Origin of the sequence: Roseovarius sp. B08, assembly GCF_051417955.1 — a bacterium.
GTDB lineage: Bacteria > Pseudomonadota > Alphaproteobacteria > Rhodobacterales > Rhodobacteraceae > Roseovarius.
This window is the reverse complement of record NZ_JBPRLW010000001.1, coordinates 2360214-2415577: the sequence shown is the minus strand read 5'-3', so window position 1 is coordinate 2415577 and position 55364 is coordinate 2360214. Positions and strand designations below refer to the sequence as shown.

Sequence of the window (55364 nt, the reverse complement as noted above, 5' to 3'; positions counted from 1 at the left end):
TAGAAACCGCGCCGCCTTTGATCCGCACCGATCTGGAAAGCCAAGATGGCGGGCGGCGGCTTCTGGTCGATGTCGAGTTCGATCTTGTTCCCTATGGTGAGCAGGTCCAGCGTCTGATGTCTGAAGGTCTGGCCGAGTCCCGCCGGGCGCGGCGTCATACTCATACGTTTCCGCCTGAATTTGGGGTTTATGAACCGGGCGACGTGCTGGAATGGGCGTCGGATCGGAACGGTTATGAAAGCAAGCTGTTTCGAATCGACGGCATGGCGGATCGCGCAAACCTGGATGTCGTCGTGGACCTGACCGAAGTCGATCCGAGCGACAATGATTTCGACACGGATTCGGATTATCAGCCGATCGATCAGGGTTCGATTACGCCGCCTGCATATGCGCCAGTTGCCGTCAGCGATTGGGATGTCATCGGTTGGTCAGTGCCGGATGTCGGCGGCGGCGGGCGTCGCCCTGCGCTGAAGTTTATTTGGGCTGAAAGTACTCCGGGTGTCTCGGCGATTTCGATCCGGGTGCGTGTAAAGTCAAACGGAGCGCTTGTTTATAGCGGAACCATCCAAGACATCGAACCGGGCTTGGTCGTTTTGTCTGAAGGCATTTTGCCGGGCGTGACATATGAAGCGCAAGCGCGCTTTAGTCCGCTGGGTAATCGATCAGCGGTTTGGTCGGCTTGGGTCGAAGCGACTTCGCCAGACATCCGGTTGAGGGAGGAGGATCTTGCCGACTCCGTGAATGATGCAATCGTAAGCGCGCAACAGAGTGCCGACGATGTTCAAGAAAATCTGAACACGCTGACTGCTGGGTTTGTCGGCACGTTGGAAGAAGGTTTCGATGCGGTACGTGCCGAAGCCGAAGCCAATATCGCACCGATGGGCAACACCATTCTGCGACCGCCTGAAAGCCTTTGGTCGCGCGACGTGAACCAGGCACGATCTGAGATCACCAAGCCGCCTCTTACGACCGGCACATTCCATGACGATGATGCCGACTTCGGTGACTGTTTCGAGTTCGGCGGCGTCTACAATGCCAGCGTCGGCCCTGCCTATCCCCTGCCGTTCGACCCGTCGAAGGTCTATCGTGTCACGGTCAAATTTAAGGTGGTGGCTGACGGCACGTTGGGGCCGGGGGCGAATGTTCGGATCGGCGGCACTACACAGAACGGCACGACGGTTGTGCAAAGCAACATACAGGCGAACCCCGAGACGTTCACGATAGCTGATGGTCCGCAAACGATGACGGCCTATGCTTCTGGAACCGTATCGAAGATGGTCGCATATGGTATTCCTGCTACTCAGCAGATCGTGTTCAATTCGTCGGATGACGCGACCGCCTGGCACCCGCAGGTTCGGCAGAATGGCAGCAGCACGACAAACGGAACAATCCGGCTTGCCAGTATCGAGGTTGTGGATGTCACCGAAGCACTGAATGCGCTTGAGATCGCCCGCAACGAATTGTCATCAGAGATTGCGGATGTGAATGCCACACTGACGGCGGATTATTACACATCCGCCCAAGCTGACAGTGCGATCAGTGCGGCGGTCACGTCGCTGGAAACGTCCATCGACACGGACCTTGGTCTTATCGCTGGCGAGATAGACGACATCATCGGTTTGCAGGTGAATGGCTCGACCGCGTTCGGCACGCTCATGACGCAGCTTGCCGTGAACGCGGGCGGTGTCAGTGCGACGATCTCTGACCTGTCGTCGGCGGTGGTTGATCTTGAAGGTTTCGCCCAAGCATCGACCGGCCTGACCGCTGAGGTCGTGACTGACGGCGGTCAGACGTATATCGCAGGTATTCGTGCCACCAGCTATGCGGACCCTGACGGTTCAGGCGGTAGCTTGCTGCGTCTGATCGGTGACGACGTGGTTGCGGAAGGCACCATCTCTGCCAGTCGTTTACGGGTCGGGTCGGGTGTAAACCTGATCGAGAACAGCGATTTCCGGCAGGGCCTTCTTCATTGGGACACGGATAGTTCCGGCAACATAGGTGGAGCCACGACGTTCAGGTTGCGCCAACCGCCGCAGGCGTGGTCCGGGGCCGACCAACCGACCCTTGAAATCACATGTACCGCCGACAACGAAAGCGGCGGGTTCGCGGATTGGCTGGCGGTTCCTTCCAAGCCTGACGGCAACTATCATGTCGGCTACCCCTTTGCCCCTGATGCCAAGTATCTGGAATTGTCCGCCCAGATATCCGCACATTACTGTCACTTCCGTATGTCGATTTACTGGTACGGCGCTGACGGCGTGTACCTGAGCCGAACCGACATACTGGACAACACAGACGAACAGCCGCTATCCGGCACGGACCCGGATAGCTGGACGAGGTTTGGCGACGTGGTGGCTATCCCCGCAGGCGCACGATATGCAAAACCGCGCTTCCGCATGTTCAGGACCACAAGCACGATCAACGCTTTCCTGTTCATCCACAAACCTCTCTTGGGTGTCAGCGCCGAGGGTGCTGAATTCATGTCCTACGCGTCGCGTGGGTTCACCGCAATCGACGGTGTGACTGTTCAAACAGGCACCCTTAAAGCTGATGCCGTAGACACCGATGACTTCAATGCGGCGGGTCTCGCGATCTTTGGGGGTGAGGTACGGTCTGATAACTACGCAGAGGACGGCGGCGGTATTCCAACCGCAGGGTGGAAACTGGACGCGGTTACTGGCGAAATCAAAGGCAAATCGGTTGTCACGCAAAATCTGATCGCACCGGGTGCGACGACACGGCAGACGTTCGGCTACACAACGTCCAACGACACCGTTGATGGTGTAGGTTCGGCCAACGCGGTCGAAATCATGGGGCCTATCGGGGTCGACTTTGAAGAATACGACATATCAGTTGACCCGGATAATCCGGTCGTGGTCGTATATTCCGGCATCGCGCAATCCGACACCACGGGACATGCTCTTTTGGTGTTCAATGTAGAAGGGCGCGTTACACCGTCCGATCCTTGGCTTTCAACGACGATAACCCTGAGTGCCAGCGTGTATCTCTATGAAGGTCGAGCGCAGAACTTTACGGTCATGGCAAATGATCGAGGTACTGGTCGTGACTTGCCGGGATTTCAACAACTCAGGATCATGGCGCACTTGGTAACCAACGCCACGTTCACATCGACGTCAGTGACGCTCTTTGGCGGTTTTTACGTCGATATGAAGCAGGCGAACAGGTAGCCTCTGAAAATGCCCGACTTTCTTGAAAAGGTATACTTCGACATCGGCGGGGGTTTGCCTGCCCTTGTGATCCTGGGGTTATGCTATTGGGTGTGGTCCCTGCACAAGTCGAAAGATGCCCTGCAGGACCGGATGCTAGAGCGGGAACGCGAACATTCCGCCGAGATTGTCGAGACAATCGTAACCGTTCGCGACGCCGTTCGCGTGGTGGAGTCGAAAAAGTGAGACTTTTTCGGATGCTGGAAAAACTGAAGCCGATGATTTTGCGCGGATCGCAACAGGAGGCGCTGCAGGAAGCGCAGCGCGAGTCGGACGGCCACCTTGACCGTCTGCGCCTGGAGCGATCGCTTTTGGAGTCGACGTTAAGGGGGGTCGTGGATCGCGATGGGCGGTGATATTTTCAGCTTCTTTGCGGGGCTGGCGTTGATGTTTTTCGGGTCGCTTGTCCTGATCGCGTTTTGGCCGCGCCGGTCGCGGCGGGAGTCCGGGTCCGAAGTGCTTTCGTTGGCGATCTTCCTTGCGGCGCTGGCCGGGGTGTCGAACGCCTTTTACTGGCAGGTTCTGACGGCGTTGATCCTCGAATTCCGCCTTGCGACAATCTTCGAGGTGCGTGCCTTTGGGAAGTGGCTCGATCTTTTGTTCAAGGGCGGTGCCGCCTACGCGATGTTCCTGCATCTGAAGGCGTTGCGGGCGCAGTTGTCGCCGAATGAGCGCAAGAAATGGAGCGTTCTCGAAATGCCGTTCTATCCGAACCGGCGTCTGTGCCTAGTGCGTCTGATGAGGCGTTGGCGCAAATTCTGAAGTCCTCAATCTAGGGAAACTTGCTATGAAACTTGTGAAGAACGCCGGGCGGATCGCCCGGCGGGCGCATTCCATGTGGGGTGTCTATCTGACTATCGCGATCCTGGCCGTGCCGGAACTGATCTATTGGGCGACAGGTATCGACACGCCGCCTTGGCTTTGGTGGCTTCTGGCGCTGCTGGTGGCGGCGTATACCGGGTTTGGGCGCGTTGTCGATCAGGGCATCGACCGTGACAAACTGGAAAGCCCATGGTGGATCGGCGGCATTTGCGCAGTCCTGGTGCTGGCGCTGGCCTTGGGCGATTGGCGGGCCTCGCCGTGGGGCGCTGATCCGGGCGCTACAGGCCCGGTGGTCCTTTCCAGCGCGTCAGGGGTGCCAAAACCGGCTGCAGGCGCTGACGCGGCGTTTCTGGCGGTTGCCGTTCCGTTCGTGGGCCGCTGGGAAGGGCTGCGCTTCGAAGCCTATCGCGACATCGTGGGCGTGTGGACGGTTTGCTATGGCGAAACGAAGGGCGTCAAGCCGGGGGATCGATACACGAAAGCCGAATGCGATGCCATGCTGGCGCGTGAAATCCTATCTTATCGCACCGGGCTGCGCCGGTTTTTCACAGCAGAGACGATCGAGCGGCGCTTGCCGGTGCCGCGCGATGTCGCCTTTTCCAGCACGGCTTACAATGTCGGCGTTTCCGCTTTCGGCAATAGTACGGCTGTTCGCCGTCTGAATGGCGGTGACGTGCGCGGCGCGTGTGACGCGCTGACCTGGTGGAACAAGGCCGGGGGCCGGGTGATCCGTGGACTGGTGAACCGGCGGTCAGAGGAAAAGGCGCTTTGCCTGAAGGGGGTCGCATGATCCGCGATCTGATCTTCGCGTCGATCGGCCTTGCCGTGATCGCGGGCATGGGAATGAAAATTCAGGCGCTGCGCGTTGAGCGCGACGCCTTCAAGGGCCGACTCGAGGCGGTCGCAGGGTCAAGAGAGATCGAGAATGTCACGCGTGAAATGGACGATTGCAGCCTGTTCGATGTTCTTACTGGCGGGGTGCGACCAGATGACGGGGGCGATGTTCTCGGATGTTCAGAGGGAGCCGCCGACGATGAAACCGGCGACGGCGGAATACCTGATCAGGAATGATCGGCCCGTCGCGGTATGGTATGCGGAAACGCAGCTGAAATGCGACAAGTTCGGCTGTGTCTAGCGCGATCGCCGTCCTGGTCGTGATGCTTGCCGGGCTGGGCATCAACGCCAGCATACGGGCCGAGTATTTTGGCGGGGTCATCGTGTGCGGAGTCGTGGCCGTGGTCGCCGGTTTCTTTGTTTAGCGGGTCCACGTCATTTGCAACCCATTGAAATCATATGGACCCGGATTTTAAAACCGGGTCCATGTCGTCATTGAAAACATTGGATTTTTATAGTTTTTGGTAGGCCCGGAGGGACTCGAACCCCCAACCAAAGCGTTATGAGCGCTCTGCTCTAACCAATTGAGCTACAGGCCCGACCTTTGCTCGGGATAGGCGGGGGCAGGGCGGGCGTCAAGGGCTCTGGCACGGGCGCGCGGGCTTTCCCGATTGCACGGAGGCCCCCGATGGATTAACGCAAGCCCCGACACGCCAAGCGGAGACCGCACATGACCGACGCCAAGAACGGGATCACCTATGCCGATGCCGGCGTGGATATCGACGCGGGCAACGCGCTCGTCGACCGGATCAAGCCCGCCGCCAAGCGCACCAACCGCGCGGGCGTCATGGCGGGCTTGGGCGGCTTCGGCGCACTCTTCGATCTCAAGGGCGCGGGCTATACCGACCCGATCCTCGTGGCCGCCACCGATGGCGTGGGCACCAAGCTGCGCATCGCCATCGACACCGGCAACGTGGATGGCGTCGGCATCGACCTTGTGGCCATGTGCGTCAACGACCTTGTCTGCCAGGGGGCCGAGCCGCTCTTCTTCCTCGACTATTTCGCCACCGGCAAGCTCGACACGGATACAGCCGCCCGCATCATCGAAGGCATCGCCGAAGGCTGCGTGCGTTCCGGCACCGCGCTCATCGGCGGCGAGACGGCGGAAATGCCAGGCATGTACCCTGAAGGCGACTTCGACCTCGCCGGTTTTGCCGTGGGCGCCATGGAGCGCGGCAGCGACCTGCCGGCGGGCGTGACCTCCGGCGATGTCCTTCTGGGCCTTGCCTCCAACGGGGTGCATTCCAACGGCTACAGCCTTGTGCGCAAGCTGGTCGAGATGTCCGGCCTCGGCTGGGACGCCGACTGCCCTTGGTCCGACGGCACGCTCGGTGCGGCCCTGCTGACCCCCACGCGCCTTTACGTGACGCAGGCGCTGGAGGCGGTCCGCGCCGGCGGCGTCCACGCGCTCGCCCACATCACCGGCGGCGGCCTGACCGAAAACATCCCCCGCGTCCTGCCCGATGACCTTGGCGTAGACATCGACCTCGGCAGCTTCGACCTGCCCCCCGTCTTCCGCTGGCTGATGGAGCAGGGCGGCATGGCCGAAGCCGAGATGCTCAAGACCTTCAACTGCGGCGTTGGCATGGTGCTGGCCGTAGACGCCGCCCGCGCCGACGCGCTGGCCAGCCTGTTGGAAGACACCGGCGAAACCGTCATCCGCCTCGGCCATGTTGCCGACGGGCCGGGCGTCCGCTACACCGGCAGCCTCGCGTGACCAAACGCGTCGCCATCCTCTTTTCCGGCGCCGGCTCCAACATGGTGGCGCTGATCGACAGCATGACCGGCGACCACCCGGCACGCCCCGTGGTGGCCCTTTGCAACACGCCCGACGCTCCCGGTTTTGCCAAGGCCGAGGCGCGCGGCGTCCCGACCGAGCTCGCCGATCACCGCGATTTCAAGGGCGATCGCCCGGCCTTCGAGGCTGTCATGACCCGGACACTGGAGCGCTACGCCCCCGACATCATCTGTTTCGCGGGCTTCATGCGTATCCTGACCGACGATTTCATCTCGCGCTGGCAGGGCCGGATGATCAACATCCACCCCTCGCTTCTGCCCAGCTATCGCGGTCTAAACACCCACGCCCGCGCCATCGCGGCGGGCGAGACCGAGGCGGGCTGCACCGTCCACGAGGTCACGCTGGAACTGGACGATGGTCCGATCCTGGGCCAGGCCCGCGTGCCCGTACGACCCGGCGACACGCCCGAGGTGCTGGCCGCCCGCGTGCTGGAGCAGGAACACCGGCTCTATCCGGCGGTCCTGCGCCGCTTCGCCGCGGGTGACCGCACGCCCGTGCACCTGCCCTGACGCGTCGGGGCGGACCGGCCTCGATGGATCAGCGCGGCGCCGAAGCCGCGACGTTGCCGTGCCAGTTTTCCGACACATCGACGGGCGGGGCGGTCAGTGCGACACCGCCAAGCACCAGCAACAAAATGGCACTCAGGGTCATCGCCGCATTGCGCAGGTCGAGCCGCGGGGCAGGGCGGGCAGGGATATGGTCGAGGGTCGTCACGGCATCTCTCCATCATTGGAACTGCATGTCACATAGACCCGGCCAAAGCATTTTGAAAACGAATGAATGTTGCGCATACGATCACGATACGTGATGGTTGTGCTACCCTCACTTTCGATCCCCGCCCTCGTGCATCACTTGCGCTTTGCTTTCCGCCGCGCCTCGGTATAGGCGGTTGGACTACCACGTTTGATCCGCCGGAGCAGGAATGCACACTATCACCACAACCGAAGAGCTCGCCGCCTTTTGCGCCCGCGCGGCCGAGGCCGAGTATGTCACCGTCGATACCGAGTTCCTGCGCGAGCGCACCTATTATTCCAAGCTCTGCCTGATCCAGCTGGCCCTGCCGTCACGCGGGGAGGGCGACGCTGTGCTGGTCGATCCGATCGAGGGGCAGGACATGTCGCTCGAACCGCTCTACGAGCTTTTCCGCAATCCCTCCGTGGTCAAGGTCTTCCACGCCGCGCGGCAGGATCTCGAGATCTTCTATGTCGATGCCGGGCTTATCCCCGATCCGCTTTTCGACACTCAGGTGGCGGCGATGGTCTGCGGCTTCGGTGAACAGGTGGGCTACGAGACCTTGGTGCGCAAGATCGCCAAGCAGTCGCTCGACAAGACCTCGCGTTTCACCGACTGGTCGCGCCGGCCGCTGACCGAGGCGCAGAAGACCTATGCACTGGCGGACGTGACGCATCTGCGCGATATCTACGAATTCCTGGCCGCCAAGCTGGCCAAGTCGGGCCGGGACAAGTGGGTGGCCGAGGAAATGCAGGTTCTGACCAACCCCGAAACCTATGTCACCCGTCCCGAAGAGGCCTGGCAGCGCGTCAAGACGCGCAACTCCTCGGGCCGTTTCCTGGCCATCGTGCGCGAACTGGCGCGCTTCCGCGAGGAGTATGCCCAGACCCGCAACATTCCCCGCAACCGGGTCTTCAAGGACGACGCGCTGGTGGAACTGGCCTCGACCAAACCGAAATCCGCGAATGACCTGTCGCGCTCGCGGCTCTTGCTGCGCGAGGCGCGGCGCGGCGACATTGCCGACGGCATCACCGCGGCGGTCAAGGCGGGTCTCGACTGTCCGAACGACGATCTGCCCAAGCCCGACCGCAGCCGCGAACGCCTTCAAGTCAACCCGGCGCTGGCCGATTTGCTGCGCGTCTTGCTCAAGGCGAAATCCGAGGAGTATTCGGTCGCCTCGAAGCTGATTGCGTCCGCGGCCGATCTCGATGCGATCTCGGCGGGCGAACGCGACGTGCCGGCCCTGGGTGGCTGGCGGCGCGATGTGTTCGGCGACGATGCGATGCGGCTTTGCGACGGCAAGGTGGCCCTGGCCGCGCGCCGCGGGTCGATCGTGGCGATCGACCTCTGAGCCGTCAGCGGCGCGAGCTCAGGGCGTTCAGCTCGCCGCGCACGCGGATCTCGTTGATCTCTTCGAGGTCGTTGTTGCTCAGGAACGCGCCGACGCGCACTTCGCGCGTGCTCTGCGTTCCGACCGGCGTCTCGATCGGCTGATAGGCGTTCAACGTGTATTCCATCACGCCGTTGATAGGGCCGTCCTTGCTGACCGGCAGCAGCCGGACGTCGAACGCACCTTCGCGCTGGGGCAGGCCGGTCACGCGCACGATGGCGCCCGTGGGCAGCGGCTCGACCACCATACTGGTCACCTGGTCCACCAGGCTGCCGTCGTAGATATCGACCTTGGCGCGGCGGCGGAAAATGCCCGCCTTTTGCGCCGACGAGGCATTGCGGCGCACGATCAGCTCGGCATTCTGGTCCTCGATCAGCGGGTTGCCTGTCTGCCGGTCGCTGGGCGAGCGGCGTTCGCCGGTGTTGGTTGTGTTCACGACCGGGGTGGACCGGCTGTTGCCGAACCAGTTGCGCGGGTTGGCTCCGGAGTCGCGCCAGCCGCTGCATGCCGTCAGCGTCATGCTCGAAATCAACATCAGCGAAAGCAGAACCCGCATTTCGACCGCCCCTTCGTCGTTTCTTTTCGACTACCCCATCCGCGCGGGCTTGAAAAGAGACTTGGCGCACTGGACCGCGCGGTGTTGCATGCCTAATTGTGGTGAAAGCCAAGTGAAAAGGGGACCAGCCGCATGGCGCAACCGGCATTCGAGGAGATCGTCGAGGATTTCGAGTTTCTGGAAGACTGGGAAGACAGGTACCGGTACGTCATCGACCGCGGCCGCGCGATGGAGCCGCTCGATGACGCGCTGAAGGTGCCTGCGACCAAGGTGGATGGCTGCGCCAGCCAGGTCTGGCTGCATCCGCAGACGGAAGACGGCAGTTTCCGCTTTGACGGCGATTCGGACGCCATGATCGTGCGCGGCCTGATCGCGGTGCTGCGCACGCTCTATAACGGCGTCCCCGTGGGACAGGTCGGCGCGGTCGACGCCCCGGGCGAACTGGCCCGGCTGGGGCTGAACGACCACCTGTCGGCGCAACGCTCGAACGGGCTGCGCGCGATGATCCAGCGCATCCGCGCGGTGGCCTCCGAGGCGGCCTGATCGGATCGAGTGGCTGCGCCACGCTCGATTTTCCTGTGAAGAGGGGCGCTGCCCCTCCGGTCGAAACGATGTTTCGACCTCCTCCCCGGGATATTTATAGCCAGAGGAAAAAGCTGCTCAGGCGCGGGCGATGAGCGCGGTTTCGAGGTCGCCATAGCCGGTGAAACGGTATTCGAATTCGAGACCGAGCCGCTTGGCACACTCTTGCGCCTTGGCCTTCAGCGCGGGATCCTCGACCTGCGCCTGGTAGACCAACTTGGTGTAATTGCCGAATATCATGTCGCGCAACTCGGGATGCCGGTCTAGGCCCATGGGCTTCCAGATGAAGGCGTCGAACTGCTTGACCAGGAAATCGGTCAGATAGAACGCGGTGATCTCGTCGCGGGCGGCGAAGGTCTCGTTGCCCTCGAAAAAGGAGTAGCAATGCGGCCCCTCGACCATCTCGACGCCCAGTTCGCGGCATTTCGCCTGCAAGAGGCCACCGGTGCCGCAATCGGCATAGACCACGAAGATGTCGTCATAGGCGTCGCGGTGCGCGGCCACGGTCTCCTCGACTGCGGTGACGATCCTGTCGGGGTAGAGGTGGAATTTCGCCGGCAGGCATTGCAGCACCATGTGATCCCAGCCGTTGGCGCGTTTCAGCGCCAGGATTTCGCGCGCGAGCGCGCCGCAGGCGATGAGCAGGATGCGGCCTTTCCCCGGCTCTGCAAAACCGTCTTCGGTCAGGGTCGCGTCGCTCGGCAGCATATCAGCGCCCGCCGCCGCGCAGGCCGATGAAGCGCACCAGAAGGTAGATGCCAAGCACCAGCGGCACCGCCACCATCCAGTTCTCCGACAGTGCCTCCGGCCCCCAGGCCGTGGTGACGAGGAAGATCGTGCCGCCGGCGGCGGCGATCACGACGAGAAGCAGCAAAACCAGCTTGTTGAGCGGCATGGGCGCGATCCTTTCCCGGCTGACATAAGCATCGGACCCCCAAGAAAAAAGCCCCGCCGGGTCGGGCAGGGCCTTGTTGTTCAGATCCGGCCCAGGCTCAGCCCGTGGCGCCCTGGTTGTGCTTGCGGCCCACCAGGTCCTTGGCGGTTTCCACCGCCACGGCGGCGTCGCGGCAATAGGCGTCGGCTCCGATGGCCTTGCCGAATTCCTCGTTCAGCGGCGCGCCGCCCACCAGCACGATGTAATCGTCGCGCAGGCCCTGTTCGACCATCGTGTCGATCACGACCTTCATGTAGGGCATCGTGGTGGTCAGCAGCGCCGACATGCCCAGGATGTCGGGCTTTTCGGTTTCCAACGCCTCGAGATAGTTCTCGACCGGATTGTTGATGCCCAGATCGACCACCTCGAACCCGGCGCCTTCCATCATCATCGACACGAGGTTCTTGCCGATGTCGTGGATGTCGCCCTTGACCGTGCCGATCACCATCTTGCCGACGCGCGGCGCGCCGGTTTCCGCCAGCAGCGGCTTGAGGATGGCCATGCCGCCCTTCATCGCGTTGGCCGCCAACAGCACTTCGGGCACGAACAGGATGCCGTCGCGGAAATCCTTGCCCACGATGGTCATGCCGCCCACCAGCGCCTCGGTCAGCACCTGATAGGGTTGCCAGCCACGCTCGAGCAGGATGTTGACGCCTTCCTCGATCTCTTCCTTCAGACCGTCATAGAGGTCGTCGAACATCTGCTGGACAAGTTCCTCGTCGTCCAGTTCGCTGAGGATGATGTCGTCTTCTTCGTCGGACATAGGATTGATCCCTTGATGCGGCGCGTGGCCTGGTGTCTAGCCCCCGCGATTACGTCCATTTTGTCGCACACGGTTCTCCAATTCCGACATGCGCGGTTCTTGCACCGACAGATAGCGCAGATTCCGGGCGGCCAGGGGGGAATACGCCTATGCTGACGATCGGCATGTTGCATATGTTCCCTTAATGTTCCTATAATAGGGGCATGTCCGATACGCCCGACACGGTCGATCCTTCCTTGCGCCGTTCCGGACGGGGCGCGGTCAGCAATGCCGTGGGCCGGTACGAGCGGCGGACACGCAGTTTCGAGGATGACGGCTGGAATGCCGTGCCCGAGGAAGTCTCCCTGCGCACCCGCGTCACCATCGAGCGGCCGCGCAGCATGATCACCTACAACCGCTCGCCGGACCTGCCGTTCGACCGCTCGATCAATCCCTACCGGGGCTGCGAGCATGGCTGCATCTATTGTTTCGCCAGGCCCAGCCACGCCTGGCTCGGCCTGTCGGCAGGGCTCGACTTCGAAACCCGGCTGGTCGCCCGGCCCGACGCGCCCGAGGTGCTGGCCGCCGAATTGCGCAAGCCCGGCTACCGCGTCCGACCCATCGCCATCGGCACCAACACCGATCCCTACCAGCCGATTGAAAGGACCGAGCGCATCATGCGCGACTGCCTGCGGGTCCTGTCGGAGTTCAACCACCCGGTTGCCATCGTCACCAAGGGCAGCCTGGTGGAGCGTGATATCGACATCCTGTCGGACATGGCCGCGCGCGGGCTGGCGCGAGTGGGCATCTCGGTCACCACGCTCGATCCCGCGCTGAGTCGCAGGATGGAGCCACGGGCCCCGGCCCCGCCCCGGCGCCTGAAGGTCATCGAACGTCTGGCCGGCGCGGGCATCCCCGTCCGGGCCATGGTCTCGCCGGTGATACCGGGCCTGACCTGCCACGAGATCGAGCCGATCCTGAAATCCGTGGCAGGGGCAGGGGCCGAGGCCGCGAGCTGGATCATGCTGCGCCTGCCGCTCGAGGTCTCGCCGCTATTCCGCGAATGGCTGGCAGAAGCCTGCCCCGACCGCGCCGCCCGCGTCATGGGGCACGTCCGCGACATGCACGGAGGCAAGGACTATGCCTCGGACTGGGGCCGCCGGATGCGCGGGTCGGGGCCCTATGCCGAGATGGTGGCGCAGCGGTTCAAGGTCGCGGCAAGACGGTTGGGTCTGGATGGCAAGCAACCGCAGCTCAGGTGTGATCTGTTTGAACCGCCGGCACGGACCGGGGACCAGATGGAGCTGTTCTGAGATCGGCGGGCAGATCGGATGGAAGGGCGCATGGTGTCTCACCCACCCAACGATTCCGCGCGACAACTACCCGGCTGCCGTAGGGTGGGGTTCCACCCCACCACCGCGCCCTGATGCCGCGCAAACCCGTCCCGGGCCTGACCCGGGACCTCGATGCATCCGTAGGGTGGGTGAAAACCCACCACACCCGCGCTACAATTTCCGTACCTTCAGCTTGGTCAGCCGGTTGTCTTCCTTTTCCACGACCTCGAAACGGAAGCCGTGGAAATTGAACACCTGTCCCACCTCGGGGATGATCTGCGCCTCGTATATCACCAGCCCCGCCACCGTGTTGGCCTCGTCATCCGGCAGGGTCCAGTCCGTCGCCCGGTTCAGGTCGCGGATCGTCGTGCCGCCGTCGACCAGGAACTGCCCATCCTCGCTGCGCCCCACCGGGTGGTCGCCGTCGGGGTCGAACTCGTCGGTGATCTCGCCCACGATCTCTTCCAGGATGTCCTCCAGCGTGATCAGCCCCTGCAAGTCGCCATACTCGTCCACCACCAGCGCGAAATGGCTCCGCATGCGCAGGAACTGGCGCATCTGGTCATCCAGCGTCGTGGTCTCGGGCACGAAATAGGGCTCCATCGCCACGTCGCAGATATCGAACGTCGCCAGCGCCCCGCGCGCGCCCTCGGCCTGCAGCGCCAGCGTGTGCATGGCGCGCAGCAGGTCCTTGGCGTGGACCACCCCGATGATGTTGTCGGGATCGTCGCGATAAATCGGCAGGCGCGTGTGGTTCGACTTCAGGCATTGGTCCAAAATCGCCTCGGGCTCCAGCGCCGCGTCGATCATCTCGATCTGGCTGCGATGGAGCATGATCTCCTCGACCGCGCGGTCGCCCAGGTCCAGCGCGCCCAGGATGCGGTCACGGTCCTCCTTTTCCACCACGCCCTCGGAATGGCCAAGGTAAAGCGCCCCGGCGATTTCCTCTCGCACGGCCAGGATATGGCTGTCGGGATCGGTCTTCACGCCGAACACCCGCAACACGCCGCGCACCAGCAGGCGCACCGCGGACACCACGGGCGAGAACACGACGATCACCCAGCGGATGACGGGGGCCGCGTGCGCCGCCGCCGCCTCGGCATTCGTGATCGCGTAGGTCTTGGGCAGAACCTCGGCAAAGATCAGCACCAACAGCGTCATCACCAGCGTCGCCAGCGCCACGCCGCTTTCGCCGAAGGCGCGGGTGAAAAGCGCGGTGGCCAGCGACGTCGCCAGGATGTTCACCAGGTTGTTGCCCAGCAGGACCGAGCCGATCAGCCGCTCGTTGTCCTCGGTGATCTCGAGCGCCTGTTCGGCGCCTTTCGAGCCCTTGTCGGCCCGCGCCCGCAGCTTGCCCCGCGAGGCGGCGGTCAGCGCGGTTTCACTGCCCGAGAAGCAGGCGGACAGGACCAGAAGCAGAAGGATCGCGCCGGCGGTGATCCAGAAGGCGGCGTCAAAGGTTGTCGAGACGGGTTCCATTGTCCAACATTCGGATTATGCGTTGCAGGGGTTATGGGGCGTGGACGCCGGTCATTCAAGGAAACAGGCGATGAAACTTGCCAATTCGGGCGCGCGGGACAAGCGGATATCGGCCTTCGACCGGCCTTGCGCGCCCCTGCATGCAACGCAGGCCCTGCAGGCCGTGGTGGACGCGGTACCAACCGCACCGGCGACCTCGACACCTGTTGTCGCTGCTAACCGTCCGAAGACGTGCCCCCCGAGGCCTTGCGCCGCTCTTCCTGCGCCAGCGGGTGCGCGTCGAACACCAGTTCGCGCAGCCGGTCCTCCAGCACATGGGTATAAATCTCCGTGGTGCCCACGTCGGCATGACCCAAGAGCGTCTGGATCGTCCGCAGATCGGCTCCTCCGGCCAGCAGGTGCGTCGCGAACGCGTGGCGCAGCGTGTGCGGCGATACCCGCTCGGGGCTGATGCCGGCGGTCACCGCGAACTCCTTCACCAGCAGGAAAAAGCGGTTGCGCGTAAGGTGTCCCGTCTTGCCGCCCGAGGGAAACAGAAAAGGAAAGGCCGGCTTGCCCTTCGCCTTCGCCGCCGCCTCGGCGTCATCGCGCGCCTTCAGCCAGTTGTTGAGCGCCGCTCGGGCCGGGGGCGACATCGGCACCAGCCGCTCCTTTCCGCCCTTGCCGCGCACCAGCAGCATCTGCGGATCGCCCCGGCAGGACGCCACCGGCAGCGACACCAGCTCGGTCACCCGCATCCCCGTGGCATAGAGCAACTCCATCAGGCAGGTGTTGCGCAGCCGGTCGACCTTGCCCCGCCCCGTCTGCCGCGCCGCTTCCAGCAGGCGGTCCACCTCTTCCAGTTGCAACGTCTTGGGCAGGCGCTTGTCGCGCCCAGGCCCCTTGATCTGAATCGCCGGGTTGTCGTCGCGAAGCCCCTCGTCAAAGGCAAAGCGGTAGAACTGCCTGATCGCCGACAGCCGCCGCGCCCGCGTCGACCGCGCCAATCCTTGTGCGTCGCAATGCACCAGATAATCCTCGATATCCGCCTGCGCCGCGCTGGCCGCGCCCTTGCCGCCGCGCGCCAGCCACTCGGTGAAATCCGTCAGGTCGCGCGCATAGGCCTGCAACGTGTTCTGCGCCGCCCCGGCCTCGGCGGCCTGCGCGTCGAGGAAATTCGCCAGCCAGTGCCGCGTGCTCACGTGTCGGCCTTCAGCAGCAGGATCTGCAAGGCCGCCTGCCGCGCGGTATCCTCCAGCCCGACGGCCCGCAGCGTCGACAGGCCCGCCACGATGTCACTGGCTTGGTTCGGCCCGGCTGTGTCCAGCTGCAACGCCGCGGTCAGGATCGCCTGACCCAGCCGCCCGGCCTTCAGCATGTCGGCATGGTCGGGATGGGCCTCCGTTGCGGCAAAGGCCTCGGCGATGGCGATCTGCGGCGTCTCGCTGGCCAGCGCGGCGTCCGGCGCGCCCTGTGCCACCCCGACCAGGAACCGCGACCGCGCATCGCTTCCGGCAAGGTCGGGGGCCAAGGTCTCGTAATCCTGCGACAGAAGCGCGATTTCGAACGCTGCCTCCCGCGCCCGCCCGTCCAGGTCCAGCGTCGAGAGCGACTGCGCGAAAAGTGTGGCAAAGGCCACGGCCAGCCCTTCACGCTTCATGTCGCGCCACAGCCCCGGCAGGTGTCGCGCCACGGCTTGCGGATCGGTGTCCACGATTGCCTGTTCCAGCTTCTGCACGCCCGCCACGCGGTCCCACACCCCGCCCGAGGCCGCCGGGCTCTGGTCGGTGTAAAGTCCCAACAGGCGGTTCGCGGGCAGGGCGCCGGTGCGGGTCAGCCGCTCGGCCGCCTCGATCTCGGCCTTCAGCCCGGTCAGCCCGCGCAGGTCGGCAACAGCGAATTCCCGCGGCAGGTTGCGCGTGGGCAGGGGCGTACCCGCCGCCTCGTACAGGCGATAGAGCAGCGGCGTCATCTCTGCCGAAGGGGCCAGGGACATCTCCGCGTCGATCGTCTCGGGGTCGAGGAACTGCGCCAGCAACCGCACGCTGGCAGCGTCGAGAACGCCCAGGGCCGTTGCCGTCTCGTAGGTCAGCGCGGCTGTCTGCCACGCGCCGGTGCGCGCCCCGCAATAGATCCGCGCGTCATAGCGCTCGCTCAGGTCCGGGTCCTGGGACAGCGCCGCGCAAGCCTCCTCTTCGGTGCCACTCAACAGGGCAAGGTCGAACCACTGGTCGAAAAGGCTCGCGTCATAGGGACCGGCCTGTTGCACCAGCGCCAACGCCGGATCCACCGCCCCCATCTTGCGCAGCGCCATGAGCCGCGCGCGCAAGAACCGCGCCTCCGGGCCGGCGTCCGCGGGCGCCTCGGCCTCGGCCAGCAACAGGGTATAGTACAGCGCCTGAATCGCCGGCAGAGGGTCCGACGGCAGGCGCGAGAACATCGACACCAGCGTGTCGGTACCGCTCCCGGCCCACAGGTTCGGCGGCAAACCCGTCGTGCTGCCGGGCAATAGCCCCGCTCCGTCGGGCTGTGCGCCGTCCAGCGGCATCACGTCCACATCCGGCACGACGGCGCCTTCCACGTCATCCGCGACTGGCGGGTTGAGCGCTTCCTCCAGCGGTCGGGCGACGCTGATCGGCGCGGGGTCCTTCAGCCAGTCGATGGCCGTCAGCGGCTCCTGCGCCATGGCCGGCGCGGCAAGAATTATGGAAAAAACAACGGTTTCAAGAGTCTTCAAGAATGATTTCCTGTCGAATTTCTTCTCGCTCGGGCGAAAAATCCGCCCCGAAGAAGGGGCCGATATAGGCATAGCCGATCAGCGCCAGGAACGCCAGAATACCAAGGTAGATCAGCCATTTGATCAATCTGAACATGTGTTGCCTGCCCGCGTTTTGCCGTCTTTTACCACTTTATAACTGGCAATTTCATCAAGATCACGTCATTCAGTGCACGAAAAGACAAGATTGGCATAGGAGCGCCGACATTGGCCGGCACCGAGCGTTGGCAATTGAAGAAAACCGTCGTGCTCGTGGGGATGATGGGGGCAGGAAAAACCGCTGTTGGCAAAGCTTTGGCGGCCATGCTTGATGTGCCGTTCCTCGATTCGGACGTCGAGATCGAGGCCGCCGCCAACATGAAGATTTCCGAGATTTTCGCCCGCGACGGCGAGGCGTTCTTTCGCGACCGCGAAACCCGGGTCATCGACCGTCTGCTCGACGGCCAGCGCGGCATCCTGTCCGCCGGCGGCGGCGCGTTCCTGTCCGAGCGCAACCGCGCCCTGATCGGCGCCAAGGGCGTGTCGGTCTGGCTCAAGGCCGATCTTCGGCTTTTGTGGAACCGGGTAAAACACAAGGATACCAGACCTTTGCTGCGCACAGCTGATCCCCGAAAGACGCTGACGGACCTCTACGAGGCCCGTCTGCCCTTCTACCAGATGGCCGACCTCGCGGTGCCCGCGCACCCGACCTACACGATCGACCAGATGGCAGCCAAAGTGGCCGAGGCACTGGCCACCCGCCCCGACGTTCTGGAGCCCGCGCCATGACTGAACGCGTGAACGTGGCCCTGGGCGAGCGAGCCTATGACATCCATATCGGCCCCGGCCTTCTGTTGCGGTCCGGAGCGCTGATCGCGCCGTTGCTGCGCCGGCCCCGGGTCGCCATCGTAACCGACGAGACCGTGGGTGCCCTGCACCTCTCCACGCTTCAGGCGGGTCTGGGTTCCGAGGGCATCGACAGCACCGCCCTCGCGCTGCCCCCCGGCGAAGGCACCAAAGGCTTGCCACAGTTCGAACGCTGCGTCGAATGGCTTTTGTCCGAGAAGATCGAGCGCAGCGACGTGGTCATTGCCTTCGGCGGCGGCGTGATCGGTGATCTGGTCGGCTTTGCCGCCTCCGTCCTGCGCCGCGGCGTCCGCTTCGTGCAGGTCCCCACCAGCCTTCTGGCCCAGGTCGACAGTTCCGTGGGCGGCAAGACCGGCATCAACGCCCCCCAGGGCAAAAATCTGATCGGCGCCTTCCACCAGCCCAGCCTCGTGCTGGCCGATACGGACGTGCTGGGAACACTGAAAAATCGCGATTTCCTCGCCGGTTACGGAGAAGTGGTAAAGTACGGTCTGCTGGGCGACGCCGCCTTCTTCGACTGGCTCGAAACCCACGGCCCCGAGGTGGCACGGGGCGACATGCCCGCCCGGATCGCGGCGGTCAAACGCTCGGTCGAGATGAAGGCCGAGATCGTCATCGAGGACGAAAAAGAGCACGGGCGCCGCGCACTACTGAACCTCGGCCACACCTTCTGCCACGCGCTCGAGGCCGCCACCGGCTATGGCGACCGCCTGCTGCACGGCGAAGGCGTCGCCATCGGCTGCGCCCTGGCGTTCGAACTCTCCAGCCGCCTTGGCTTGTGTTCCCAGGAAGACCCCAGCCGCGTCCGCGCCCATCTGCGCGACATGAACATGAAGGTCGATCTGTCTGATATAGCAGGGGAATTGCCAAATGCAGACGGCCTTATCGACCTCATGGGCCAGGACAAGAAGGTGGTCGACGGCAAGCTGCGCTTCATCCTCGCCCGCGGCATCGGAGACGCTTACGTGGCCGAAGACGTGGATATGGAATTTGTTCGCAAGGTTCTGGATGACGCGCTCGCCGCCCGGTGACCTCACTTTCGGAGCGCCCGATCCTCTGTCTTTCTGACCCGGTAATCCCGCCGCCAGAAGATCCCGGATCAGGTCCGGGATGCCTCCCGCCGAATAGCGTAGGGTGGGTGGAAACCCACGCCCCGCACGGTCACTCTGTCCCGATTGCCTGCGACGCGTTCACCCGCGTCGACAACTCCTCCAAACTCTCGACCCGCTCGGAATACCTGTCCGTGAGATACCCCGCCTGTCCGCGTGTCAGGACCGTGAACTTCACCAACTCCTCCATCACGTCCACCACCCGGTCATACAGCGGCCCCGGCTTCATCCGATCCGCCTCGTCGAACGCGTCCCACGCTTTCGGCACCGAAGACTGGTTGGGGATCGTCAGCATTCGCATCCAGCGCCCCAGGATACGCATCTGGTTCACCGCGTTGAAGCTTTGCGACCCACCGCTGACCTGCGCCACAGCCAGCACCTTGCCCTGCGTTGGGCGAATCCCTCCGATCGGCGCCAGCGGGATCCAGTCGATCATGCTCTTCATCACGCCGGTCATCGCGCCGTGCCGCTCGGGGCTGACCCAGACCATGGCTTCGGACCACATCACCAACTCACGCAACTCCGCCACCTTCGGATGGCTGACTTCCGCGTCGTCGGGCAGGGGCAGCCCGCGGGGATCATACGTGCGGGTCTCGGCACCGAGGTGGCCCAAGATCCGCGCCGCTTCCTCGCTCAGCAGTCGTGAAAACGACCGTTCCCGCAAACTGCCATAGAGCAGCAGGACGCGCGGCGCATGGCACGCGCGCTCCGCCGGGAACAGCTTGTCATGATCGATATCGGGCAGGGCGCCCGTATTCAGGTTGGGCATGTCACTCATACGTGTCGTTCCTCTCTTTCGGCGAACCGGCGCCTTGTCCGGTTGGCAAACGCCACCAGCGACAGCATCACCGGCACTTCCACCAGCACGCCCACCACCGTGGCCAGTGCCGCCCCGGAATTGAGCCCGAAAAGGCTGATCGCCACCGCCACCGCCAGTTCGAAAAAATTCGACGTTCCGATCATCGCGCAAGGTGCCGCCACCCGGTGCGGCACGCGCATCATGTAGGCCGCGCCATAGGCCAGCACGAATATCCCGTAGCTCTGGATCAGGATCGGCACGGCGATCAGCGCGATCACCAGCGGGTTGGCCAGGATGATGCTGCCCTGCAAGCCGAACAGGATCACCACAGTGGCGATCAGCCCGATGATCGACCACGGCTTCACCTGCGCCGTGAACGCCTCGATCGCCGCTTTCGAGCCCAACATCCGCCGCGTCAACAGCCCCGCCACCAGCGGCAGCACCACGTAAAGCACCGTCGCCGTCACCAGTGTCTGCCACGGCACCGCGATGTCCGTGACACCCAGCAGAAGCGCCACGATGGGGGCGAATGCGAAGACCATGATCAGGTCGTTCACCGACACCTGCACCAGCGTGTAGGTCTCGTCGCCCTTCGTCAGTTGCGACCACACGAACACCATCGCCGTGCAGGGCGCCGCGCCCAGCAAGATCAGTCCCGCGATGTATTGCGCCGCATCCTCCGGCGCGATCCACGGCGCGAAAACGTATTCGAAGAACAGCACCGCCAGCAGCGCCATGGTGAAGGGCTTGATCAGCCAGTTGACCACCAGCGTGATCACCAGCCCCTTCGGCTGTTTCGCCACCGCCGGAATGGTGCTCAGGTCCACGCCGATCATCATCGGATAGATCATCGCCCAGATCAGCACCGCCACCACCAGGTTGACCCGCGCCACCTCCGCCGCCGCGACCGCCTCGACCAGCCCCGGCGCCACGGCCCCGATTGCAATACCCAGCACGATCGCCAGCGCGATCCAAACGCTGAGGTAGCGTTCGAAAACGCCCAGGCCGCTCTCCTTCGGTGTGTCGACCCTGTCGGTCATCTCTGGCCCTCGTTCCATTTTCGCAAAGTCAGCACTGAAGTGAAATACCGTCTATAAGCGATCGGCATCGCTCATGATTTCCGCCGCAGCAGTCTTCCACGAGATAGGCCAACAGCCCCCGGACCCCCTCGATCTCCGCACGGTAGCGCACCGACCGGCCCTCCCGCGCCGCCCGGATCAGCCCGGCCCGCGAAAGCACCGACAGATGCGCCGACATGGTGTTCTGGCGCACGCCGCACATCGCCGCGATCTCTCCTGCCGCCACCCCCTCGGGGCCGGCGCGCATCAACAGGCGAAATACATCCAGCCGCGTGTCCTGCGACAGGGCCTGAAGGGCGGAAAGGGCGCATGTTTTATCCATAAATCGAGAAGTATGGATATGTGTCGCGAAAGGCAAGCGACGTTTTCATCACCTGGGCCCGCTGCCGCCACGGCAGCACGGCACCGCAGGAACAAAACCCGTCGCCACCCGTTCCGCCGGGGCGAGGCTCACGCACAGGCGACATTCTCGAAACGAAAGGCCGATCCTCATGAAAGCCGCCCTCCACGACACATTCGGCGACCCGGCAAAGGTTCTCTACGCCGCCGACACAGATACGCCCGAGCCGGGCGAAGGGCAGGTGCGCGTCAAGGTTCTTTTGTCCCCCATTCACAATCACGATCTCTGGACGGTACGCGGCACCTACGGCTACAAGCCGCCGTTGCCCGGCGCCATCGGCGGTTCCGAGGCCGCGGGCATTGTCGATGCCGTGGGCGCGGGCGTCGATGACGGTCTCAAGGGCCAGCGCGTCGCCGTGGCAGGCGTGCATGGCACCTGGGCCGAGTATGTTCTCGCTCCCGCAAACGGGCTCTTGCCCTTGCCCGAGAAGATCTCCGACGAAGAGGGCGCGCAGCTCATCGCCATGCCGTTCTCGGCCATGTCCCTGCTCGACAGCCTGAAGGCCGACAAGGGCGACTGGATCATCCAGACCGCCGCCAATGGCGCGGTGGGCCGCATCATGGCTGTTCTGGCCCGCGAACGCGGCATCCACCTCGTCAACCTCGTGCGTCGGGACGAGGCCGTGCAGGACCTGCGCGAAGCAGGTACAGAGCATGTCTTTTCCACCTCTGACGGCGACTGGAAAGATCAGGTTCGCAAGACCGTAAACGACGGCAAAGTGGTCTCGGCCATCGATTCCGTCGGCGGCGACATCGCGGCGCATCTCGTCGACCTCCTGTCCAGCGACGGCGAGATCTTCGTCTTCGGAACTGCCACGGGCGAACCGATGCCGCTTGCCTCGGGACCGCTCATCATGAAGCAGATCACGGTCAAGGGCTTCTGGGGGGCGCGCGTCATATCCGAAATGGACCCCGAGCGCCGCGAGAGCCTGATGTCCGACCTTGTGGCGCTGGCAATGCAGGGCCAGCTGCCGTTGGCGACCAGCGGCACGTATCCCCTCGACCGGATCGCCGATGCGGTGAATGCGTCTCTGACCCCCGGTCGTGGCGGGAAGGTCATGCTGAAACCCTGGGCCAGCGATGACCCCGGTGCGTGAACGAGAACGACGCGGGATCTCATGAAATCCGGGGCCGCCCCGCCCGACAAAAACACGCCAAGGTTGAGTTTAGCCTTAGAATATGCTACTCTTCCGGTATCCGGACTTTTTCCCGGACCGATGTGAACTTTTTTCAATTCATTTTCTAATCAGGAGAATTTCCCATGCCAGGAATTCATCACGGCCTTACGCGGCTCGACCAACTCGTCAAGACATGTCTTCAGAACGAAGGTCCGGCGAAGCCCTTCGTGCAAACGCTGGGACGCCTCAAGCCGGCCAACCCGGTGTTCATCGAGAACATCACCCACCAGGATGTCGTGAACGCGCTCGACGCCCTGGCGCAATCCATGCGCGCCACCAGCATCGAGGACGGCCCGGCCGATGCCGGCATGACGTTCCTGGGCCAGTTCGTCGACCACGACATCACTCTCGACGCGACGTCCGCGCTCGGTACGCGGATCGACCCGGCGACGATCCGCAACATCCGCACGCCCGGCCTCGATCTCGATTGCGTCTACGGCGACGGCCCCGAGGCCTCGCCACATCTCTACGGCGCAGGCGAGCAGGATCACATGCTGATGTTCGGGCGCCAGGACAACGCGCTCGACCTGGCCCGGACCTGCGCCGGCAAGGCCCTGATCGGCGATCCGCGCAATGACGAGAACATCATCGTGGCCCAGATCCAGGGCATCTTCATCGAACTGCACAACATTCTCATGAGCAAGGTGATCGAGGGCGGCTCCGAGGCCGCCGACATCAAGGCTTGCGCCCATTCAGGCATGGCCGAGGAGGTCTGGGACGCCCATGTCTCGCCCGGCCTGACCAGTTTCCAGGAGGTGCGCCGCTTCATCCGCCTCCACTACCAATGGATCGTCTGGAACGAACTGCTCGACGCCTTCGTCCATCAGGACTGCCTCGATGCGGCCATGCACGCATTGGTCTTTGACTGGGACGCGCCGGTCATGCCGGTCGAATTCACCGGGGCGTGCTATCGATTCGGCCACGCCACCACGCAGTTCGAATACCAGATAAACGCCGTCGGAAGCCCCGTGCCGCTCTTCGCCACGCAAGGGTTCGGCAAGCGGCCAGAAGACCAGAACCTCGACTATAACCTTTTCTTCGAGATGGGCGGCGGCACCCAGTCGCAAAAGGCGCGTCCGGTCGGCCCGAAACTGGGCGCGGCGCTCCTGGAACTGCCCTTCGTCTCTGGTCAGATCGAGCTCAAGGACGTGAATGTCACCCTGACCGAGCCGCAATCGAAAAATCTCGCCCTGCGCAACATGGTGCGCGACCGCTACACCTATCAACTGGCCAGCGGCCAGCAGTTCGCGGCGCATCTGGGCACCGACACGGTCGAGGTTCCTCCCGAACTGAAGGACAAGGGCTTCAAGAAGACACCGCTGTGGTTCTATGCCCTGCAAGAGGCCAAGGAACAGGGCGGCGGCAAGCTCACCGGCGTGGGCGGCACCATCGTCGCCTCGGTCTTTGCCAACCTGCTCAAGCGTGATCCGACCACTTACGTGCACATCCCGCATTTCACGCCCTGGTCGGGCTTTGGCGGCAAACCGTCCTGCATGGCCGGGATCATCGCCTATGTCGAGGCGCATCGCAGCCATATCCTGCACCCTGACAAACTGAAATGCGGCTGAACACGCACGGTGGCTCCCAAGCGTAACGCGCCGTTTTCTTGAAAAGAAAACGCCCCGGAATTTTTTAAAAATTCCGGGGCGCCAATGTCTTACCCGACGATCTTCACCAGCGCGTGCCGCTTTTTCCCCGCCGACAGCTTGATCGGGCTGGCCAACGCCTGCGCGTCCACCATCAGCCCCGCATCCGTCAGCGGCTGGTCGTCCATCCGGGCGCCGTTCTCGGCAATCAGGCGCTTGGCCTCCTTGCCCGATCCGGCCAGTCCCGATTTCACGATCAGCTGCACGATGGAGATTCCATCGCCCACATCCGCCGCCGACAGTTCCAGCGTCGGCAGGTCGTCCCCGACGCCGCCTTTCTCGAACACTTCCCGGGCCGTGGCCTGCGCCTTCGCCGCCGCGTCGGCCCCGTGCAGCAGGGTCGTGACCTCGTTCGCAAGGATCACCTTGGCCTCGTTGATCTCTGCTCCCGACAGGGCGCCCAGCCGCTCACACTCGTCCACCGGCAACTCTGTATAAAGCTTCAGGAACCGCCCCACATCGGCATCCATCGTGTTCCGCCAGAACTGCCAGAACTCGTAAGGCGACCGCATGTCCGCGTTCAGCCACACCGCGCCATCCGCCGACTTGCCCATCTTGCGCCCGTCCGCCGTTTCCAGCAGGGGCGAGGTCAGGCCATAGATCTCGTGGTCCAGCACCCGCCGCGTCAGGTCGATCCCGTTGACGATATTGCCCCACTGGTCCGACCCGCCCATCTGCAGCAGGCAGCCATAGCGCCGGTTCAGCTCCAGAAAGTCATAGGCCTGCAGGATCATGTAGTTGAACTCCAGGAACGACAGCGATTGCTCCCGGTCCAGCCGCGACTTGACGCTCTCGAAGGACAGCATCCGGTTGACGGAAAAATGCCGGCCAATGTCGCGCAGGAACTCCAGGTAGTTCAGCCCGTCCAGCCACTCGGCATTGTTCAGCATCATCGCATCGGTCGGCCCGTCGCCATAGGCCAGGTACCGCGCGAAAACCTGCTGCATCCCATTGATATTGCTCTCGATCTGCTCGGGCCCCAGCAAGGGCCGCTCGTCCGATCGAAAGCTCGGATCGCCTACCTTCGTGGTCCCGCCACCCATCAGCGTGATCGGCTTGTGCCCCGTCTTCTGCAGCCAGCGCAGCATCATGATGTTCAGCAGGTGCCCCACATGCAGCGACTGCGCCGTGGCGTCATAACCGATATAGGTCGGCACCACGCCCGCGCTCAGCGCGTCGTCCAGCCCCTGGTAATCCGTGCAATCGGCCAGGTAGCCGCGCTCGATCATCGTGGCCATGAAATCCGATTTGGCGTGGTAGGTCATATTGCTTGTCCCAGCTGGTTTTGCGCGGCATGTATAGGGATGGTTCAGGCGAAGGAAAAGGCCATGTTGAAGGCCGGTTTGAAGAGCGGCCCGGTCTGGGCGCTCGGGGCGATGTCGGGCACCTCGCTGGACGGGGTCGATGCCGCCATGGTCCAGACCGATGGCGAGACGATCTTTGCCTTCGGCGACAGCGCCTATCGCTCATATACCCCCACGGAAGAGGCCGTTCTGCGCGACGCCCTGGGCAAGTGGCCGGGCGAGGTGGGGCAGGAGGTCCTGCCGCTCGTCCAGCAGGCCCATGTCGACGTGCTGTCGCGCTTTTCCGGTGCACAGCTCGTGGGGTTTCACGGCCAGACCCTCGCGCACGAGCCGCAAGGGCGCGGCACCCACCAGCTTGGCGATGGCGAGGGGCTGGCCATGCATCTCGGCCTGCCGGTCGTCTGGGATTTCCGTTCGGCCGACGTGCGCCTGGGCGGCGAGGGCGCGCCGCTCGCGCCGTTCTTCCATTTCGCCTGCGCCAGGTGGATCGGCGCCGACCGTCCGCTCGCGTTCCTCAACCTCGGCGGGGTGGGTAACATCACCTGGATCGATCCCAGCCGCGACCGCCCCGACCAGGATGGCGCGCTCCTGGCTTTCGACACCGGCCCCGCAAACGCCCCCATCAACGACCTGATGATGCAGCGCCGGGGCGAGCCTTGCGACCGCGACGGCGCGTTGGCGCTCAAGGGCACCGTGGCCGAGGGCGCGCTCGAGCTTTTCCTCGACGAGCCATACTTTCGCAAGATCCCCCCAAGAGCCTCGACCGTGACGCCTTCGCCGATCTCTACACCCTCGTGCACGAACTTTCAGATGCCGACGCCGCCGCCACTCTCACTGCGATGAGCGCGGCGGCGGTCCTCCAGGCGATGGAGCATTGTCCGTCCCCGCCGGAGCGCCTGCTGGTCTGCGGCGGCGGGCGTCGGAACCCGGTGATGATGGCCATGTTGCGCACGGCGCTCGACGCGGTCGTCGACCCGGTCGAGGCGGTGGGCCTGGACGGCGACATGCTCGAGGCGCAGGCCTTCGGCCATCTCGCCGTGCGCGTCCTGCGCGGCCTGCCCACCTCTTGCCCGTCGACCACCGGCGTCGCGGCGGCAGTGGCCGGCGGCACCGTCAGCTGGCCGGATGGGAGTTCGCGATGACCTATGCGCTCGACAATGGTATGCCCGTCCGCCTGGGCCTCATCGTGCTCAGCACCGACGAGACGCTCGAAACCGAGGCCCGTACGATCCTTGCGGGCCGCGATGTCGGCCTGCATCACAGCCGCATCTTCTCCGACAGCGAGGTGACGCCCGAGAACCTTCTGTCGATGCAGGAGCGCATGGCCGCCTCCGCCGCGCTGCTGCCCGGCGGGCTCGACGCGGTGGGCTACGGCTGCACGTCCGCCTCGGCCCTGATGGGCGCGGCTCTGATCGAGGGGCAGGTGCAGCTTGCCCATCCCGGCGTGCCGGTCACCAACCCGATCAGCGCCGTGGTGGCCGCCCTGAATACACTCGGCGCGGCCCGGATCGCCATGGTCACGCCCTACGCGGCCGACGTCGTGGCCCCCTTGCGCAGCTTCCTGGAAACCCGCGGCATAGAGGTGGCACACAACTTCAGCTTCGGCGAGACCGACGACCGCCGCGTCGCCTGCATCACCGAAGCCTCCACCCACGCCGCCGTCACCGAGGCCTCCAGGGCGACGGGCGTGCAGGCCGTCTTCACCTCCTGCACCAACCTGCGCACCTTCGGCGTTATCGACGCGCTAGAGACCGAGCTTGGCCTCCCGGTCATCAGTTCCAACCAGGCGCTGATGTGGCACCTGCTGGGCCGCGCCGGCGCCGATGCCCGCGGATGGGGGCCCGGCCGGCTCTTCCAGGCCGAAGGTGCGCGCACCGCCGTTGCCTGACGGCCCGCCCTTCGCGACCCCGTCCCGGGCCTGATCCGGGATGATATCCGCCACGAAGGGTGGGTGGAAACCCAAGCGCCGCGCCGACATCCACCACCCCGCACGCCCCCAGCCTTTCGCAGCGCCGCCAGGGCGGGCAGGGCGCTCAAAAAAAGGGCCGCCAGACGGGGGAAACCGCGCATCACCCAAACATCTCCGAGACAGGACGCGAAAAAGCGCGCTATTCTCGGGGCGCGGGGGCCGCATGACACGCGTTGCATCCCGACAAGAAAAAAAACGGCCGCCAAAAGGCCGATCCAACAAGGAGAAGAGAATGGATTTCCTCGACAAACTGACGCGCGACCTGCGCACGCGCCGCATCTCGCGCCGCCGCTTCATGCAACAGGGTCTGGCGGCGGGCGCCACCATCTCGGCGCTCTCGCTCACCGCCGACATGGTCCACGCCCAGACCCCGAAGAAGGGCGGCCATTTCCGCGTCGCCCGCGGCCACGGCGCCACCACCGACAAGCTCGACCCCGGCGTGATCGAGAACGGCTACACCATCGGCCTCGCGCTCGGCGGCTACCAAGGCTACCTGACCGAAATCGCCCCCGACGGCAGCCTTGCGCCCTCGCTCGCCGAAAGCTGGGAGTCCTCGCCCGACGCCAAGACCTGGACGTTCAAGCTGCGCGACGGCCTCGAATTCCACAATGGCCGCACCGTCAAGGCCAGCGACGTCGTGGCCTCGATCAACCACCACCGGGGCGAGGGAAACACCTCCGCAGCCGGCCCGCTGGTGGCGCCCGTGGTCGACCTCAAGGCCGACGGCGACCTCGTCGTTGTGGTCGAGCTGGAGAGCGGCAATGCCGACTTCCCCTTCATCATGACCGACTACCACCTGCCGGTGATGCCCGCCAACGACGACGGCACGATGAACTGGCAGGATTACATCGGCTGCGGCTCCTACGTGCTCGACAATTACGACGCCGGCGTCAGTTCGCAGCTTTTGCGCCACGCCAACCACTGGTCCGACGACGTGGCGTTCTTCGACACGGTCGAGGTGCTGTCGATCATCGACCAGAACGCCCGCACCTCGGCACTGGTCTCCGGCGACGTCCACGTGATCGACCGGGTCGACCTCAAGACCGCCGCGCTGCTGGGCCGCCGGCCCGGCGTCAACCTCAAGACCACCACCGGGACGCTGCACTATTCGTTGCCGATGCTCTGCGACACCGACCCCTACACCGACAACAACATCCGCCTTGCGGTGAAATACGCCATCGACCGGCAGGAACTGGTCGACAAGATCCTCTTCGGCTACGGCGAGGTCGGCAACGACCATCCCATCGGCTCGGGCCAGCGGTTCTACAATGGCGAACTGGAACAGCGCCAGTACGATCCCGACCGCGCCAAGTTCCACCTCAAGGAAGCCGGCCTCGACTCGCTGCAGATCGAGATCATGGCCTCCGAGGCCGCCTTTGCCGGCGCGGTGGACGCCGCCATCCTGATCCAGAACTCCGCCAAGGGTGCCGGCATCGACCTCAAGGTCAACCGCCAGCCCAACGATGGTTTCTGGGCCGATCACTGGATCAAGTCGCCCTTCATCACCAGCTACTGGAGCGGCCGCCCGGTCGAGGACCAGATGTTCTCGACCACCTACCAGACCGGCGTGGCGTGGAACGAGTCCAAGTGGTCCAACGAACGTTTCGACAAGCTCTTGATCGAGGCGCGCGCCGAACTCGACGAGGCCAAGCGCCGCGACATGTATTTCGAGATGCAGAAGATCCTGAACGAAGAGGGCGGCTCGGCCATCCCGATGTTCGCGTCCTACGTCTTCGGCGTGGGCGACGATGTCGGCATGCCCGAGCAAATTGCGACCAACTGGGATCTCGATGGCGAGCGTTACATGGAACGGTGGTGGCTGAACGCCTGACCTGAAACGAACGGGCGGCGCCGGACCCGGCCCCGCCCTCTCCGGACCACGGTTCCTGCCGTCGCAGGCCCGGGTTTCGGCCTATCAGGCTGCGAAATATCCGCCGCTTCCGCGCGATTTTCCCATGAAATCGATGGGAAATGCCGGCCCAGCCATAAATTGCGCTTAATTTTCGGGCAGTTTCATGAACCCGAATGGCCCACGCGAATGCGTTGGCATGTTATTGAATTCACTGGATTAAATCAGAACGCCACGGTGCCGCGACCCATGCCATCGGCCCACCGGCAGGCCGGACAAGTGCATTGACACGATACGGCGGGGCCATCAGCCTAGGGTCAGTCACGAACGAAATGGGAGATTTGAAATGGCTAGATTTTTGCCCACATCCTTTGCCGCCGCGGTCGCCGCGGGCATTGCGCTCAGCGCGAGCGTCGCGAACGCCGAGACCTGGCGCTACGCTTTCGAGGAGGCGCTTGACGAGGTGCAGGGTGTCTATGCCCAGAAGTTCAAGGAAGAGGTCGAGGCCAATTCCGACCACACCGTTCAGCTCTTCCCCTACGGCACGTTGGGCGAATCCGCCGACACGATGGAGCAGGCCCAGACCGGCATTCTGCAATTCGTCGATCAAAGCCCCGGCTTCACCGGGTCGCTGATCCCCGAGGCGCAGGTCTTCTTCGTGCCCTACCTCTTGCCGCAGGACACCGAGAAGCTTGGCGAGTTCTTCCGCACCTCCAAGGCCATCAACGAGATGTTCCCCGAGCTTTACGCCGAACAGGGGCTGGAACTGCTGACCATGTTTCCCGAGGGCGAGGTCTGCATGACCACGCAGGAACCCGTCAGCGGTCCGCCCGATCTCGATCAGGTCAAGTTCCGCGTCATGACCAACCCGCTCCTGGTGGAAAGCTACAAGGCCTTCGGCGCCACGCCCACGCCGCTGCCATGGGGCGAGGTCTACGGCGCGCTTCAGACCGGCATCATCCAGGGCCAGGAAAACCCGATGTTCTTCATCGAGTCGACCAAGATGTACGAGGTGACCGAGGTCATCACCTGCGCCGGTCACAATAACTTCACCACAGCCGTGATGGCCAACAAGGAATTCTATGACGGCCTGTCCGAAGAGGACCAGACGGTGATCCAGAACGCGATCGACGTCGCCTTCGACCACATCATCGAGTACCAGAAGGGTCTTCACGAAGAGAGCATCGAAAAGATCAAGGAAGCCAAGCCCTCGATGCAGGTCAACACCCTTTCCGAGGAAGAACGCCAGCCCTTCGTCGAGGCCGGCGCCTCGGTCGAGGAGACATTCCTCGAAATGACCGGCGAAGGCGGCAAGAAAATCCTCGACCAGCTCAAGGCCGATCTGGAAGCCGTGCAATAACAACAAGGCCGCGCGGCGGCCGCGCCTTCGGGGCGCGGTCGCTGACGCATCTTCTGAACGCGGGGACAGGCTATGTCAGACGAACACGGCTCTCAGATACAGTCTCAGACCGAGACGACCGGATTGGATGACGAACCCACGGGCGAATACGTCTCCACGCTGCCGGGACTTCTCGGCACCATCGACATTCTCATAAGCAAGATCGAGGCGGTGATGCTCGCCGTCGGCGTCCTTCTGATGGCGGCCAATACCATCGCCAACGTCGTCGGGCGCTTCGTCTTCCAGAACAGCATCTTCTTTTCCGAGGAACTGAACCGCATCCTTATCATCCTGATCACCTTTGCCGGGATCAGCTATGCCGCCCGCCACGGCCGGCATATCCGCATGTCTGCGATCTACGACACCATGCCGCCCCGGGCGCGCAAGCTGATGATGATCGTCATCACGCTGGTGACGGCGGTGTTCATGTTCGGGCTGGCATACTACGCCTACACCTACATTCTCACCCAGGCCGGGCGGGGCCGCGTTCTGCCGTCCTCTCCAGATCCCTGTCTGGATCACGCTCGTCTGGGTGCCGGTGGGTTTCTTCATGACCGGGGTGCAGTATCTGCTGACCGCGATCAAGAACATCATCGACAAGGATATCTACCTCTCGACCGCCGTGCTCGAAGGGTATGACGACACCGAGAAGGAGGTCTGACAGATGGCCCTCACCATCTTTTCCATAATGATCGTCCTCCTGCTGCTTGGCTTTCCGATGATGATCCCGCTGATCGTCGGCGCCTTCGTCGGTTTCTTCACCATGTTCGGCGGCTTCGGCCAGCTTGAAACCATGATCCAGCAGATCATGGCCGGCATCCGCCCCGCCTCGCTGATCGCGGTGCCGATGTTCATCTTCGCGGCCGACATCATGACGCGCGGCCAGTCCGCCAACCGCCTGATCGACCTGGTGATGTCCTTCGTGGGCCACCTCAAGGGCGGCCTTGCCGTGTCCACCGCCGCCGCCTGCACCATGTTCGGCGCGGTCTCGGGCTCGACCCAGGCGACCGTGGTCGCCGTGGGCTCGCCCCTGCGGCCCCGGATGCAGAAGGCGGGCTACAACGACAGCTTCATCCTGGCGCTCATCGTCAACGCCTCCGACATCGCCTTCCTGATCCCGCCCTCCATCGGCATGATCATCTATGGTGTGGTCTCCAACACCTCCATCGCCGAGCTTTTCATCGCCGGCATCGGCCCCGGCCTGCTGATCCTGGTGCTGTTCTCGATCTACGCCTGGATCTACGCGATCCGCAACAACGTGCCGACCGAGCCGAAATACAGCTGGGGCGAACGCCTTACCGCCGGGCGCAAGGCGCTCTGGCCGCTGGGTTTTCCGGCAATCATCATCGGCGGCATCTACGGCGGTATCTTCAGCCCGACCGAGGCGGCGGCGGCCTGCGTGCTCTACGCGCTGGTGCTCGAGGTCATCATCTTCCGTGAACTGGACCTCAAGGGCGTCTACGAAACCGCCAAGTCCACTGGCCTCATCACGGCCGTGGTGTTCATCCTCGTGGGGGTCGGTGCCGCGTTCTCCTGGGTCATCTCCTTCGCCCAGATCCCGCAGGAAATCCTCGGCTCCATCGGCATCGACGAGATGGGCCAGATCGGCGTGCTCTTCGTCATCTCCGTCGCCTTCTTCGTCGGCTGCATGTTCGTGGACCCGATCGTCGTGATCCTCGTGCTGGTTCCGATCTTCGCGCCGGTGGTCGATTCCGTCGGCCTCGACCCTGTGCTGGTCGGCACGATCATCACGCTTCAGGTCGCCATCGGCTCGGCCACGCCGCCTTTCGGCTGCGACATCTTCACGGCCATCGCCGTGTTCAAGCGGCCCTACATGGAAGTGATCCGCGGCACGCCGCCCTTCATCTTCATCCTGTTGTCAGTCGCCGTGCTGCTGATCTTCTTCCCCCAGATCGCCCTGTTCCTGCGGGACCTGGCCTTCGACAAGTAACCGGAGGAGAGACATGTACAAATCAATCCTGGTGCCCTTCGACGGGTCGCCCAACTCCGAGCTGGCCCTCGACAAGGCCCTTGAGATGGCAGCCCTCTGCGGCGGCGCCGATCTGACGCTGCTGACGGTCTACCGCCACCATTCGATGCTCGAGGCGTCGCTGTCCATGGTCCGCCCGGACGATCCCGGCAACATCGACGACGCCATGCGCTCCCATGCGGAGGAAGTCGTGGCAACCGCCAAGAAACGCGCGCAGGAGGCGGGCAAGACCAATGTCCGCGCCTTCGTCAAGGCCGGCCCCACCTCGCGCAATATCGTCAAGTTCGTCGAGAACCACGGCATCGACCTCATCGTGATCGGCCGCCGCGGTATGGGCTCGATGGAAGGCTACCTTCTGGGCAGCGTTTCGCAGAAGGTCACGTATCTCTCACCGGTGCCGGTGCTGATCGTCTGAAGTAACCGGCGCGACGAACGGGGCAGGGGGATGCAGCCTGTCTTGCCCCGGGTCGTACCGCAACGCTCGACCAAAGAAAAAGCCGCGCCACGATCTACCGTGGCGCGGCCTATTGTTTCAAGGTGCCGTGGTGTTACGCCGTCGCCATCATGAACAGGACGTAGATCGAGACAAGGGTCAGGCCGATCGTACCGGCCCAGGCCAGCCCCATCATGAAGCGGCCGGGCATGTGCTCGCGCTCCTCGGGTGTCTGAAAGCCGTCGGTGACCGCCTTGATCGTCAGCCAGTAGATGACCGGCGAGAACACGAGGGCGAGGATCGAGGCGAGTTGCACCACCAGGATCGGCTTCGGCATGCCGAACATCACGGCAGCGCCGCCGATGACCCACAGCACCTGGAACCCGCGGTTGATCAGCTTGCGGGTCGTGGGTTTGTCCCAACTTGTCTTCAGCCGCACACAGCATTCCTCGAACACCCGTGCCTGACCGTCGAAATAGGTGAAGACGGTCGAGAACAGCGCCGCGATACCACCCGCGATGATGACCGGGAAGACCCACGCGCCGAACGTGTCGGTGTAGATACGCGCGATCGTCACGCCCATTTCACGACCCGCGGGAACCAGGCCGATCGGGTTCAGAACGACGGCACCGACGATCAGGAACACCATGCCGGTCAGCGCCGCGATGATATAGGAAACGTTCATGTCCCGGCGGTACAGGATCATCGAGTTCTTCATGTAGTCGGGATGCACTTCGACCGTATGGCCTTTCTCACGCATCTCCCTGACGTAGACCATGCCGCTTTTCTTGTCGACGGCCCAGTTGGACTGCATCGCCGAAACCTCGGTCGTGGTCGGGAAGTACCCGAACATCGACCCGAAAAGGATCATGGCACCGGCGGGCGGCAGGCTCGGCAGCAGCCGCGACAGGTATTCACCCGGGGGCGGCGCCTGCAACGCGAAGGCGATGAAGGACGACAGCGCGAAGACGATGATCGCGACTTTCACGATGCCTTCGAACACTTCGTACTTGCCCAGCCACAGGATCGCGACGCTGATCAGCAGAACGGACATCGACCACATCTCGAGAGACATGAACGGGAAGGCAGCCCAGAGCAGCGCACCGCACCCGAGCGCCCGCCCGGCGATGCCGAAGGTGTTGGCCAGCGACTGGAAACCAAGATACCAGAACGGCCACTGGCCGACCCGGGCATAGGCGTTCATGATGCTTTCACCCTTCACCATCGTGTAGCGGTGGGCGAATTCAAAGCAGCAATACTTCAGGATATAGGCCGCCGGGATGATCCATAGCAGGGCGTAACCGAACTGCGCGCCAGCCGTGGGCCCGTGCATGATATGGCTGGCGCCGATGCCGGTCATCGCGGCGGCGATGCCGGGGCCGGCGTTCTTCCAGGTGTCTTTCAGCGTCGTTCCGGGCGCATCCAGATAGATTGTCTCGCCCGCCGATGCGTCGGTCGCGCCCTTGGCGGCATCCTTTCCCCCCAAAGGTATCGAAATGTCACTCAACTCTTGTCCTCCCAGACATGTAACATGCCCTCGGCAGTAACGGCGCCCGATGGGCGTTAGCCAATCGGGGGGCCGCGACACGCGTCGGGCGACTCTTGTTTTTCAAGGCAGAATGAAGCGCTGCGAACCTCCTCGTTCGCGTCATCTTTTTCGCCTGCACTGGTAGGCTGGCATCCCACACACCAAATATCAAGCGAAATATACCTTTGGTTGCGCAAAATGTTTCACAGCCGATGCGGTCACAGCCAAGCCGCCCGTGGTGCGAACGAGAAATTTCAAGAGGCTTCGCGGAAATCGTATTTATATCAGAGGTATATTGCGGTCAATCATTGCCTGCGATGACATGGGCGAAACACTGCTCGTCTCGCCTCAAGGGCGAAGCAAATGACCATATGTGTTCCTTGTACGCGGCGCACCTAACCCTCATGCGCAGAAATTTCGCGCCTTGTCGATGTCTTTCGTACGCCCAACCCCGAGCCCTCGCGCGCGAAGCCCGAACATTTCACGGTCCCTGGCCCGATCTTTTGGCCCGCTCATGCGTTGAGCCTGTAACACGGCAAAGCAAAGGGAGCGGCCTCATGCAAGACTACGCCCGGGAACATCCCGCCGATCATCCTGCCCGCATTCCGCGCCGCGGCTGGTGGGACATCGTGCTTCGGGTCAAGTCCGGCATTGTCGACGATCACATGTCGGTGGTGTCTGCCGGGGTCGCCTTCTTCGGGCTGCTTGCGATCTTTCCTGCTGCCGTCGCGCTCATTTCCATTGCGGGCGTCCTGCTCGATCCAAGCGATGTCGCCACGCAGTTGAAAGAGATCGTCGCCATCCTGCCCCAGAATGCGGCCGAAATCATCCGCGACCAGGTGCTCAAGGTCACCGGCGGTGACGAAAGCGCCACGAGCCTTGCCGCCATCATCGGCCTTTTGCTGGCGCTATACGGCGCGACCAAGGGGATGATGACGCTGATGGAGGGCATGAACATCGCCTATACCGAGGAGGAAACCCGCGGCTTTGTCGCCCTTTACGCCACCGGCGTCGCACTCACGCTGTTCATCATTGCGGGCCTGCTGGTGTCGCTCGGCGCGATGATCGTCTTGCCCAACGTCATCGGCTTTCTCGGTCTGCCGGACGGATTGGAAACCGCGATTTTGTGGCTCCAGTGGCCGATCCTGGCCGTCTTCGCTATCCTCGGCCTTGCAGTGCTCTACCGCTTCGGTCCCTCCCGTCCGCCCGCCCGCTGGCGCTGGATCAGCCCCGGCGCGGTGGCCGCCACGGCCCTGTGGCTCATCGGCACCGTCGCCTTCTCCATCTACACGCAGAATTTCGCCAGCTACAACGAGACCTACGGCACTCTGGGCGGCGTCATCATCCTGCTGACATGGCTGTGGCTCTCGGCCTTCATCGTGCTGGCGGGCGCCAAGCTGAACGCCGAGATCGAGCGTCAGGCTGACGAGGACGCGCCAGCCCCACGCTGATCCGCTGCAGCCCCCGAATGCAGAAAAGCCCCGGCGCGAACCGGGGCTTTTCCCTCTTCACTGGCCTGATTCTCAGGCCCGGCGGCGGCGGCGTCCGCCCCGTCCGCCACGTCCGGTCTCTTCTTCGCCGGCTTTCGGCGGGGCCTTGTTGAACTTGATCCACTCGCCGCCATGCGGGTCGTTATTGGTCAGGAAGTTGGCAGCGCGGATGGCCTCCATCTCCTTGCCGGCACGCGGCTTTGTGCTTCCCAGGCCGAACATCTGGCAGAAGGTCTCGTCGTCCATATCCTCGGGGATGATGATCCCCGCCGCTTCGGCCTCGGCCCGCTTGGCGGCCTTGTCGGCCTCCTTCACGGGCAGGGCGATCGGGTTCATGATGGCGCTGGTCATGCCCGCACCCATCGCCATCGGCAGGAACGCGTTGTTGATCCCGTGCCGGTTCGGCAGGCCAAAGCTGATGTTGGACGCGCCGCAGGTGGTGTTCACGCCCAGCTCCTCGCGCAGGCGGCGGACAAGGGTAAACACCTGCTGACCGGCCGTGCCCATGGCGCCGATCGGCATGACCAGCGGGTCGACCACGATGTCATGCGCCGGAATGCCGAAATCGGCGGCCCGTTCCACGATCTTCTTGGCCACGGCAAAGCGCACGTCGGGGTCTTCGCTGATCCCGGTGTCGTCGTTCGAGATCGCCACCACCGGCACGTTGTATTTCTTGACCAGCGGCAGAACCAGTTCCAGCCGCTCTTCCTCGCCGGTAACCGAGTTCAGCAGCGGACGGCCCTCGCAGGTCTCAAGCCCCGCTTCCAGCGCACCGGGCACCGAGCTGTCGATGCACAGCGGCACATCCACCAGCCCTTGCACCAGTTCCACGACCTTGCGCATCAGCGGCGGCTCGGTCTGGTTCGGATCGGGGTTCGAGTTGTAGACAACGCCCGCGTTGATATCCAGAACCGTGGCACCCGCCGCGACCTGCGCGATGGCGTCGGCCTCCACGGTCGAGAAATCGCCCGCTTCCAGCTCGGCGGCCAGCTTCTTGCGGCCCGTGGGGTTGATCCGCTCACCGATCACACAGAACGGCTGGTCGAACCCGATGATGGCGGTCTTGGTTTTGCTTTCGACGATGGTACGCGTCATGACTTATCCTTGTTTGGCAGCAGGCACCGCCGAGGCGCCGCCATTTTCGATCGCCCACTCGGCATTGGTCTTGATGCCGCCCAGCGGGAAGAAGTGAACGTTGGTGATGTTGAAATCCGGGTTGGCCGCCTTGTGCGCCGCCAGCTTGGTCAGAACATCCATGGGCTCGTAGGGCAAGAGCAGCTTGGACACGTCCATCGCGCGCTTCTGCAGCACCTTCAGCGACGGACCCACGCCACAGGCGATGGCAAACTTGATCAGCGTCTGCAGCTTCGCAGGACCCGCAATGCCGATATGGATGGGCAGGGTCACACCGGCCGCGGCCAGGTCGTCGGCCCACTTGATGATCGGGTCGGCGTCGAACGCGAACTGCGTGGCCAGCGCCATCTCGGCATCCGTGCGCTCCGAGAATTTTTGCTTCCACTGCATCGCATTCTCGACGTTCTTCCTGCCGCCATCTGGGTCGATGTCGCGGTTGCCCTCGGGGTGGCCGGCCACGTGCAGCCGCTTGAATCCCGCCCGGTCGAACGCGCCGGTCTCCAGCAGTTGCATCGAGCTGTCGAATGCGCCGTGCGGCTCGGTGACGCCCCCGGCCAGCACCAGCGCCTGTTCGACGCCGGCCTCGCCCTGATAGCGCGCGATCCAGTCCTCCAGCGTCGCCTGGTCCTTGATGATCCGCGCCGGGAAATGCGGCATCACCTTGTAGCCCTCGGCGGCCACGCGCCTGGCGGTCGTGACCATGTCCTCGATCGGCGTGCCTTCGATATGCGCGATATAGACGCGCGTGCCCTCGGGCAGCAGGTCGCGGAAATTGTCCACCTTCTCGGCGGTGCGCGGCATCACCTCGATGGAATAGCCGTCCAGCAACGCCTCCACCTGCGGGTTGACCGTGCGCGCGCCCGGGGTCTCACGTTTCTTGAAGTTCAAAAGAGCCATCGCGGCCTCCCAGAAAGATTTGCGGCCCCCGCTCACTGCGAGCCGGCCCAACCGTCATTCGCGATCAGCTGCTTGATGCGGTCCTGATCGTATTCCGCGTCCAGCCGCGCGGCCTCGGCCTCGGCCACCGCATCGGCATCGCCTTCCACCTCATAGGGGGCCGCCTTGCGCCACTCGGCGAGATAGGCTTCGGTATCCTCGGCGCCGACTTTCATCGCCGTCCGGTCGATGGCCTGCTCGAACCGCTCGGGCAGGGGGCGCTTGGACCCGCGCCGGCCCTTGCCGACGATCACCTGCGCGGGGATGTCCCGCCAGTATACCACAGTCACATCAACCATCGCTGATTCCTCTACCTCGGTTGACTCTCTCTAATTCACCAGCCGGGTCCGACAGGGTCGTTTTTCGACTTAACGGCAACTTCCAGCGACGTCACCCTACCCAGCATGCCCTTTCAAGGCCACTGCCGGCCACCGGAAAATGATTCAAGTTTATCCTCCGCACGGCTCAAAGCTTGCGCGAACCCCTCGCAACCACTACCTTTAACTCAACTCGAAATGGAGGGCGTGTGTTATGGCGCCCAAGCGTCCCGAAAGTGCGGGCGCGGTCCCTCGTTCATCAGAACGGCCAAAGGTCGAAAGCCCCGCACTGATCTCGCCCGAATCCGGCCCGCTCTACGCGGCGCTGGATCTGGGAACGAACAGTTGTCGAATGCTGATCGCCCGCCCCGAGGGCGCTCAGTTCAAAGTCGTGGACAGCTTTTCGAAATCGGTGCAACTGGGGCAGGGGCTGGAACAGACCGGCAAGCTGTCGCGCGCCTCGATCTACCGCACCATTCAGGCCCTGCGGGTCTGCCAGCAGAAACTCAAGCGCAACAAGGTCCGGCGGATGCGCCTGGTGGCGACAGAGGCCTGCCGCCGCGCCTCCAACGGCACCGCCTTCATGAAAAAGGTCGAACGGGAAACCGGCCTGCGCCTCGACATCATCGAGCCGCAGGAAGAGGCGCAGCTTGCCGTCGTCTCCTGCGCGCCGCTGGTCAGCAAGAAGACCGAGCAGCTTCTGGTCGTCGATATCGGCGGCGGCTCGACCGAGCTTGTCTGGATCGACCTCACCAACGTACGCCCGCGCGACCGCGCCTCGGCCATCATGCGGATGCATGGCGGGTTTCCCGACGCCCGGCGCGTTGACGGCCCCTCGGCCCGCGTGGTCGACTGGATCAGCGTGCCGCTCGGGGTGGCGACACTGCGCGACCAGTTCAACGATGTCGAGGATGACGCCGCGCGCTTCGCCCTCATGAGCTGGTTCTTCGAGGAAAACCTCGCCGAATTCGCCCCCTACAAGGACGAGCCGCCGCGCGACGGCTTCCAGATCATCGGCACTTCGGGCACGGTCACGACCGTCGCCGCCAGCCACCTTGGCCTCAAGCGGTACGACCGCAACAAGGTCGACGGGCTGCGCATGACCTCCGACCAGATCGACCGGGTGATCCGCGACTACCTGGCCATGGGCCCTGCCGGCCGCCGCCGCGACCCGCGTATCGGGCTCGACCGGCAGGCGCTCATCATGTCCGGCGCCGCAATCCTCCAGGCGCTCTTGCGCTGCTGGCCCACCGATCGGCTGTCGGTCGCCGACCGCGGCCTGCGCGAGGGCATGCTCTACGCCCAGATGGCTGCCGACGGCGTGCTGATCGAAGGACAGGACTGATGGCCAAGAAACCCACCGGCAAAGGCCCCACGGGCAAGAACACCTCCGGCCGCGGCCAGCGCGACCTGACCGTCAAGGTAAAGACCGCCAAGGGCCGCCGCAGCAGTTCCACCCGTTGGCTGCAACGCCAACTCAACGACCCGTACGTGAAACGCGCCCAGGTTGAGGGTTATCGCGGCCGCGCCGCCTACAAGATCATGGAACTGGACGACAGGTTCCGCTTTCTCGTGCCCGGCGCCCGGGTCGTCGACCTCGGCTGCGCGCCCGGCGGCTGGTGCCAGGTGGCCGTCCCCCGCGTCAATGCCCTGGGCGAGAAATCCGGCAAGGCGCAGGGCTATATCCTCGGCATCGACCTGCAAGAGGTCGAGCCCATCGCCGGCTGCGAGTTGCACGTGCTCGACTTCATGGAGGACGATGCCGACGAAAAGGTGAAGGAATGGTTGGGCGGCAAGGCGGACGTGGTCATGTCCGACATGGCCGCCTCCTCCTCGGGCCACAAGCAGACTGACCACCTGCGCATCATCGCACTGTGCGAGGCCGCCGCCTATCTCGCCTTCGACGTTCTCGAAGAAGGCGGCACCTTCGTCTCCAAGGTCCTCGCCGGCGGGGCAGAGGGCGACCTGCAGAAACTCCTCAAGCAGCGCTTCACCAAGGTCGCCAACGTCAAGCCGCCCGCGTCTCGATCCGACAGTTCCGAGAAATTCGTGGTCGCCACGGGCTTCCGGGGCTAAAGCACCACGGGCCTGGCCTCAAAGGACAACTCCGCCAGGTCGCGGAACGCCATCGCCGCGTTGCCATCCGCGACCTGCCGGGCCATGGCGCTGTCACGCACCCGTCGCGCGGCATTCTCCTGCCGCAACAGCTCGAACAGCCGCGCGTGGCGTGACATCTCGATATGGTCCGGTCTGGTCTGCATGTCGCCTCGGGCGGTGTTTCGCGCAATGTCGCGCGAGATACCTGCCATCCCATTAAGGCGATTCTGGCCCGGCCATCGTTCGATTTCCGGGCAAACGGCCACGATCCGCACCACCTCGGCGTAGGGTGGGTGAAAACCCACGCGCCGCCGCACCCGGTCTCTTCACATACCGTTAACGAAACCCTGGTCGCACCGTCCGCATCGCGCGGTGTGTTAGCCGGCTGAAACGCGAAATCCGCACCGTCGCCATACCGACGTTATACCGACGCGAATACCGACGTGCCATTTTTCCCGCGAATCCTCCGCATTAACCTCTTCCGCGCCTCAGGCCTCGCGCCCGTGCCGCACCAGTCGCGCATGCAGACGCCGCGCATCCGGCGCCCCGGCCTCCAGCGCGAACACATACGCATGCGTCAGGTAGAAGCACGACGCGTCCAGGTCGTTCGCCGTATCCGCGGCTTGGGTGTAAAGCCGGATCAGCGCCGCGGCATCATGTGCTTCGTGCGCCGCAACCATCGCAGTGTCCAGGGCCGCGGTCATTCCGCCGCCTTTCCCATGCCGCGATAGGCTTCGACCTTGCCGGCGACCCAGGCATGAAAACAATGGGTTGGGCTATCCATCACGGGCGAGAAGCGCCCTCCGTCGAACTGGTCCGCATGCCGCCCGCGCTGCATCCCCTCGACGACAAAGATGTCCTCTTCAAAGACCGTTTTCCAAAGCTGCGTGTTGCGCATCCGCAGCCCCTCGTCACTATCGGGCACCGAATAATAGAGGTGGATATGCTCGACCGTTTTCTCGGGGCCTTTCGGTTCCAGGATGATGGCGAAGGCATGGTCGCGATGTACGCCCAAGAGGACGTTCGGGTAGACGGCGATGTACTCCGCCTGTTCATTCCACTTCGCGCCAACCCCTTCAAAATCCGGGAATTTCTCGCCGTTCTCGTTGGTCAGTTGGCGGTAGACCATCGTGCCCTGACCCGAGAAGGCACCGGGCTCTTCGATGTTGTAATGGTCCTCCAGCTTGGAATAGCTGTTGAGGCCCGGATGCACCCAGGGCAGGTGATAACTCTCGCAGTAGTTCTCCACCGCCAGCTTCCAGTTGGTGTTGACCTCGAACTCGATCTTGCTGTCGAACCCGCCGTGATAGACCGGCAGTTCGAACTCCGACCAGCGCGCGATCACCTCCTTCATGGCCACCTCGAAGACGGGTGCGTCGCCCGAGACATTGACCCAGACGACATCTCGCCACACATGGCTGCGCACCTCGATCAGGCCAAGGTCGTCGCGTTTGATCGCCTCGTGCGTGTTGTACCCCGGTCCGCCCACATGCGGTGTCGAAACCAGCTTGCCCTTGGTGGAATAGCACCAGGAATGGTAGGGGCAGCGGATCGCACCCTCGATCTTGCGCGGCTCTTCCACCAGGATCATTCCACGGTGACGGCAGATGTTCTGGAACACACGCACGTCCCCGTCCTTGTCCCGCAGCATGAGCAGAGGCATGCCCAGGAACTGGATCGGCTTGGCATCCCCCGGTTCCGGCACGTCCGCGGCCACCGACAATCCGGCCCACTGCGTGTACAGCAGCGCCTGGCGTTCCTCGGCATAAACGGCGGTGTCGATATAATGAGCGTTGGGCAGGCCATTGGCCTTTTCGACCCTGGCGCGGACGGCAGAGAGGTCGGTGATCGTGGCAGACATCGGCAACACATCCCTTTGGCTGGTGATCTTTCCCGATTGCCCTGAATCGCGCGTGAGGAACCGCCGATTCGCGACACGACTTCTCTCAATGCGACCTTATCAAAGCCGGAGAAGGGGGACGCTATCTAGCGGAATTCCTCGTTCAGGCGCAGCAGACGCGCATGGAATACCGGTACGTCCTCCAGCGTCACCAGGCCCGCCTGCCGAGCCACGGGCAGCGCCCTGACCAGGCCTGGCCCCAGATACTCGTAGACCATCCGCGCCGCCCGCCGTCCGGTTACCTTTTCCCGCACGGTGCGTGTCGCGTAGCCTTCCCAGATGTTCGACTGGAATGATGTCTCGGGCGTCAGGAAGTTGAAGGAACAGGCCAGGGAGTTGCGATGGGTCACCAGCGCCGCCACGCCCTCTTCCTGCCGCATGACGAGGCCGCGAAATTCCCGGTTGGCCGGCTCAGTAGACAGGCCCTGGCTGCGCATGGCATCGCGCGGCTCGAAGCCGCGCATGAAAGTATAGGGCGCCTCGCGATGCACGTGGACGAGGCCGATCGTGAACAGGCTGTCGTCGATGAACGACCGGCGGACAAAGCTGTAGAAGCCGCTGGGAAACATCTCTTCCGGCACGGCGGTGGGGGCCGTGCCAAAGAAATCCGACAGAAAAGCATGCCCCAGAAGTTCCGGAGACGTCGTGAAGATGGCTTCGACCGGTTCCAACAGGATGCGGGCATCCACGTTGAAGAACTCGCAGATCCGATGGAGCAGGTCCGGTCGCGGAAAGCTTTCGCCAGACAAGTAGCGATTGAACTGCGTGCGGTTTATCCCGATGTCCCGACACAGACCTGATACCGACCTGTAAGGCGCACTCAGGATCTGAAGGTTACGGCCGAAAATACCACGCAGGACCGCCGGATCGGCGACCTGTTTCGATGGTCCGGCTGATCGCGTTTTCCCGTTCAACAAAGCACCGATTCTTACTCAGCTGATACGCCAGCCGGAGCACCGAGATTGCATTTGATGCACCAGGTACACGAAGTTGCGCCGCCCTGTCCAGAAATTGACGCACGTTAGCGTCAGTTTTGTTAACGACTGACACAAATGGGTAGCGCCCAAGCATCAGATTTCCAGTGATTGGCTCAGAACGGTGTCCTATCCTTAATTCAGGATAGCAGCGAGGATACTATGTACGGTGCAGTATTGTGGGCAGATCGGTGCACGAACCGCGCGCTGATCTGGTGCGAAGACCACGGCGAACTGGCCTTTTTCGAAGGTGAGCCGGCCAGTTTCACCGATACTTTTACCTTTGAGGAAGGCGACCTTGTGGCGTTCAAGATACGCAATAGCCGAGGCATGCGCGTTGCCTTTGAAATGAAGGTGGTCGCCAGCGAAGAGTACCCCGGTCTTGCTAAGAACCTGCGAAGCGCAGCTCCGGATAGTTACGCGGGGATTGCCTGTGAGCCGTCTGCGTCGAACAGTAACATTCTGCCGTTCCAGCCACGGAGGGCGGCAGGCGATATTCATGACGCGACTTCGCGTCAGACCGCGCAGTCTTCTGAAGTTGTGAAGCAGATCCGCTAGATCCTCGCGGCGGACCCGCTTACGTTCCGCGCGACAGCGCGGCGACACCGGTACGGGCTATTTCCTCAAGTCCCAGTGGACGCATCAGGTCCGCAAAGGCATCCACCTTCTCCGAGGTGCCGGTGATTTCGAAGACAAAGCTGTCCAGCGTGCTATCCACCACGTTCGCGCGGAAGATGTCCGCCAGCCGCAGCGCCTCGACCCGCTTGTCGCCGGTGCCCGTGACACGCAACAGCGCCAGCTCCCGCTCGACCGACGGGCCCTCGACCGTCAGGTCGTGCACGTCATGCACCACCACGATCCGTCCAAGCTGCGCCTTGATCTGCTCGATGATCTGCGGCGTGCCGGTGGTGACGATCGTAATTCGAGAGGTGTGCCCGGTATGATCGACTTCTGCCACGGTCAGGCTGTCGATATTGTATCCGCGACCGGAAAACAGCCCGATCACACGGGCCAGCACGCCCGGTTCGTTGTCCACGATGACCGCCAGGGTATGGCGCTCTTCGGCGTCCGAGAAGGTCGGGCGCAGGTTATAGGCGGAATGGCTGGACGCGCCTTTCTTGAGTTTCAGAGCTGACATGGGCCTTGGTCCTTTGAAATAGTGCGTGGGCAGGGCAGGGCGGCTTAAACCAGCACCGCCCCGCCGGCGTCGATGGCATCGGCGGTGGACGCGTTCTCGCCCAGCAGCATCTCGTTATGGGCCTTGCCCGAAGGGATCATCGGGAAGCAGTTCTCGTGCTTCTCGACAAGGCAGTCGAAAATGACCGGCCCGTCATAGTTAAGCATCTCCATGATCGCATCGTCCAGATCGGCGGGGTCCGAACATTGGATCCCCTTGGCTCCGAACGCCTCGGCCAGCTTGACGAAATCGGGCAAGGCGTCGGACCACGAGTGCGAATAACGCTCGCCGTGCAGCAACTCCTGCCACTGGCGCACCATTCCAAGGCGTTCGTTGTTCAGGATGAACTGCTTGACGGGCAGGCGGTACTGCACCGCAGTGCCCATCTCCTGCATGTTCATAAGCCACGACGCCTCGCCCGCGACGTTGATCACCAACGACTCGGGGTGCGCGACCTGCACGCCGATCGAGGCGGGAAAGCCATAGCCCATGGTGCCCAGACCGCCCGAGGTCATCCAGCGGTTGGGGTCCTCGAAGCCGAGGTACTGCGCCGCCCACATCTGGTGCTGGCCCACTTCGGTGCAGATGTAGCGATCATGCCCCTTGGTCAGTTCTTCAAGACGGTGCACAGCGTGCTGGGGCTTGATCGTCTTGCCTGACTGGGTGAATGCCAGGCAATTGATTTTTTTCCACTCATCGATGCGACCCCACCAGTTGCGGATGGCATCGCGGTTGATCTTGCTGCCGCGATCCTTCCAGAGGCCAAGCATCTGGCGCAGCACCTCCTTGACGTCGCCGACAATGGGGAAATCGGTGCGGATCACCTTGTTGATCGAGGACGGGTCGATGTCGATATGCGCCCGCTGCGAGCCGGGCGAGAACGCGTCCAGCCGTCCGGTGATCCGGTCGTCGAACCGCGCGCCGATATTGATCATCAGGTCGCAGTCATGCATCGCCATGTTGGCCTCGTAAAGGCCATGCATCCCCAGCATGCCCAGCCAGTTCTTGCCCGAGGCCGGGTAACAGCCAAGGCCCATCAGGGTAGAGGTGATCGGAATGCCCGTGGCATCGACCAGTTCGCGCAAGAGCTTTGTCGCCTCGTCGCCGGAGTTGATAACGCCGCCGCCGGTATAGAAGATCGGTCGCTCCGCCTGCTCTAGCGCCTCGACCAGCTCGGTGATCGTGTCGATGTCTCCCAACGTTTGCGGTTGGTAATGCGACGTCTTGGTCTGCGCCGGCTCCAGGTACTTCGCCGAGGCGAACTGCACGTCCTTCGGGATATCGACCAGCACCGGTCCCGGACGGCCCGAGGTTGCCACGTGGAACGCCTCGTGAATGGTCTGCGCCAGCCGCTCTGTTTCCTTGACCAACCAGTTATGCTTGGTGCAGGGGCGGGTGATGCCGACCGTGTCGGCCTCCTGGAACGCGTCCGAGCCGATCATGAAGGTCGGCACCTGGCCTGTGAGGACGATCAGCGGGATCGAATCCATCAACGCGTCGGTCAGGCCGGTCACGGCGTTGGTCGCGCCCGGGCCAGAGGTCACCAGCACGACGCCCGGTTTCCCGGTCGATCGGGCATAGCCTTCGGCCGCGTGAACCGCGCCTTGTTCGTGGCGGACAAGGATGTGGCGAATATCGTTCTGCTGAAAGATCTCGTCATAAATCGGTAGCACGGCACCGCCGGGATATCCGAATACGACGTCCACACCCTGATCCTTCAAGGCCTGAACCACCATTTTCGCTCCGGTCATCTGACGTGTCATCTTATTGCTCCGTTCATGACATATGTCTCTTTGTGTTACGCATAAAAAAGCCCCCGGAGGGTTCCGAGGGCGCATGGGGTACCGTTATGGTGTCCGTTACCGGCCCATGCGCCATTCACCTACGACTACGATTAGCGATGCCATTTTCGGCGACTCCTTGCTGCGTCCGGGGACATTATGTGCGGGTTACAGGACCGTCAACAGGCTTTCCGTAAAAAATGTCGCGGAAGCGGACGGTTTCTTTGCATTTGTTGCGCAGAATGCGGCGCGGTAGAAACGCACAGGCTGGAAAAACTGTAACCAACCCTGCTGAAAGCCGTTTCAGCTGTGAAAAATTTTGGGTTCGCGAGAAGGCAAGCTGCCATGTTCGGCGACGGTACTTGGGGAAAGCGAAAGCGCCAACAACCTGGGACAAGGAACACTCGTCTAAATGTTAGTGCACAAGCGTCCTGTTATGGCGAAGGCGCACCTGACTACAGGAGGTGACCGAGCGTACCCATCATATAGTCCCGGTTGTAGTGCAACGACTGAACCCGCGGATCGTCCTGGGATTTGCGCATCACCGTGTCGTAATCTGCGAAGCATATCAGCTGCGCTTCGTTCTGGATGATGCGGATGTTGAGATCGTTGAGGTACGCGGTGCGAAACCTGTCGGCTAACCGTTGCGACGCGAAGTTGATGATCGTCGTCGTGCCGCCTGCGTTGTTCTGAAGGCCGTAACACACGGCTTTCTGGCGGTCGAAGGTGAAATCGGCGAACTCAACCGTGCTTTCGCCATAGTCCTCTTGAACGTCCTGCATGGTCTCCCCCATGGCCAAGAATGTCACGACGATGACAGATTCGTAAAATTATGGAAGGGGTGCAGCATAAATATTTCTGCGCCGCGGCATCAGATGCCGCAAAGTTGATCATCGATCCCTCTAGAGCGAAACTCCGGTCCCCTGCAGCACGCCATGTTCCATCGCATAACGGGTCAGACCCGCGGTCGAGCTGATGCCCAGTTTGCGCTTGATGTTCTTGCGGTGCGTTTCCACGGTGCGCACCGAGATATCCAGCGCCAGCGCCACTTGCTTGTTCGACTTGCCCTGCGCCAATTGCAGCAGGATGGTCTGTTCGCGATTGGTCAACTGAACGCGGCCCTCCCGGATGTCTGGCGCTAGCGACCCCTGCGCCCCGGTGCAAAGGTAACGCTCGCCTTTGCTGACAGCATCGATCGCGCGCTTGATCTCTTCCGTCGGCACGTCTTTCAGAACATAGCCCATGGCACCGTGGCCGAGGGCGGAGCTGATGTATTCCGGGCTGTCATGCATCGACAGGATCAGGATGCGGGTATCCGGACGGCGTTCCAGCAGGATCTCGGTGGTTGAAAGCCCGCCGATACCCGGCATGTTCAGGTCCAGCAAGATCACGTCGGGGTCGAGCGCAGGGGCCTTGTCGATGATATCCTGTCCCGAGGAAAGGGTCGCGACGACCTCTATGTCGTCATAGCTTTCAAGGATGGCTTCAATGCCTTCGGCCACCATTGGATGATCGTCGACGATGGCGATACGAATGGTTTCGGTCATGCGCTTGCCTTGGTTCCCTTGTCGGTTCCGGAAGTGTCTTCTGGTTGCAGCATATGTGTCAGCGGCACGTTCGCCTCGATCACCGTGCCGCTTCTAGAGCCCAGGATCCGTAACGTACCGTCCAGTTGCTCGATCCGTTCCTGCATGTTGCGCAGGCCCAGGCCCTGCGACTGCGTGGCGAAGGACCGGCCCGGATCGAATCCGCGGCCATTATCCGAAATCCGCAGGGTCGCCCCGTTTTTGTGACCGCGCACTTGGACCGAGACACAGGTGGCACCCGCGTGCCTTTCGACGTTCGTCAGCGCCTCCTGCGCCACGCGGTACAGCGCGATCTTGGCGTCATCGTCCAGCCGGTTGCGGAACGGCACGGTATGGAACTCGGTTTTTATGCCCGTGCGTGCGCCGAAATCTTCGACCAGCGACTTCAGCGCCGGACCGACGCCGAGGTCGTCCAGCACGCCAGGCCGCAGGTCGCGGGAAATGCGGCGCACTTCCTGGATCGCGCCCGAAAGGTTCAGGATGCCCCGATCTAGAGTCTCGCCGGCCCGCGCATCTCCGGTTTCGAACCGACGGCGGGCGCTGTCGAGCGCATAGCGGACACCCACAAGGATCTGGCTGATCCCGTCGTGCAATTCGCGCGCCACGCGCCCGCGTTCCTCTTCCTGGGCGTCGAACACCCTCTGGGTCAGCCGCTTCAGCTTGGCGTCCGCTACGCGGCGCTCGCGGATGTTGATGAAAAGGCCCGAGGTGAAGACCAGCAACAGTGCCGCCATGGTCAGGCCGCCAATATAAAGAAACGTGCGTTGAACGCGGTCTTCCACCGTGGCGCGCGCACTGTTCACGGTGGCGATGACATCGTCGATGAAGACGCCCGTGCCAATCACCCACCGCCAATCCTGAAACCCGATGACATAGGTGACCATCTGCGCAGTCTCGCCGGTCGACGGCTTGGTCCACTGGTAACTGTGATAGCCCCCGCCGGTTCGGGCGATGAGGATCAGCTCGTCGGTTATCGGGATGCCGGATTCGTCCTTCATTCCGCTCCAGTTGCGCCCGATCAGCTGCGTATGGCGGGGGCTGACAAGGTTGTTCCCGTCATAGTCGTAGACAAAGAAATAGCCATCTTGCCCATAGATCATGGCGGAAAGAATCTGCGTGACGACCAGCTTGGCGTCTTCGTCGTCCGGTGCCGCCCGCCCGTAAATATTGATGATCGCGGTCCGGGCCAGAGACAGGTAGTTCTTCAACTCGTCCCGCTTTGCGGCAATCAGCTTTTCCTCGAGCGAGTGAATTTCACGCTCGGCCATCTGGCGGGACTGCAGCGTCACCAGAACGGAAATGGTCACCACGGCCAGGATGAGGGGCAGCGTCGCCGTCAGAAACAGTTTCTGACCATAATTCAACTGCGGTCTGGTCATCGATTCTCCTTGGGCGAATCGTTAATGCGAATCTTGGCCGAAGCCCAGCGTCGGCTGTCGGAAGGAAATGCCGCGCCGCCGCGTCCATGCCCTAATTCTGAGCGGATTCAGCGATTTCCGGTACGCTACGGCACAAAACCTACGCACTACTCGGTATTCCCTTTGATTCATGTACACGATAGTGTCCCGACACCTGCAACGGTCCGCGCGCAGGCTGCTAGGGACGGCATGCGCGCTTCATCAATTGGGAGGATATACCGAATGGATCGTCGTTCATTTCTGAAAAATACCGCTCTGGGCGGGTCGGCCGCGGCCGCCACATCGCTGGCCGCTCCGGCTTATGCTCAGGGCAACCGCACTCTGACCATGGTCACGACTTGGGGCCGTGGCCTCGCCGGCGTGCATGACGCCGCACAGTACTGCGCCGACCAGATCACCGCGATGAGCGATGGCCAGTTGACCGTCGATCTGAAAGCTGCCGGCGAACTCGTCGGGGCGTTCGAGGTGTTCGACGCCGTTACAGCCGGTCAGGCCGACATGTACCATGGCGTGGACTATTACTTCCTGGGTCAGCACCCGGCGCTGTCGTTCTACTCGCAGATCCCGTTCGGGATGACCTTCCAGGAATATTCGAACTGGTGGTACATCGACGGCGGCAAGGAGCTGGGCGACGAGCTCTACTCGATTTTCGGCCTCAAGGCATTTCCGTGCGGCAACACCGGCCCGCAATCGGGCGGATGGTTCGCCAAGGAAATCAACTCGCCCGAGGACTTTCAGGGCCTGCGTTTCCGTATGCCCGGCCAGGGTGGCGAAGTGCTGGGCAAGCTGGGTGCCAGCGTTCAGAACCTTCCCGGCTCCGAAGTGTACCAGGCGCTGTCGTCGGGTGCCATCGACGGCACCGAGTGGATCGGCCCCTGGGCGGACGAGAAGGCCGGTTTCCAGGAGATCACCAAGACCTACTACACCGCCGGCTTCCACGAGCCTGGCCCGAACCTGAACTGCGTTGTCGGCCTTGAGGTCTACGAGAGCCTTACCCCGGCGCAGCAGGCAATCGTCTCGGGCGCGGCGCAAGCCACCAATATCTGGAGCATGTCGCAGTTCATGGCCAATAACGGTGCGGCGCTGCAGCGTCTGCAATCGTCGGGCGTCACCTTGCGTGAATTCCCCGACGAGGTCTGGGACGCGTTCGGTGCGGCGGCACAGGAAGTGCTGCAGCAGAACATGGGCGACGAACTCTACAAGAAAGCCTATGACAGCTACCGCGAGTCGCTGGAAAGCTCGGCCTCCTGGATCAGCCGGTCCGAAGGCAGCTTCCGTTCGCAGCGCGACCGCGTGCTCGACATCTGATCGCCGGGCGATTGTGAGCTACGCTTCCCGCGCCTTGCATGGCGCGGGAAGCATTCTGCACTTAGGCGTATGACTCCTGCGCAAGGTCGGCTGACAGTCGGTTTGGCAAGGTCACGGTGACGCTGGCGCGTCCGGACCGGTCCGACACGCAGGGCATGGGGGAATGTTACATGGGCGAGACTGAAGCGACCGGATCCGGGTCCGCCTTTGTGGATGCAGTTCTTTGGTTTTTCGGCGGAATTTTCGGGTCATTCTACGATCTGGCCTACGCCATCACGCATCCCGGGCTGTGGCTGAACTGGGCCGACAAGGAAGCTATCATGCGGTTCGTCTATTACGGCGGATCGGTCGAGTTCTTCTTTGTCATCTTCACCTTCGTGCTGGTCCTGACTGCGGTCGGGATCTGGCGGAACAGTTTCATGTGGGGCTGTGTCAGGGTTTTGGAGGGGTTCGCGAATATCACAGGGCGCCTCTTTGCCTGGGCGGGCCTGATCATGGTGATACAGCAGATCGTCATCGTCTTCGTGCAACGGATCTTCGTGCGGCCGGATATCTCCTTCGGCTTCGGCATCCCGCTGACATATGACATCAGCTGGTGGGCCGAAGCTCTGAAATTTCACAATGCGCTGGTGATTGCGCTGTGCTGTACCTACACATTCGTTCAGGGCGGGCATGTGCGGGTCGACCTTGTCTATGCGGCGGTCAAGTTTCGCACGCAAAGGCTGATCGACATGATCGGATGCGTCCTTTTCATGGCGCCGATGGCCATCCTGATCTGGATGTACGGCTGGTACTTCATGTGGCGCCACCTGATAACGCCGAAACCCTCGGCGTCGGAGTCGCTTGATCGGCTGATGATGAAGGCGCGCGCGGTGCGCTGGAACGTCGAGACCATCGGCTTCAGCCCGAACGGGTTTAACGGATATTTTTTGTTCAAGGTCCTGATGGTCGCCTTTGCGGGCATGGTGTTCATCCAGTCCATCGCCTTCTTCTACCGCTCCTACCTCGAATGGAAGGAGGGGCCGGAAAGCGACGGCAAATACCTTGACAAGGACAGCCTCGGGGAAGGCGAAGAAGCCTATGAGGGGACACACTGATGTTGTTTGGACTTGATGGCGTCGAGATCGGCCTGATCATCGTGTTCCTCTGCCTCTTCGGGGGCATCCTGTCCGGCTTCCCGGTGGCCTTTGCCATCGGCGGCGCCGGCGTCATTTCCTTTGCGATCATTGCCGGGCTAGACAGTGCGGGCCTGCTGATACACCAGGCGATCGACACCGGTAGCGAGGCCTATCGCACGCTTGTCGGATCGGGGGTGAAGCCCGAGTCCGTATCGATTTTCCGGTACCCCGAGCTGCCACGCGTGGGCGAGCCGGTGTTTCCGCAAGGTTGGGAAACCGCGCTTGACCGGAACGTGAGCTTTGTCGTGAACAGGATGAACGAACGTGTCTTCGCGGGCCAGTCGATCGAGACCCTGCTGGCCGTGTTGATGTTCGTCCTTATGGGCATCACGCTGGAACGCTCCAAGGTGGCCAACGACCTGCTGACCACCATGGCGCGGGTCTTCGGCCCGTTGCCAGGCGGCCTGGCTGTTTCGGTGGTTGTCGTCGGCGCGTTCCTTGCCGCCTCGACAGGCATCGTTGGCGCAACCGTGGTGACGATGGGCCTGCTCAGCCTGCCGACGATGTTGCGCAACAATTACAGTCCCGAAATCGCGACAGGTGTGATCGCGGCCTCGGGCACGTTGGGGCAGATCATCCCGCCTTCGATCGTGATCGTCCTTTTGGGTACGCTTGCCGGCGACCTTTACTCGGTCGCGCAGGAAGCACGCGCGCAGGAGGCGGGCTGCACCGACGCTCTGACCTACCTGGGCGAACCGGCTGTGGTTTCGGTCGGTACGCTGTTTCAGGCGGCGCTGCTACCAGGCATCCTTCTGGCTTTGCTCTACGCGCTCTATGCTTTTGGCTACGCTCTGGTGAACCCGAGCAAAGCGCCGGCCGTTGAACTGGGCGCCACCAACGCAGAGGCAATCACCCGCGGCGAGGCGTTTACGTGGTTCCTCGGCATTCCCGTCGCGCTGGTCGTCGGGGTTCTGGTGCTGGGACAGATGAACGTGATCGGCAGCCAGAGCACGACCATCGACAGTTTCAGCGAACAGGGCCAGAGTGCCAGCCTGCGTACCGCCGTGGGGGCCGAGTGCAAGGAGTCCATGATCGAACTGCACGGGCAGGCGGCTTGGGACCGGGCAGTTGCCGAACAGAAGTCCATCGACGAGTCCGGTGGCGTGACCCAAAGCGTCCGCCTGACTGAGGAAGAGCGCGCTGAAATGCTGGCCCGCAAGATCGAGAACGCGGCGCCGATCGGGACCGGCATTGCTGTCATGATGTTGATCTTCGCGCTCGTTCTGACCCTCGCCCGTGGTGTACTTCCGTCCGAAAGCCCGACTCCCTTGATCGTTGGTGGGATCGGTATCGTGCTCGGGCTTTTGGTGGATGTCCTCCTGATCGGTCCGCAATGGAGTTCCGGCGCAACATTCGCGATCATGGCCATTCCCGTCGCACTGGCGCTTTACGGCTGCACGCACGCCGCGGCGCGTCTGGCCCAGAACGAACTTATCCGCGTGGTCTTTCCGCCCCTCGTGCTGATCGTGGCTGTGCTGGGGTCGATCCTGGGCGGTATCACCAACCCCACGCCGGCGGCTGCACTGGGCGCGGGCGGGGCAATCATGCTCGCGGCCTATCGCAAGCTGAAGGACCAGGAACGCTCTGGCAAGATCATCATCTTCGCCACCTTCGCGATCATCATTGCGATCATCGTCGGGATCAATTTCGACCTGCGGATCAACGTCGAGGGGGCTTCCGCCGAAAGCTGGGTCGCGTTCATCGTGGCCAAGGCGGCCTATCTCTATGCGCTGTTCGGTCTGCTGTTTGCCTGCTGGGTGCTGTTTGCCGGCGGCGTGCTGAGCCCCGTGGTGCGGGAGACCGCAAAGGTGACCAGCATGGTCTTCACCATCCTGATCGGGTCACAGCTTCTGAACCTGGTGGTGATCTCGTTCGGCGGGGAACACTACATCCAGCAGTTCCTGCGATCGTTCGACAACGAGTTCAAGGTCTTCCTGATCGTGATGCTGGTGCTGTTCATACTGGGCTTCGTGCTGGACTTCCTGGAGATCATCTACATCGTAGTCCCGATCGTGGGCCCTGTGATCTATGGTGGCACGTTCGATCCGAAATGGGTGACGATCATGATCGCGGTCAATCTTCAGACCTCGTTCCTCACGCCACCTTTCGGTTTCGCGCTGTTCTATCTCAGGGGCGTGGCGCCAAAGGAGGTCACGACCGGTCATATCTACCGCGGCGTCGCACCGTTCGTGCTGATCCAGGTGGTTGGGCTGGCGATCCTGTGGTTCTTCCCGGATATTGTCACGATCGTTCCGGACCTGCTGGGCGGCTGAGTTCGGTACAGCTCTCTTGACGGGGGCCCGGCGAACACCGGGCCTTCGCTTCTTGCACCGGACATTGCGCGGTTCATGACAGACACGTCACACAAGCGGCATGTCATCCTATCGGGATGTTCCGGCGGCGGAAAATCCACCCTGCTGGCCGCTTTGGGCCGGGCGGGCTTCCATACCGTGGCCGAGCCGGGCCGGCGCATCGTTGCGCAAGAAATGGGAGGGCGCGGCGCCGCCCTTCCGTGGGTCGATCCGGCGGCTTTCGCCCGGCATGCGGTGGAAATGGCTACGCGGGACAGGGCCTCGTTTGGCGAGCCGATAGCCTGGGTCTTCTTCGATCGCGGGCTGATCGACGCGGCCGTCGCGCTGGAATATGCCGAGGGTACCAATGTGGCCGAGACCCTTGCCGGCACGGCGCGATTTCACCCGCTCGTCTTCATGGCGCCTCCTTGGCCGGAACTCTACCGAACCGACGGCGAGCGGCGCCATGGATTCGACGCGGCGGTCGACGAATATCATCGCCTTTGCAAAGCCTATGATCGGCTAGGCTACACGTTGGTTCTCCTACCAAAGATCGGGGTGGCGGAACGCGCCGTTTTTGTTCTGAATCGTCTTGGCTGAACCATCCCTGCGCTACGCCTATTGAACCTGGACCGCGGCGACCCGCCCGGCGCCGGGGGCCGGTGTCCGGCCCGAGATTTCCAGCACCAGCTTGCGCCGCACGGTGCGGGCGAAACTGTCGCGCCCGTCCGCCGTCACCATGAAGGCGCCGGGACCGCCGATGATACGTTCGGCGTATTCATCCTCGAGATTGGCCCCGGCGCGGCGCCCGTCCTCGGGGCGCAAGATAGGCAGGGCATTGATGACGATGCCCGCAGCCAGGACCTCGGCCCGCGCCGCGGCAATTGCGGGGCCCGACGAGTTCCTGATACTGTCGCCGGAAAAGTCGATTACCGCGCGCGGGGCCATGATATCATTCGTTTCGATCAGGCGTTTCGCATCTAGCAGGGCGCCCCCGATGGCGT

56 protein-coding genes, 1 tRNA gene and 2 pseudogenes (2 of these 59 cut by a window edge) are annotated in these 55364 nt (G+C 63.1%); 31 read left to right on the top strand and 28 right to left on the bottom strand.

Going from position 1 to position 55364, the window contains the following annotated elements; genetic code table 11:
- The 7 genes in view from ACSQ76_RS12230 to ACSQ76_RS12200 are tightly spaced (at most 56 nt apart) and all read left to right on the top strand, a layout consistent with a single transcriptional unit that may run on beyond the window.
- Positions 1 to 3188 carry the 3' portion of a phage tail protein gene (locus ACSQ76_RS12230; RefSeq protein ID WP_437156775.1) on the top strand. It extends 1222 nt beyond the left edge of the window, so 3188 of the gene's 4410 nt are visible here — the last part of the coding sequence; its start codon lies off the left edge, out of view; the stop codon is at positions 3186 to 3188.
- Between the two features lie 9 nt (positions 3189 to 3197).
- Positions 3198 to 3413 carry a hypothetical protein gene (locus tag ACSQ76_RS12225; protein ID WP_437156774.1) on the top strand — a complete coding sequence of 72 codons (216 nt, stop codon included), beginning with the start codon at positions 3198 to 3200 and terminating at the stop codon, positions 3411 to 3413.
- 11 nt (positions 3414 to 3424) lie between these two features.
- Complete coding sequence (locus ACSQ76_RS12220) at positions 3425 to 3583, top strand: hypothetical protein (RefSeq protein WP_437156773.1); 159 nt, start codon at positions 3425 to 3427, stop codon at positions 3581 to 3583.
- Complete coding sequence (locus tag ACSQ76_RS12215) at positions 3573 to 3989, top strand: hypothetical protein (protein WP_437156772.1); 417 nt, start codon at positions 3573 to 3575, stop codon at positions 3987 to 3989. The genes ACSQ76_RS12220 and ACSQ76_RS12215 overlap by 11 nt, the downstream gene beginning before the upstream one ends.
- 25 nt (positions 3990 to 4014) lie before the next feature.
- Entirely contained in the window at positions 4015 to 4839 is an 825-nt protein-coding gene (locus ACSQ76_RS12210) for a lysozyme (RefSeq protein ID WP_437156771.1), read from the top strand.
- On the top strand, positions 4836 to 5120 hold the full coding sequence (locus tag ACSQ76_RS12205; protein ID WP_437156770.1) for a hypothetical protein: 285 nt from the start codon (positions 4836 to 4838) through the stop codon (positions 5118 to 5120). The genes ACSQ76_RS12210 and ACSQ76_RS12205 overlap by 4 nt, the downstream gene beginning before the upstream one ends.
- A gap of 56 nt (positions 5121 to 5176) precedes the next feature.
- Complete coding sequence (locus tag ACSQ76_RS12200) at positions 5177 to 5308, top strand: hypothetical protein (protein WP_437156769.1); 132 nt, start codon at positions 5177 to 5179, stop codon at positions 5306 to 5308.
- 97 nt (positions 5309 to 5405) lie between these two features.
- On the opposite strand, the gene ACSQ76_RS12195 is transcribed toward ACSQ76_RS12200, so the two are convergent.
- Positions 5406 to 5482, bottom strand: a tRNA-Ile gene (locus ACSQ76_RS12195).
- A gap of 131 nt (positions 5483 to 5613) precedes the next feature.
- On the opposite strand from ACSQ76_RS12195, the gene purM reads away from it, so the two are divergent.
- On the top strand, positions 5614 to 6660 hold the full coding sequence (purM, locus tag ACSQ76_RS12190; RefSeq protein WP_437156768.1) for a phosphoribosylformylglycinamidine cyclo-ligase: 1047 nt from the start codon (positions 5614 to 5616) through the stop codon (positions 6658 to 6660).
- Positions 6657 to 7250: a phosphoribosylglycinamide formyltransferase gene (gene purN / locus ACSQ76_RS12185; protein ID WP_306129968.1), complete on the top strand. Its 594-nt coding sequence runs from the start codon at positions 6657 to 6659 to the stop codon at positions 7248 to 7250. Before purM ends, purN begins: the two co-directional genes overlap by 4 nt.
- Before the next feature lie 28 nt (positions 7251 to 7278).
- On the opposite strand, the gene ACSQ76_RS12180 is transcribed toward purN, so the two are convergent.
- A complete protein-coding gene (locus tag ACSQ76_RS12180; protein ID WP_437156767.1) occupies positions 7279 to 7455 on the bottom strand; it encodes a hypothetical protein in 177 nt (58 codons plus the stop codon).
- 208 nt (positions 7456 to 7663) lie between these two features.
- Here ACSQ76_RS12180 and rnd point away from each other — a divergent pair, with 208 nt between their 5' ends.
- Positions 7664 to 8824 carry a ribonuclease D gene (gene rnd / locus ACSQ76_RS12175; RefSeq protein ID WP_437156766.1) on the top strand — a complete coding sequence of 387 codons (1161 nt, stop codon included), beginning with the start codon at positions 7664 to 7666 and terminating at the stop codon, positions 8822 to 8824.
- A 4-nt stretch (positions 8825 to 8828) separates the two neighbouring features.
- Here rnd and ACSQ76_RS12170 read toward each other — a convergent pair whose 3' ends face one another.
- Entirely contained in the window at positions 8829 to 9419 is a 591-nt protein-coding gene (locus tag ACSQ76_RS12170; protein WP_437156765.1) for a hypothetical protein, read from the bottom strand.
- A 132-nt stretch (positions 9420 to 9551) separates the two neighbouring features.
- Here ACSQ76_RS12170 and ACSQ76_RS12165 point away from each other — a divergent pair, with 132 nt between their 5' ends.
- Positions 9552 to 9962: a SufE family protein gene (locus ACSQ76_RS12165; RefSeq protein WP_306129964.1), complete on the top strand. Its 411-nt coding sequence runs from the start codon at positions 9552 to 9554 to the stop codon at positions 9960 to 9962.
- A gap of 117 nt (positions 9963 to 10079) precedes the next feature.
- On the opposite strand, the gene ACSQ76_RS12160 is transcribed toward ACSQ76_RS12165, so the two are convergent.
- From ACSQ76_RS12160 to ACSQ76_RS12150, 3 genes are all read right to left on the bottom strand, one after another.
- Positions 10080 to 10709, bottom strand: coding sequence for a DUF1638 domain-containing protein (locus tag ACSQ76_RS12160; RefSeq protein WP_437156764.1), 630 nt, complete (start codon positions 10707 to 10709; stop codon positions 10080 to 10082).
- A gap of 1 nt (position 10710) precedes the next feature.
- Positions 10711 to 10896: a hypothetical protein gene (locus ACSQ76_RS12155; RefSeq protein ID WP_437156763.1), complete on the bottom strand. Its 186-nt coding sequence runs from the start codon at positions 10894 to 10896 to the stop codon at positions 10711 to 10713.
- A gap of 97 nt (positions 10897 to 10993) precedes the next feature.
- A complete protein-coding gene (locus tag ACSQ76_RS12150; RefSeq protein WP_152492615.1) occupies positions 10994 to 11698 on the bottom strand; it encodes a corrinoid protein in 705 nt (234 codons plus the stop codon).
- Between the two features lie 203 nt (positions 11699 to 11901).
- On the opposite strand from ACSQ76_RS12150, the gene ACSQ76_RS12145 reads away from it, so the two are divergent.
- Positions 11902 to 12990 carry a PA0069 family radical SAM protein gene (locus ACSQ76_RS12145; protein WP_437156762.1) on the top strand — a complete coding sequence of 363 codons (1089 nt, stop codon included), beginning with the start codon at positions 11902 to 11904 and terminating at the stop codon, positions 12988 to 12990.
- 192 nt (positions 12991 to 13182) lie between these two features.
- Here the strand turns inward: ACSQ76_RS12145 and ACSQ76_RS12140 are convergent, their stop codons facing one another.
- The 4 genes from ACSQ76_RS12140 to ACSQ76_RS12125 form a co-directional block, all read right to left on the bottom strand.
- The gene (locus ACSQ76_RS12140; protein WP_437156761.1) at positions 13183 to 14490 is read right to left on the bottom strand and encodes an HlyC/CorC family transporter; all 1308 of its coding nucleotides are present in this window, start codon (positions 14488 to 14490) and stop codon (positions 13183 to 13185) included.
- A gap of 215 nt (positions 14491 to 14705) precedes the next feature.
- Positions 14706 to 15671, bottom strand: a complete 966-nt coding sequence (locus tag ACSQ76_RS12135; protein ID WP_437156760.1) for a tyrosine recombinase — start codon at positions 15669 to 15671, stop codon at positions 14706 to 14708.
- Positions 15668 to 17206, bottom strand: a complete 1539-nt coding sequence (locus ACSQ76_RS12130) for a hypothetical protein (RefSeq protein ID WP_437156759.1) — start codon at positions 17204 to 17206, stop codon at positions 15668 to 15670. Before ACSQ76_RS12130 ends, ACSQ76_RS12135 begins: the two co-directional genes overlap by 4 nt.
- Complete coding sequence (locus tag ACSQ76_RS12125; protein WP_306129957.1) at positions 17193 to 17342, bottom strand: hypothetical protein; 150 nt, start codon at positions 17340 to 17342, stop codon at positions 17193 to 17195. The genes ACSQ76_RS12130 and ACSQ76_RS12125 overlap by 14 nt, the downstream gene beginning before the upstream one ends.
- A 110-nt stretch (positions 17343 to 17452) precedes the next feature.
- Between ACSQ76_RS12125 and ACSQ76_RS12120 the strand changes: the two genes are divergently transcribed.
- Positions 17453 to 18013 (top strand): shikimate kinase, encoded by a 561-nt coding sequence (locus ACSQ76_RS12120; RefSeq protein WP_437156758.1) that lies wholly within the window; start codon positions 17453 to 17455, stop codon positions 18011 to 18013.
- Positions 18010 to 19122: a 3-dehydroquinate synthase gene (gene aroB / locus ACSQ76_RS12115; RefSeq protein WP_437156757.1), complete on the top strand. Its 1113-nt coding sequence runs from the start codon at positions 18010 to 18012 to the stop codon at positions 19120 to 19122. The genes ACSQ76_RS12120 and aroB overlap by 4 nt, the downstream gene beginning before the upstream one ends.
- A 130-nt stretch (positions 19123 to 19252) precedes the next feature.
- Here aroB and arsH read toward each other — a convergent pair whose 3' ends face one another.
- Genes arsH through ACSQ76_RS12100 form a run of 3 tightly spaced genes read right to left on the bottom strand, consistent with a single transcriptional unit; the run spans position 19253 to position 21400 of the window.
- Entirely contained in the window at positions 19253 to 19978 is a 726-nt protein-coding gene (gene arsH / locus ACSQ76_RS12110; protein WP_437156756.1) for an arsenical resistance protein ArsH, read from the bottom strand.
- Positions 19975 to 21039: an ACR3 family arsenite efflux transporter gene (gene arsB, locus ACSQ76_RS12105; RefSeq protein WP_437156755.1), complete on the bottom strand. Its 1065-nt coding sequence runs from the start codon at positions 21037 to 21039 to the stop codon at positions 19975 to 19977. The genes arsH and arsB overlap by 4 nt, the downstream gene beginning before the upstream one ends.
- Before the next feature lie 28 nt (positions 21040 to 21067).
- Entirely contained in the window at positions 21068 to 21400 is a 333-nt protein-coding gene (locus ACSQ76_RS12100) for an ArsR/SmtB family transcription factor (protein ID WP_437156754.1), read from the bottom strand.
- A gap of 169 nt (positions 21401 to 21569) precedes the next feature.
- On the opposite strand from ACSQ76_RS12100, the gene ACSQ76_RS12095 reads away from it, so the two are divergent.
- On the top strand, positions 21570 to 22574 hold the full coding sequence (locus ACSQ76_RS12095; RefSeq protein ID WP_437156753.1) for a zinc-binding dehydrogenase: 1005 nt from the start codon (positions 21570 to 21572) through the stop codon (positions 22572 to 22574).
- A gap of 164 nt (positions 22575 to 22738) precedes the next feature.
- The gene (locus ACSQ76_RS12090; RefSeq protein WP_437156752.1) at positions 22739 to 24223 is read left to right on the top strand and encodes a peroxidase family protein; all 1485 of its coding nucleotides are present in this window, start codon (positions 22739 to 22741) and stop codon (positions 24221 to 24223) included.
- 89 nt (positions 24224 to 24312) lie between these two features.
- On the opposite strand, the gene tyrS is transcribed toward ACSQ76_RS12090, so the two are convergent.
- Positions 24313 to 25566, bottom strand: a complete 1254-nt coding sequence (gene tyrS / locus ACSQ76_RS12085; protein WP_437156751.1) for a tyrosine--tRNA ligase — start codon at positions 25564 to 25566, stop codon at positions 24313 to 24315.
- Positions 25567 to 25629: 63 nt separating this feature from the next.
- Between tyrS and ACSQ76_RS12080 the strand changes: the two are divergent.
- The 7 genes and pseudogenes from ACSQ76_RS12080 to ACSQ76_RS12050 all read left to right on the top strand — a co-directional run bounded on the left by ACSQ76_RS12080 (position 25630) and on the right by ACSQ76_RS12050 (position 33227).
- Positions 25630 to 26747 (top strand): annotated as a pseudogene (locus ACSQ76_RS12080) (anhydro-N-acetylmuramic acid kinase).
- Positions 26744 to 27493: a maleate cis-trans isomerase family protein gene (locus ACSQ76_RS12075; protein WP_437156750.1), complete on the top strand. Its 750-nt coding sequence runs from the start codon at positions 26744 to 26746 to the stop codon at positions 27491 to 27493. The pseudogene ACSQ76_RS12080 and the gene ACSQ76_RS12075 overlap by 4 nt, the downstream one beginning before the upstream one ends.
- A gap of 313 nt (positions 27494 to 27806) precedes the next feature.
- Positions 27807 to 29405 carry an ABC transporter substrate-binding protein gene (locus tag ACSQ76_RS12070; protein WP_437156749.1) on the top strand — a complete coding sequence of 533 codons (1599 nt, stop codon included), beginning with the start codon at positions 27807 to 27809 and terminating at the stop codon, positions 29403 to 29405.
- A gap of 364 nt (positions 29406 to 29769) precedes the next feature.
- Complete coding sequence (locus ACSQ76_RS12065) at positions 29770 to 30783, top strand: TRAP transporter substrate-binding protein (RefSeq protein WP_306129945.1); 1014 nt, start codon at positions 29770 to 29772, stop codon at positions 30781 to 30783.
- A 72-nt stretch (positions 30784 to 30855) separates the two neighbouring features.
- Positions 30856 to 31483 (top strand): annotated as a pseudogene (locus tag ACSQ76_RS12060) (TRAP transporter small permease).
- 3 nt (positions 31484 to 31486) lie between these two features.
- A complete protein-coding gene (locus tag ACSQ76_RS12055; protein WP_306129943.1) occupies positions 31487 to 32773 on the top strand; it encodes a TRAP transporter large permease in 1287 nt (428 codons plus the stop codon).
- Between the two features lie 13 nt (positions 32774 to 32786).
- Positions 32787 to 33227 (top strand): universal stress protein, encoded by a 441-nt coding sequence (locus ACSQ76_RS12050; RefSeq protein ID WP_306129942.1) that lies wholly within the window; start codon positions 32787 to 32789, stop codon positions 33225 to 33227.
- 133 nt (positions 33228 to 33360) lie between these two features.
- On the opposite strand, the gene ACSQ76_RS12045 is transcribed toward ACSQ76_RS12050, so the two are convergent.
- Positions 33361 to 34752: an Nramp family divalent metal transporter gene (locus ACSQ76_RS12045; protein WP_306129941.1), complete on the bottom strand. Its 1392-nt coding sequence runs from the start codon at positions 34750 to 34752 to the stop codon at positions 33361 to 33363.
- Positions 34753 to 35330: 578 nt separating this feature from the next.
- On the opposite strand from ACSQ76_RS12045, the gene ACSQ76_RS12040 reads away from it, so the two are divergent.
- Positions 35331 to 36224: a YihY/virulence factor BrkB family protein gene (locus tag ACSQ76_RS12040; RefSeq protein ID WP_437156748.1), complete on the top strand. Its 894-nt coding sequence runs from the start codon at positions 35331 to 35333 to the stop codon at positions 36222 to 36224.
- A 72-nt stretch (positions 36225 to 36296) separates the two neighbouring features.
- Here ACSQ76_RS12040 and ACSQ76_RS12035 read toward each other — a convergent pair whose 3' ends face one another.
- Genes ACSQ76_RS12035 through ACSQ76_RS12025 form a run of 3 tightly spaced genes read right to left on the bottom strand, consistent with a single transcriptional unit; the run spans position 36297 to position 38632 of the window.
- A complete protein-coding gene (locus ACSQ76_RS12035) occupies positions 36297 to 37358 on the bottom strand; it encodes a methyltetrahydrofolate cobalamin methyltransferase (protein WP_306129939.1) in 1062 nt (353 codons plus the stop codon).
- Between the two features lie 3 nt (positions 37359 to 37361).
- Positions 37362 to 38294, bottom strand: a complete 933-nt coding sequence (locus ACSQ76_RS12030; protein ID WP_437156747.1) for a methylenetetrahydrofolate reductase — start codon at positions 38292 to 38294, stop codon at positions 37362 to 37364.
- 32 nt (positions 38295 to 38326) lie between these two features.
- Positions 38327 to 38632: a virulence factor gene (locus ACSQ76_RS12025; protein WP_437156746.1), complete on the bottom strand. Its 306-nt coding sequence runs from the start codon at positions 38630 to 38632 to the stop codon at positions 38327 to 38329.
- Positions 38633 to 38864: 232 nt separating this feature from the next.
- On the opposite strand from ACSQ76_RS12025, the gene ACSQ76_RS12020 reads away from it, so the two are divergent.
- Both ACSQ76_RS12020 and ACSQ76_RS12015 read left to right on the top strand, forming a co-directional pair.
- Entirely contained in the window at positions 38865 to 39995 is a 1131-nt protein-coding gene (locus ACSQ76_RS12020) for a Ppx/GppA phosphatase family protein (RefSeq protein WP_437156745.1), read from the top strand.
- Positions 39995 to 40726 (top strand): RlmE family RNA methyltransferase, encoded by a 732-nt coding sequence (locus tag ACSQ76_RS12015; protein ID WP_437156744.1) that lies wholly within the window; start codon positions 39995 to 39997, stop codon positions 40724 to 40726. Before ACSQ76_RS12020 ends, ACSQ76_RS12015 begins: the two co-directional genes overlap by 1 nt.
- On the opposite strand, the gene ACSQ76_RS12010 is transcribed toward ACSQ76_RS12015, so the two are convergent.
- The 4 genes from ACSQ76_RS12010 to ACSQ76_RS11995 all read right to left on the bottom strand — a co-directional run bounded on the left by ACSQ76_RS12010 (position 40723) and on the right by ACSQ76_RS11995 (position 43561).
- Entirely contained in the window at positions 40723 to 40911 is a 189-nt protein-coding gene (locus ACSQ76_RS12010; protein WP_437156743.1) for a hypothetical protein, read from the bottom strand. The genes ACSQ76_RS12015 and ACSQ76_RS12010 overlap by 4 nt on opposite strands.
- Before the next feature lie 324 nt (positions 40912 to 41235).
- Positions 41236 to 41451 carry a hypothetical protein gene (locus tag ACSQ76_RS12005; protein ID WP_437156742.1) on the bottom strand — a complete coding sequence of 72 codons (216 nt, stop codon included), beginning with the start codon at positions 41449 to 41451 and terminating at the stop codon, positions 41236 to 41238.
- Entirely contained in the window at positions 41448 to 42608 is a 1161-nt protein-coding gene (locus tag ACSQ76_RS12000) for an aromatic ring-hydroxylating oxygenase subunit alpha (RefSeq protein ID WP_437156741.1), read from the bottom strand. Before ACSQ76_RS12000 ends, ACSQ76_RS12005 begins: the two co-directional genes overlap by 4 nt.
- 125 nt (positions 42609 to 42733) lie before the next feature.
- Positions 42734 to 43561: a helix-turn-helix domain-containing protein gene (locus tag ACSQ76_RS11995; protein ID WP_437158198.1), complete on the bottom strand. Its 828-nt coding sequence runs from the start codon at positions 43559 to 43561 to the stop codon at positions 42734 to 42736.
- Positions 43562 to 43783: 222 nt separating this feature from the next.
- Here ACSQ76_RS11995 and ACSQ76_RS11990 point away from each other — a divergent pair, with 222 nt between their 5' ends.
- Positions 43784 to 44179, top strand: coding sequence for a hypothetical protein (locus ACSQ76_RS11990; protein WP_437156740.1), 396 nt, complete (start codon positions 43784 to 43786; stop codon positions 44177 to 44179).
- Between the two features lie 19 nt (positions 44180 to 44198).
- Here the strand turns inward: ACSQ76_RS11990 and ilvN are convergent, their stop codons facing one another.
- From ilvN to ACSQ76_RS11965, 5 genes are all read right to left on the bottom strand, one after another.
- On the bottom strand, positions 44199 to 44759 hold the full coding sequence (ilvN, locus tag ACSQ76_RS11985) for an acetolactate synthase small subunit (protein WP_306129930.1): 561 nt from the start codon (positions 44757 to 44759) through the stop codon (positions 44199 to 44201).
- A gap of 44 nt (positions 44760 to 44803) precedes the next feature.
- Positions 44804 to 46561: an acetolactate synthase 3 large subunit gene (locus ACSQ76_RS11980; protein WP_437156739.1), complete on the bottom strand. Its 1758-nt coding sequence runs from the start codon at positions 46559 to 46561 to the stop codon at positions 44804 to 44806.
- Between the two features lie 473 nt (positions 46562 to 47034).
- Positions 47035 to 47361, bottom strand: a complete 327-nt coding sequence (locus tag ACSQ76_RS11975; protein WP_437156738.1) for a hypothetical protein — start codon at positions 47359 to 47361, stop codon at positions 47035 to 47037.
- A gap of 120 nt (positions 47362 to 47481) precedes the next feature.
- Positions 47482 to 48126 carry a response regulator gene (locus ACSQ76_RS11970; protein WP_306129927.1) on the bottom strand — a complete coding sequence of 215 codons (645 nt, stop codon included), beginning with the start codon at positions 48124 to 48126 and terminating at the stop codon, positions 47482 to 47484.
- Positions 48123 to 49544, bottom strand: a complete 1422-nt coding sequence (locus ACSQ76_RS11965) for a cache domain-containing protein (RefSeq protein ID WP_437156737.1) — start codon at positions 49542 to 49544, stop codon at positions 48123 to 48125. Before ACSQ76_RS11965 ends, ACSQ76_RS11970 begins: the two co-directional genes overlap by 4 nt.
- A gap of 261 nt (positions 49545 to 49805) precedes the next feature.
- Between ACSQ76_RS11965 and ACSQ76_RS11960 the strand changes: the two genes are divergently transcribed.
- The 4 genes from ACSQ76_RS11960 to ACSQ76_RS11945 all read left to right on the top strand — a co-directional run bounded on the left by ACSQ76_RS11960 (position 49806) and on the right by ACSQ76_RS11945 (position 54960).
- Complete coding sequence (locus tag ACSQ76_RS11960; protein ID WP_437156736.1) at positions 49806 to 50891, top strand: TRAP transporter substrate-binding protein; 1086 nt, start codon at positions 49806 to 49808, stop codon at positions 50889 to 50891.
- 170 nt (positions 50892 to 51061) lie between these two features.
- Positions 51062 to 51988, top strand: a complete 927-nt coding sequence (locus ACSQ76_RS11955) for a TRAP transporter small permease subunit (protein ID WP_437158197.1) — start codon at positions 51062 to 51064, stop codon at positions 51986 to 51988.
- Entirely contained in the window at positions 51988 to 54342 is a 2355-nt protein-coding gene (locus tag ACSQ76_RS11950; RefSeq protein ID WP_437156735.1) for a TRAP transporter large permease, read from the top strand. Before ACSQ76_RS11955 ends, ACSQ76_RS11950 begins: the two co-directional genes overlap by 1 nt.
- Positions 54343 to 54417: 75 nt before the next feature.
- Positions 54418 to 54960, top strand: coding sequence for an AAA family ATPase (locus ACSQ76_RS11945; RefSeq protein WP_437156734.1), 543 nt, complete (start codon positions 54418 to 54420; stop codon positions 54958 to 54960).
- Positions 54961 to 54978: 18 nt separating this feature from the next.
- Here ACSQ76_RS11945 and ACSQ76_RS11940 read toward each other — a convergent pair whose 3' ends face one another.
- A protein-coding gene (locus tag ACSQ76_RS11940; protein WP_437156733.1) for a DUF1194 domain-containing protein crosses the window boundary here: on the bottom strand, positions 54979 to 55364 show its 3' portion. The gene runs 340 nt beyond the window's last position; 386 of the gene's 726 nt are visible here — the last part of the coding sequence; its start codon lies off the right edge, out of view; it ends in the stop codon at positions 54979 to 54981.

Bases quoted from the DNA above. Each gene is read 5' to 3' on its own strand.
- ACSQ76_RS12140 (WP_437156761.1), bottom strand. From the start codon at position 14,490: ATGGAACCCGTCTCGACAACCTTTGACGCCGCCTTCTGGATCACCGCC.
- ACSQ76_RS11950 (WP_437156735.1), top strand. From the start codon at position 51,988: ATGTTGTTTGGACTTGATGGCGTCGAGATCGGCCTGATCATCGTGTTC.
- ACSQ76_RS12225 (WP_437156774.1), top strand. From the start codon at position 3,198: ATGCCCGACTTTCTTGAAAAGGTATACTTCGACATCGGCGGGGGTTTG.
- ACSQ76_RS12095 (WP_437156753.1), top strand. From the start codon at position 21,570: ATGAAAGCCGCCCTCCACGACACATTCGGCGACCCGGCAAAGGTTCTC.
- ilvN (WP_306129930.1), bottom strand. From the start codon at position 44,759: ATGTCAGCTCTGAAACTCAAGAAAGGCGCGTCCAGCCATTCCGCCTAT.
- ACSQ76_RS12075 (WP_437156750.1), top strand. From the start codon at position 26,744: ATGACCTATGCGCTCGACAATGGTATGCCCGTCCGCCTGGGCCTCATC.
- ACSQ76_RS12025 (WP_437156746.1), bottom strand. From the start codon at position 38,632: ATGGTTGATGTGACTGTGGTATACTGGCGGGACATCCCCGCGCAGGTG.
- ACSQ76_RS12125 (WP_306129957.1), bottom strand. From the start codon at position 17,342: ATGTTCAGATTGATCAAATGGCTGATCTACCTTGGTATTCTGGCGTTC.
- arsH (WP_437156756.1), bottom strand. From the start codon at position 19,978: ATGAGTGACATGCCCAACCTGAATACGGGCGCCCTGCCCGATATCGAT.
- ACSQ76_RS12065 (WP_306129945.1), top strand. From the start codon at position 29,770: ATGGCTAGATTTTTGCCCACATCCTTTGCCGCCGCGGTCGCCGCGGGC.
- purM (WP_437156768.1), top strand. From the start codon at position 5,614: ATGACCGACGCCAAGAACGGGATCACCTATGCCGATGCCGGCGTGGAT.
- ACSQ76_RS12215 (WP_437156772.1), top strand. From the start codon at position 3,573: ATGGGCGGTGATATTTTCAGCTTCTTTGCGGGGCTGGCGTTGATGTTT.
- ACSQ76_RS12150 (WP_152492615.1), bottom strand. From the start codon at position 11,698: ATGTCCGACGAAGAAGACGACATCATCCTCAGCGAACTGGACGACGAG.
- ACSQ76_RS11960 (WP_437156736.1), top strand. From the start codon at position 49,806: ATGGATCGTCGTTCATTTCTGAAAAATACCGCTCTGGGCGGGTCGGCC.
- ACSQ76_RS12160 (WP_437156764.1), bottom strand. From the start codon at position 10,709: ATGCTGCCGAGCGACGCGACCCTGACCGAAGACGGTTTTGCAGAGCCG.
- ACSQ76_RS12170 (WP_437156765.1), bottom strand. From the start codon at position 9,419: ATGCGGGTTCTGCTTTCGCTGATGTTGATTTCGAGCATGACGCTGACG.
- ACSQ76_RS11945 (WP_437156734.1), top strand. From the start codon at position 54,418: ATGACAGACACGTCACACAAGCGGCATGTCATCCTATCGGGATGTTCC.
- ACSQ76_RS12000 (WP_437156741.1), bottom strand. From the start codon at position 42,608: ATGTCTGCCACGATCACCGACCTCTCTGCCGTCCGCGCCAGGGTCGAA.
- ACSQ76_RS12035 (WP_306129939.1), bottom strand. From the start codon at position 37,358: ATGACGCGTACCATCGTCGAAAGCAAAACCAAGACCGCCATCATCGGG.
- aroB (WP_437156757.1), top strand. From the start codon at position 18,010: ATGACTGAACGCGTGAACGTGGCCCTGGGCGAGCGAGCCTATGACATC.
- ACSQ76_RS11970 (WP_306129927.1), bottom strand. From the start codon at position 48,126: ATGACCGAAACCATTCGTATCGCCATCGTCGACGATCATCCAATGGTG.
- ACSQ76_RS11980 (WP_437156739.1), bottom strand. From the start codon at position 46,561: ATGACACGTCAGATGACCGGAGCGAAAATGGTGGTTCAGGCCTTGAAG.
- ACSQ76_RS12015 (WP_437156744.1), top strand. From the start codon at position 39,995: ATGGCCAAGAAACCCACCGGCAAAGGCCCCACGGGCAAGAACACCTCC.
- ACSQ76_RS12165 (WP_306129964.1), top strand. From the start codon at position 9,552: ATGGCGCAACCGGCATTCGAGGAGATCGTCGAGGATTTCGAGTTTCTG.
- ACSQ76_RS12090 (WP_437156752.1), top strand. From the start codon at position 22,739: ATGCCAGGAATTCATCACGGCCTTACGCGGCTCGACCAACTCGTCAAG.
- ACSQ76_RS12220 (WP_437156773.1), top strand. From the start codon at position 3,425: ATGCTGGAAAAACTGAAGCCGATGATTTTGCGCGGATCGCAACAGGAG.
- ACSQ76_RS12010 (WP_437156743.1), bottom strand. From the start codon at position 40,911: ATGCAGACCAGACCGGACCATATCGAGATGTCACGCCACGCGCGGCTG.
- ACSQ76_RS12145 (WP_437156762.1), top strand. From the start codon at position 11,902: ATGTCCGATACGCCCGACACGGTCGATCCTTCCTTGCGCCGTTCCGGA.
- arsB (WP_437156755.1), bottom strand. From the start codon at position 21,039: ATGACCGACAGGGTCGACACACCGAAGGAGAGCGGCCTGGGCGTTTTC.
- ACSQ76_RS11955 (WP_437158197.1), top strand. From the start codon at position 51,062: ATGGGCGAGACTGAAGCGACCGGATCCGGGTCCGCCTTTGTGGATGCA.
- tyrS (WP_437156751.1), bottom strand. From the start codon at position 25,566: ATGACCTACCACGCCAAATCGGATTTCATGGCCACGATGATCGAGCGC.
- ACSQ76_RS12005 (WP_437156742.1), bottom strand. From the start codon at position 41,451: ATGACCGCGGCCCTGGACACTGCGATGGTTGCGGCGCACGAAGCACAT.
- ACSQ76_RS12205 (WP_437156770.1), top strand. From the start codon at position 4,836: ATGATCCGCGATCTGATCTTCGCGTCGATCGGCCTTGCCGTGATCGCG.
- ACSQ76_RS11965 (WP_437156737.1), bottom strand. From the start codon at position 49,544: ATGACCAGACCGCAGTTGAATTATGGTCAGAAACTGTTTCTGACGGCG.
- ACSQ76_RS12100 (WP_437156754.1), bottom strand. From the start codon at position 21,400: ATGGATAAAACATGCGCCCTTTCCGCCCTTCAGGCCCTGTCGCAGGAC.
- ACSQ76_RS11975 (WP_437156738.1), bottom strand. From the start codon at position 47,361: ATGCAGGACGTTCAAGAGGACTATGGCGAAAGCACGGTTGAGTTCGCC.
- ACSQ76_RS12155 (WP_437156763.1), bottom strand. From the start codon at position 10,896: ATGCCGCTCAACAAGCTGGTTTTGCTGCTTCTCGTCGTGATCGCCGCC.
- ACSQ76_RS12030 (WP_437156747.1), bottom strand. From the start codon at position 38,294: ATGGCTCTTTTGAACTTCAAGAAACGTGAGACCCCGGGCGCGCGCACG.
- ACSQ76_RS12055 (WP_306129943.1), top strand. From the start codon at position 31,487: ATGGCCCTCACCATCTTTTCCATAATGATCGTCCTCCTGCTGCTTGGC.
- rnd (WP_437156766.1), top strand. From the start codon at position 7,664: ATGCACACTATCACCACAACCGAAGAGCTCGCCGCCTTTTGCGCCCGC.
- ACSQ76_RS12050 (WP_306129942.1), top strand. From the start codon at position 32,787: ATGTACAAATCAATCCTGGTGCCCTTCGACGGGTCGCCCAACTCCGAG.
- ACSQ76_RS12020 (WP_437156745.1), top strand. From the start codon at position 38,865: ATGGCGCCCAAGCGTCCCGAAAGTGCGGGCGCGGTCCCTCGTTCATCA.
- ACSQ76_RS12210 (WP_437156771.1), top strand. From the start codon at position 4,015: ATGAAACTTGTGAAGAACGCCGGGCGGATCGCCCGGCGGGCGCATTCC.
- ACSQ76_RS12040 (WP_437156748.1), top strand. From the start codon at position 35,331: ATGCAAGACTACGCCCGGGAACATCCCGCCGATCATCCTGCCCGCATT.
- ACSQ76_RS12070 (WP_437156749.1), top strand. From the start codon at position 27,807: ATGGATTTCCTCGACAAACTGACGCGCGACCTGCGCACGCGCCGCATC.
- ACSQ76_RS11990 (WP_437156740.1), top strand. From the start codon at position 43,784: ATGTACGGTGCAGTATTGTGGGCAGATCGGTGCACGAACCGCGCGCTG.